The organism is Dietzia sp. oral taxon 368 (assembly GCF_002999155.1).
In the GTDB taxonomy this organism is placed as follows: Bacteria; Actinomycetota; Actinomycetes; order Mycobacteriales; family Mycobacteriaceae; genus Dietzia; species Dietzia cinnamea.
In genome coordinates, this window is sequence record NZ_CP027238.1 from 1,418,098 (window position 1) to 1,473,393 (window position 55,296).

51 protein-coding genes, 1 pseudogene and 1 riboswitch (2 of these 53 cut by a window edge) are annotated in these 55,296 nt (G+C 71.5%); of the genes and pseudogenes, 23 read left to right on the forward strand and 29 right to left on the reverse strand.

The features are described 5' to 3' along the window. The 3 genes from C3V38_RS06695 to C3V38_RS06705 form a co-directional block, all read left to right on the forward strand. On the forward strand, positions 1–249 hold the end of the coding sequence (locus C3V38_RS06695) for a Re/Si-specific NAD(P)(+) transhydrogenase subunit alpha (protein ID WP_070720232.1). It extends 1,338 nt beyond the left edge of the window; only the last 249 of its 1,587 coding nucleotides appear in the window; its start codon lies off the left edge, out of view; its stop codon occupies positions 247–249. Between the two features lie 4 nt (positions 250–253). Then, positions 254–1,675: a Re/Si-specific NAD(P)(+) transhydrogenase subunit beta gene (pntB, locus tag C3V38_RS06700; protein WP_070720227.1), complete on the forward strand. Its 1,422-nt coding sequence runs from the start codon at positions 254–256 to the stop codon at positions 1,673–1,675. Positions 1,676–1,768: 93 nt separating this feature from the next. Then, complete coding sequence (locus C3V38_RS06705; RefSeq protein WP_106385349.1) at positions 1,769–3,226, forward strand: NAD-dependent succinate-semialdehyde dehydrogenase; 1,458 nt, start codon at positions 1,769–1,771, stop codon at positions 3,224–3,226. A gap of 115 nt (positions 3,227–3,341) precedes the next feature. Here C3V38_RS06705 and C3V38_RS06710 read toward each other — a convergent pair whose 3' ends face one another. From C3V38_RS06710 to C3V38_RS06730, 5 genes are all read right to left on the reverse strand, one after another. After that, positions 3,342–4,307 (reverse strand): TIGR03885 family FMN-dependent LLM class oxidoreductase, encoded by a 966-nt coding sequence (locus C3V38_RS06710; RefSeq protein WP_007633170.1) that lies wholly within the window; start codon positions 4,305–4,307, stop codon positions 3,342–3,344. A 3-nt stretch (positions 4,308–4,310) separates the two neighbouring features. After that, complete coding sequence (locus tag C3V38_RS06715) at positions 4,311–6,161, reverse strand: glycoside hydrolase family 15 protein (protein WP_106385350.1); 1,851 nt, start codon at positions 6,159–6,161, stop codon at positions 4,311–4,313. A 1-nt stretch (position 6,162) separates the two neighbouring features. Beyond that, positions 6,163–7,026 (reverse strand): SDR family oxidoreductase, encoded by an 864-nt coding sequence (locus C3V38_RS06720; RefSeq protein ID WP_254426145.1) that lies wholly within the window; start codon positions 7,024–7,026, stop codon positions 6,163–6,165. Between the two features lie 126 nt (positions 7,027–7,152). After that, the gene (locus C3V38_RS06725) at positions 7,153–7,629 is read right to left on the reverse strand and encodes a hypothetical protein (protein ID WP_106385352.1); all 477 of its coding nucleotides are present in this window, start codon (positions 7,627–7,629) and stop codon (positions 7,153–7,155) included. 51 nt (positions 7,630–7,680) lie between these two features. After that, positions 7,681–8,955 (reverse strand): acyl-CoA dehydrogenase family protein, encoded by a 1,275-nt coding sequence (locus C3V38_RS06730; protein WP_106385353.1) that lies wholly within the window; start codon positions 8,953–8,955, stop codon positions 7,681–7,683. 132 nt (positions 8,956–9,087) lie between these two features. Between C3V38_RS06730 and C3V38_RS06735 the strand changes: the two genes are divergently transcribed. Further along, entirely contained in the window at positions 9,088–10,032 is a 945-nt protein-coding gene (locus C3V38_RS06735) for a TIGR03620 family F420-dependent LLM class oxidoreductase (protein ID WP_106385354.1), read from the forward strand. Positions 10,033–10,123: 91 nt separating this feature from the next. Here the strand turns inward: C3V38_RS06735 and C3V38_RS06740 are convergent, their stop codons facing one another. Next, positions 10,124–10,696, reverse strand: a complete 573-nt coding sequence (locus C3V38_RS06740; RefSeq protein ID WP_106385355.1) for a hypothetical protein — start codon at positions 10,694–10,696, stop codon at positions 10,124–10,126. A 117-nt stretch (positions 10,697–10,813) separates the two neighbouring features. Here C3V38_RS06740 and C3V38_RS06745 point away from each other — a divergent pair, with 117 nt between their 5' ends. Both C3V38_RS06745 and C3V38_RS06750 read left to right on the forward strand, forming a co-directional pair. Next, positions 10,814–12,268 carry an MFS transporter gene (locus C3V38_RS06745; protein ID WP_106385356.1) on the forward strand — a complete coding sequence of 485 codons (1,455 nt, stop codon included), beginning with the start codon at positions 10,814–10,816 and terminating at the stop codon, positions 12,266–12,268. Between the two features lie 169 nt (positions 12,269–12,437). Next, positions 12,438–13,412 (forward strand): IS481 family transposase, encoded by a 975-nt coding sequence (locus C3V38_RS06750; protein ID WP_106385357.1) that lies wholly within the window; start codon positions 12,438–12,440, stop codon positions 13,410–13,412. Here the strand turns inward: C3V38_RS06750 and C3V38_RS06755 are convergent. From C3V38_RS06755 to C3V38_RS06765, 3 genes are all read right to left on the reverse strand, one after another. Further along, entirely contained in the window at positions 13,409–14,293 is an 885-nt protein-coding gene (locus C3V38_RS06755) for an alpha/beta fold hydrolase (protein ID WP_106385358.1), read from the reverse strand. The genes C3V38_RS06750 and C3V38_RS06755 overlap by 4 nt on opposite strands. Beyond that, complete coding sequence (locus C3V38_RS06760; RefSeq protein ID WP_106385359.1) at positions 14,280–14,735, reverse strand: polyketide cyclase; 456 nt, start codon at positions 14,733–14,735, stop codon at positions 14,280–14,282. The genes C3V38_RS06755 and C3V38_RS06760 overlap by 14 nt, the downstream gene beginning before the upstream one ends. A 628-nt stretch (positions 14,736–15,363) precedes the next feature. Then, positions 15,364–17,628, reverse strand: coding sequence for a catalase (locus C3V38_RS06765; RefSeq protein ID WP_106385360.1), 2,265 nt, complete (start codon positions 17,626–17,628; stop codon positions 15,364–15,366). A gap of 242 nt (positions 17,629–17,870) precedes the next feature. Between C3V38_RS06765 and C3V38_RS18005 the strand changes: the two genes are divergently transcribed. Further along, positions 17,871–18,179, forward strand: coding sequence for a hypothetical protein (locus C3V38_RS18005; RefSeq protein WP_070720209.1), 309 nt, complete (start codon positions 17,871–17,873; stop codon positions 18,177–18,179). Between the two features lie 44 nt (positions 18,180–18,223). On the opposite strand, the gene C3V38_RS06775 is transcribed toward C3V38_RS18005, so the two are convergent. Next, positions 18,224–18,868, reverse strand: a complete 645-nt coding sequence (locus C3V38_RS06775; protein ID WP_106385361.1) for a flavin reductase family protein — start codon at positions 18,866–18,868, stop codon at positions 18,224–18,226. 167 nt (positions 18,869–19,035) lie between these two features. Between C3V38_RS06775 and C3V38_RS06780 the strand changes: the two genes are divergently transcribed. Then, a complete protein-coding gene (locus tag C3V38_RS06780; RefSeq protein WP_070720228.1) occupies positions 19,036–19,890 on the forward strand; it encodes an alpha/beta fold hydrolase in 855 nt (284 codons plus the stop codon). Positions 19,891–19,981: 91 nt separating this feature from the next. Here C3V38_RS06780 and C3V38_RS06785 read toward each other — a convergent pair whose 3' ends face one another. Continuing rightward, a complete protein-coding gene (locus tag C3V38_RS06785) occupies positions 19,982–20,419 on the reverse strand; it encodes a hypothetical protein (protein ID WP_174705760.1) in 438 nt (145 codons plus the stop codon). Between the two features lie 231 nt (positions 20,420–20,650). Between C3V38_RS06785 and C3V38_RS06790 the strand changes: the two genes are divergently transcribed. After that, positions 20,651–21,247, forward strand: coding sequence for a hypothetical protein (locus C3V38_RS06790; protein WP_061228624.1), 597 nt, complete (start codon positions 20,651–20,653; stop codon positions 21,245–21,247). Between the two features lie 106 nt (positions 21,248–21,353). Here the strand turns inward: C3V38_RS06790 and C3V38_RS06795 are convergent, their stop codons facing one another. From C3V38_RS06795 to C3V38_RS06810, 4 genes are all read right to left on the reverse strand, one after another. Then, a complete protein-coding gene (locus C3V38_RS06795; RefSeq protein WP_106385362.1) occupies positions 21,354–21,905 on the reverse strand; it encodes a YceI family protein in 552 nt (183 codons plus the stop codon). A gap of 132 nt (positions 21,906–22,037) precedes the next feature. Continuing rightward, positions 22,038–22,979 carry an alpha/beta hydrolase gene (locus tag C3V38_RS06800; RefSeq protein ID WP_106385363.1) on the reverse strand — a complete coding sequence of 314 codons (942 nt, stop codon included), beginning with the start codon at positions 22,977–22,979 and terminating at the stop codon, positions 22,038–22,040. After that, on the reverse strand, positions 22,976–23,629 hold the full coding sequence (locus C3V38_RS06805; RefSeq protein WP_106385364.1) for a TetR/AcrR family transcriptional regulator: 654 nt from the start codon (positions 23,627–23,629) through the stop codon (positions 22,976–22,978). The genes C3V38_RS06800 and C3V38_RS06805 overlap by 4 nt, the downstream gene beginning before the upstream one ends. Then, positions 23,626–24,999: an NAD(P)/FAD-dependent oxidoreductase gene (locus C3V38_RS06810; protein WP_106385365.1), complete on the reverse strand. Its 1,374-nt coding sequence runs from the start codon at positions 24,997–24,999 to the stop codon at positions 23,626–23,628. The genes C3V38_RS06805 and C3V38_RS06810 overlap by 4 nt, the downstream gene beginning before the upstream one ends. Positions 25,000–25,157: 158 nt before the next feature. Between C3V38_RS06810 and C3V38_RS06815 the strand changes: the two genes are divergently transcribed. The 5 genes from C3V38_RS06815 to C3V38_RS06835 all read left to right on the forward strand — a co-directional run bounded on the left by C3V38_RS06815 (position 25,158) and on the right by C3V38_RS06835 (position 28,903). Continuing rightward, positions 25,158–26,015 (forward strand): SDR family NAD(P)-dependent oxidoreductase, encoded by an 858-nt coding sequence (locus C3V38_RS06815; protein ID WP_106385366.1) that lies wholly within the window; start codon positions 25,158–25,160, stop codon positions 26,013–26,015. A gap of 10 nt (positions 26,016–26,025) precedes the next feature. Then, entirely contained in the window at positions 26,026–26,916 is an 891-nt protein-coding gene (locus tag C3V38_RS06820; protein ID WP_106385367.1) for an SDR family oxidoreductase, read from the forward strand. Positions 26,917–26,937: 21 nt separating this feature from the next. Then, positions 26,938–28,041, forward strand: coding sequence for an LLM class flavin-dependent oxidoreductase (locus tag C3V38_RS06825; protein WP_106385368.1), 1,104 nt, complete (start codon positions 26,938–26,940; stop codon positions 28,039–28,041). Positions 28,042–28,103: 62 nt separating this feature from the next. Next, positions 28,104–28,478, forward strand: coding sequence for an MTH1187 family thiamine-binding protein (locus C3V38_RS06830; protein ID WP_061228617.1), 375 nt, complete (start codon positions 28,104–28,106; stop codon positions 28,476–28,478). After that, positions 28,475–28,903, forward strand: coding sequence for a hypothetical protein (locus C3V38_RS06835; RefSeq protein ID WP_007633832.1), 429 nt, complete (start codon positions 28,475–28,477; stop codon positions 28,901–28,903). Before C3V38_RS06830 ends, C3V38_RS06835 begins: the two co-directional genes overlap by 4 nt. Positions 28,904–28,924: 21 nt before the next feature. On the opposite strand, the gene C3V38_RS06840 is transcribed toward C3V38_RS06835, so the two are convergent. Then, positions 28,925–30,010 carry a triacylglycerol lipase gene (locus C3V38_RS06840; protein ID WP_106385369.1) on the reverse strand — a complete coding sequence of 362 codons (1,086 nt, stop codon included), beginning with the start codon at positions 30,008–30,010 and terminating at the stop codon, positions 28,925–28,927. A gap of 183 nt (positions 30,011–30,193) precedes the next feature. Here C3V38_RS06840 and C3V38_RS06845 point away from each other — a divergent pair, with 183 nt between their 5' ends. Genes C3V38_RS06845 through C3V38_RS06860 form a run of 4 tightly spaced genes read left to right on the forward strand, consistent with a single transcriptional unit; the run spans position 30,194 to position 33,317 of the window. Next, a complete protein-coding gene (locus C3V38_RS06845) occupies positions 30,194–30,787 on the forward strand; it encodes an RNA polymerase sigma factor (protein WP_106385370.1) in 594 nt (197 codons plus the stop codon). Continuing rightward, on the forward strand, positions 30,784–31,404 hold the full coding sequence (locus C3V38_RS06850; RefSeq protein WP_106385371.1) for a methylated-DNA--[protein]-cysteine S-methyltransferase: 621 nt from the start codon (positions 30,784–30,786) through the stop codon (positions 31,402–31,404). The genes C3V38_RS06845 and C3V38_RS06850 overlap by 4 nt, the downstream gene beginning before the upstream one ends. Beyond that, entirely contained in the window at positions 31,401–32,105 is a 705-nt protein-coding gene (locus C3V38_RS06855) for a LysE family translocator (protein WP_106385372.1), read from the forward strand. The genes C3V38_RS06850 and C3V38_RS06855 overlap by 4 nt, the downstream gene beginning before the upstream one ends. Positions 32,106–32,129: 24 nt before the next feature. Next, the gene (locus C3V38_RS06860; protein ID WP_106385373.1) at positions 32,130–33,317 is read left to right on the forward strand and encodes an MFS transporter; all 1,188 of its coding nucleotides are present in this window, start codon (positions 32,130–32,132) and stop codon (positions 33,315–33,317) included. Positions 33,318–33,329: 12 nt separating this feature from the next. On the opposite strand, the gene ppc is transcribed toward C3V38_RS06860, so the two are convergent. After that, the gene (gene ppc, locus C3V38_RS06865) at positions 33,330–36,212 is read right to left on the reverse strand and encodes a phosphoenolpyruvate carboxylase (RefSeq protein ID WP_254426099.1); all 2,883 of its coding nucleotides are present in this window, start codon (positions 36,210–36,212) and stop codon (positions 33,330–33,332) included. Positions 36,213–36,345: 133 nt separating this feature from the next. On the opposite strand from ppc, the gene C3V38_RS06870 reads away from it, so the two are divergent. After that, complete coding sequence (locus tag C3V38_RS06870) at positions 36,346–36,777, forward strand: DUF4870 domain-containing protein (RefSeq protein WP_106385374.1); 432 nt, start codon at positions 36,346–36,348, stop codon at positions 36,775–36,777. A 143-nt stretch (positions 36,778–36,920) separates the two neighbouring features. Here the strand turns inward: C3V38_RS06870 and C3V38_RS06875 are convergent, their stop codons facing one another. From C3V38_RS06875 to C3V38_RS06890, 4 genes are read right to left on the reverse strand one after another with little or no spacing between them, the layout of a single operon-like run. Then, the gene (locus C3V38_RS06875; protein WP_106385375.1) at positions 36,921–37,178 is read right to left on the reverse strand and encodes a type II toxin-antitoxin system RelE/ParE family toxin; all 258 of its coding nucleotides are present in this window, start codon (positions 37,176–37,178) and stop codon (positions 36,921–36,923) included. 21 nt (positions 37,179–37,199) lie between these two features. Next, positions 37,200–37,445 (reverse strand): type II toxin-antitoxin system Phd/YefM family antitoxin, encoded by a 246-nt coding sequence (locus tag C3V38_RS06880; RefSeq protein WP_106385376.1) that lies wholly within the window; start codon positions 37,443–37,445, stop codon positions 37,200–37,202. Further along, complete coding sequence (locus C3V38_RS06885; protein ID WP_061228607.1) at positions 37,427–37,726, reverse strand: hypothetical protein; 300 nt, start codon at positions 37,724–37,726, stop codon at positions 37,427–37,429. Before C3V38_RS06885 ends, C3V38_RS06880 begins: the two co-directional genes overlap by 19 nt. Further along, the gene (locus C3V38_RS06890) at positions 37,723–37,959 is read right to left on the reverse strand and encodes a hypothetical protein (protein ID WP_217354162.1); all 237 of its coding nucleotides are present in this window, start codon (positions 37,957–37,959) and stop codon (positions 37,723–37,725) included. The genes C3V38_RS06885 and C3V38_RS06890 overlap by 4 nt, the downstream gene beginning before the upstream one ends. A 119-nt stretch (positions 37,960–38,078) precedes the next feature. Continuing rightward, positions 38,079–38,188: riboswitch (TPP riboswitch) on the forward strand. Between C3V38_RS06890 and thiC the strand changes: the two genes are divergently transcribed. Together thiC and C3V38_RS06900 are read left to right on the forward strand one after the other, a co-directional pair. Further along, positions 38,187–39,917: a phosphomethylpyrimidine synthase ThiC gene (thiC, locus tag C3V38_RS06895; RefSeq protein ID WP_106385377.1), complete on the forward strand. Its 1,731-nt coding sequence runs from the start codon at positions 38,187–38,189 to the stop codon at positions 39,915–39,917. It overlaps the preceding riboswitch by 2 nt. Before the next feature lie 542 nt (positions 39,918–40,459). Continuing rightward, a pseudogene (locus C3V38_RS06900) lies at positions 40,460–40,720 on the forward strand (SDR family NAD(P)-dependent oxidoreductase); the annotation flags it as partial. A 33-nt stretch (positions 40,721–40,753) separates the two neighbouring features. On the opposite strand, the gene C3V38_RS06905 reads toward C3V38_RS06900, so the two are convergent. The 3 genes from C3V38_RS06905 to C3V38_RS06915 all read right to left on the reverse strand — a co-directional run bounded on the left by C3V38_RS06905 (position 40,754) and on the right by C3V38_RS06915 (position 45,034). Further along, positions 40,754–42,097, reverse strand: coding sequence for an IS256 family transposase (locus C3V38_RS06905; RefSeq protein ID WP_106386385.1), 1,344 nt, complete (start codon positions 42,095–42,097; stop codon positions 40,754–40,756). A 97-nt stretch (positions 42,098–42,194) separates the two neighbouring features. Then, the gene (locus C3V38_RS06910) at positions 42,195–43,304 is read right to left on the reverse strand and encodes an SMP-30/gluconolactonase/LRE family protein (protein ID WP_254426100.1); all 1,110 of its coding nucleotides are present in this window, start codon (positions 43,302–43,304) and stop codon (positions 42,195–42,197) included. Positions 43,305–43,306: 2 nt separating this feature from the next. Then, entirely contained in the window at positions 43,307–45,034 is a 1,728-nt protein-coding gene (locus C3V38_RS06915) for an AMP-binding protein (protein ID WP_254426101.1), read from the reverse strand. A 185-nt stretch (positions 45,035–45,219) separates the two neighbouring features. On the opposite strand from C3V38_RS06915, the gene C3V38_RS06920 reads away from it, so the two are divergent. Further along, positions 45,220–46,110: a tyrosine-protein phosphatase gene (locus C3V38_RS06920; RefSeq protein WP_106385379.1), complete on the forward strand. Its 891-nt coding sequence runs from the start codon at positions 45,220–45,222 to the stop codon at positions 46,108–46,110. 3 nt (positions 46,111–46,113) lie between these two features. Here C3V38_RS06920 and C3V38_RS06925 read toward each other — a convergent pair whose 3' ends face one another. Continuing rightward, positions 46,114–46,548 carry a hypothetical protein gene (locus C3V38_RS06925; RefSeq protein ID WP_232303156.1) on the reverse strand — a complete coding sequence of 145 codons (435 nt, stop codon included), beginning with the start codon at positions 46,546–46,548 and terminating at the stop codon, positions 46,114–46,116. A 254-nt stretch (positions 46,549–46,802) separates the two neighbouring features. On the opposite strand from C3V38_RS06925, the gene C3V38_RS06930 reads away from it, so the two are divergent. After that, the gene (locus C3V38_RS06930) at positions 46,803–48,032 is read left to right on the forward strand and encodes a DNA gyrase subunit A (RefSeq protein WP_106385380.1); all 1,230 of its coding nucleotides are present in this window, start codon (positions 46,803–46,805) and stop codon (positions 48,030–48,032) included. A gap of 60 nt (positions 48,033–48,092) precedes the next feature. Here the strand turns inward: C3V38_RS06930 and C3V38_RS06935 are convergent, their stop codons facing one another. The 4 genes in view from C3V38_RS06935 to C3V38_RS06950 are tightly spaced (at most 35 nt apart) and all read right to left on the reverse strand, a layout consistent with a single transcriptional unit that may run on beyond the window. Then, entirely contained in the window at positions 48,093–51,515 is a 3,423-nt protein-coding gene (locus tag C3V38_RS06935) for an exodeoxyribonuclease V subunit beta (protein ID WP_106385381.1), read from the reverse strand. Then, complete coding sequence (locus C3V38_RS06940; RefSeq protein WP_254426102.1) at positions 51,512–54,454, reverse strand: PD-(D/E)XK nuclease family protein; 2,943 nt, start codon at positions 54,452–54,454, stop codon at positions 51,512–51,514. The genes C3V38_RS06935 and C3V38_RS06940 overlap by 4 nt, the downstream gene beginning before the upstream one ends. Positions 54,455–54,489: 35 nt before the next feature. Then, the gene (locus C3V38_RS06945; RefSeq protein WP_106385383.1) at positions 54,490–55,083 is read right to left on the reverse strand and encodes a TetR/AcrR family transcriptional regulator; all 594 of its coding nucleotides are present in this window, start codon (positions 55,081–55,083) and stop codon (positions 54,490–54,492) included. Beyond that, positions 55,083–55,296, reverse strand: partial view of a Fic family protein gene (locus C3V38_RS06950; RefSeq protein ID WP_106385384.1) — the final stretch only. Its footprint extends 614 nt past the window's final position; only the last 214 of its 828 coding nucleotides appear in the window; its start codon lies off the right edge, out of view; the stop codon is at positions 55,083–55,085. Before C3V38_RS06950 ends, C3V38_RS06945 begins: the two co-directional genes overlap by 1 nt.

Genomic DNA, 55,296 nt, shown 5'->3' on the forward strand with positions numbered 1-55,296 from the left:
TTCGTGTTGGCGATCGTCATCGGCTACTACGTCATCGGCAACGTCCACCACGCACTGCACACCCCGCTGATGTCGGTCACCAACGCGATCTCGGGCGTGATCGTGGTCGGCGCGCTGCTGCAGATCGGGATCGACAACACCCTCGGCCTGATCCTGGCCGTGGTGGCGATCCTGTTCGCCTCCATCAACGTCTTCGGCGGCTTCGCCGTGACCCGTCGCATGCTCGCGATGTTCTCGAAGGGAGCCTGAGAAGATGTCGATCGACTCCGCCGCCAATGCGGCCTACCTGATCGCGGCGCTGCTGTTCATCCTGTCGCTGGCGGGACTGTCCAAGCACGAGACCGCCCGCCGGGGGCTGACCTTCGGCATCTCCGGCATGGCGTTGGCGCTCATCGCCACCGTCGCCCTGGTCCTGGACCACCAGCCCCCGACCCTGGGCATCGTCCTCATGGTCGGTGCGGTGGCCATCGGTGCCGCCGTCGGGCTGTGGCGTTCGCGCAGTGTGCAGATGACCGAGATGCCCGAGCTCATCGCGCTGCTGCACTCGTTCGTCGGTCTGGCCGCCGTCCTGGTCGGCTGGAACGGCTACCTCGAGCCCGACCTGCACGGTGAGCTCACCGGCTCGCTGCTGGGTATCCACCACGCCGAGGTGTTCATCGGCGTGTTCATCGGCGCCGTCACCTTCACCGGTTCGATCGTGGCCTACCTCAAGCTGTCGGCCAAGATGAAGTCCGCGCCGCTGGTGCTGCCCGGCAAGAACCTCATCAACCTCGGCATCCTCGTGGCGTTCGTCGTCCTCACCGTGTGGTTCGTCATCAGCCCCGCCCTGTGGATGCTCATCGTCGTCACCGTCCTGGCCCTGGCGCTGGGCTGGCACCTCGTCGCCTCCATCGGCGGCGGCGACATGCCCGTGGTGGTGTCGATGCTCAACTCGTACTCGGGCTGGGCCGCTGCGGCGACCGGCTTCCTGCTGGGCAACGACCTGCTCATCGTCACCGGTGCGCTCGTCGGCTCCTCGGGTGCCTACCTGTCGTACATCATGTGCAAGGCCATGAACCGCTCGTTCTTCTCCGTCATCATGGGCGGCTTCGGCATCGAGGCCGCCTCCGGCGAGGGCAAGGACCACGGGGAGCACACCGAGATCGACGTCGCCGGCGTGGCCGAGATGCTCGCCGGCGCCTCCTCGGTCATCATCGCCCCGGGCTACGGCATGGCCGTCGCCCAGGCCCAGTACCCGGTCGCCGACCTGACCCGCACGCTGCGCGAGCGTGGCGTCGACGTGCGCTTCGCCGTTCACCCGGTGGCCGGTCGCCTGCCCGGGCACATGAACGTGCTGCTGGCCGAGGCCAAGGTGCCGTACGACATCGTGCTCGAGCTCGACGAGATCAACGACGACTTCGCCGACACCGACGTCGTCCTGGTCATCGGTGCCAACGACACCGTCAACCCGGACGCCGCCGAGGATCCGGGCAGCCCGATCGCCGGGATGCCCGTGCTCCACGTGTGGGAGGCCGAGAACGTCATCGTGTTCAAGCGGTCCATGGCCGCCGGGTACGCCGGCGTGCAGAACCCGCTGTTCTTCCGCGAGAACACCCAGATGCTGTTCGGCGACGCCAAGGACCGCGTCGGCGACATCCTGAACGCGGTCAAGGACCAGCAGGGCGCAGGCGTCTGAGTCCGCACCTCGCAGGTCCCGCTCGGGCCCGGAACCGGTGGAATTCCCGCCGGTTCCGGGCCCGTGCCCGTTCGGGCGGGTAGAAGTGGGACCATGAGCGCCGCACCCGATACCGCGTACCCGGACACCCGCCTGTTCATCGACGACCAGTGGACCGACGCCGCCGACGGTCGCACCATCGACGTGCTCAATCCGGCCGACGGCCAGGTGATCGGCACGGTCGCCCACGCCTCCGTCACCGACCTCGACCGGGCCCTCGCGGCCGCCGAGCGCGGCTTCGAGGTGTGGCGTGACACGACCCCCGCCAAGCGGAGCACGATCATGCGCGCCGCCGCGCAGCTGGTGCGCGACCGGGTCGAGGCGATCGCCCGCAACCTGACCCTCGAGCAGGGCAAGCCGCTCCGCGAGGCCAGGGGCGAGATCCTCGCGGCCGCCGACATCATCGACTGGTTCGCCGAAGAGGGGTTCCGCGTCTACGGGCGTCTCGTGCCCCACCGCACGGACATCACGATCCGTCAGATGGTCGTCAAGGACCCGGTCGGCCCGGTGGCGGCGTTCACCCCGTGGAACTTCCCGGTCAACCAGGTGGTCCGCAAGATCGCGGCCGGTCTGGCGGCCGGGTGTTCGCTGATCGTCAAGGCCCCCGAGGAGACGCCGGCCAGCCCGGCGGAGCTCATCCGCGCGTTCGCCGACGCGGGGCTGCCGGCCGGGGTGCTGGGCCTGGTCTACGGCGACCCCGCCGAGATCTCCGGCTACCTCATCCCGCACCCGGTGATCCGCAAGGTCACCTTCACCGGATCCACCGCGGTCGGCAAGCAGTTGGCGGCCCTGGCCGGGCAGCACATGAAGCGCAGTTCCATGGAACTCGGCGGCCACGCCCCGGTGATCGTGTGCGACGACGCCGACCTCGAGCTCGTGCTCAAGACGATGGGGCCGATGACGTTCCGCAACGCCGGCCAGGTGTGCATCTCCCCGACACGGTTCCTCGTGCAGAACGGCGTCCGCGACGAGTTCGCCCGCGCGCTGGTCGGGCATGCCGACGCGATCCGGGTGGGCAGCGGGTTGGAGGACGACACGACCATGGGCCCGCTGGCCAACGACCGCCGGCTCGCGGCGATGGGTGAGTTCCACGCTGACGCCGTGGACCGCGGCGCGCAGGTGCTCACCGGTGGCCACAGGATCGGCGAGGCGGGCAACTACTGGGCGCCCACCGTGTTCGACGAGGTGCCGACCGAGGCCCGCCTCTTCAACGACGAGCCGTTCGGTCCCGTGGCGGGGATCCGGGGGTTCGACCGGCTCGACGAGGCCATCGCCGAGGCGAACCGGCTGCCGTATGGCCTGGCCGGCTACGCGTTCACCGGCTCGCTGGCGAACGCGGACCTGCTGACCCGGCGGGTCGAGGTGGGGATGCTGTGGGTCAACATGCCGTCCATGCCGTCCGCCGAGCTCCCGTTCGGCGGGATCAAGGACTCGGGGTACGGCTCGGAGGGTGGGTCCGAGGCCATGGAGTGCTACCTCAACACCCGCGCGGTCGCGATCCGCAACGTCTAGAGAGCGACCGGAACCGCGCCGCCGGCGCGCCGGTGGTGGGCGGGTCCCCTGGTCGCGTGGGAAAGGGGACGACGACGAGGCGTTCAGTCGCCCGACGGCAGTGCGTCTGCGGGTTTCACGTGGAACTGTGGAGGGCGGGCAGGAGTTCCCGCTCGGCGAGCTCGAGGAACGGCGCCTGGTCCCGCGCGACGTGATGGAGGTAGATCCGCTCGAAGCCCAGCTCCTCGAATTCGCGAAGCCGCCCGACGAGGTCGTCGACGGAGTCGGTGACGATCACGGCCTCGGAGATCTTCTCGTCGGGCAGGTACCGCCCGGCGAGGTCGAGCTCCTCCGGAGTGGCCAGGTCGGCGTCGAGGGGCGCGTCGATCGCGTTGTTGCGCCACTGATCGCGGGCGAGGTCGCGGGCCTGACCGATCGTGTCGGCGATCGAGATGTGGACCTGCAGGGCGAGCGGCCCCCGCCCGCCGGCACCGCGGTAGGCGCGCACGATCCCGGCCACGGTCTCGAGGTCGGCGTTGACGGTGATGAGACCGTCCGCCCAGGCGGCGGCCCGCTCGGCGGTGGCCGGGGTGAGCGCAGGCCCGAGGAGGGGTGGCGGGGTGTCGGGCAGGGAGTGGACGCGCGCCCGGTCGACCTCTACGAGTCCACGGTGGGTGACCTCCTCGCCGGCGTGCAGACGGCGGACCACGTCCACGCACTCCTCGAGCCGCGCCTGACGGAGGTCCTTGGCGGGCCACGCATCGCCCGTGATGTGCTCGTTCATGTTCTGGCCGCTGCCCAGGGCCAGCCAGAAGCGCCCGGGGAACATCTGCGCCAGGGTCGCCGACGCCTGCGCGACCACCGCGGGGTGGTAGCGCTGCCCGGGCGCGCACACGGTGCCCAACTCGAGGTCGGTGGTGGCCAGCGCGGCGCCCAGCCAGGACCAGGCGAAGCCCGAATGGCCCTGACGGACCGACCACGGCGCGAAGTGGTCGGAGCACATCGCCATGCGGAACCCCGCCCGCTCGGCCCGCTGCACGTCGGCGAGGAGTCGACCGGGCGAGATCTGTTCGTGCGAGGCGTGGAATCCGTAGTCGGGCATCGCTCAGTCCTCCTTCTGCTCGGCTCCGGGTGCGGAGCGGGCGCCGCGTGCGGCGTCGATCGCGTCCGCGGCGCGGATCAGTCCCATGTGGCTGAACGCCTGGGGGAAGTTACCCGCCTGACGTCCGGTGTCCGGGTCGTACTCCTCGGCGAACAGGCCGAGGTCGCTCGCGCGGGCCAGCACCTCGCCCATGAGCTTCTCGGCGTCGGCGAGCCGCCCGCTGCAGGCGTACTGCTCGACCAGCCAGAACGTGCACATCACGAACGGGTACTCGGTGCCGCCGACCCCGTCCATGCCGCTGGCGGTCCGGTAGCGGTTGACCAGACCGAACCCGCTGACCAGGTCCTTCTCGATCTTGGCGACCGTGCCCAGCATGCGGGGGTCGTCGAAGGCCAGATAACCCGTGTGGGGAAGCTGGAGCAGGGACGCGTCGACCTCGTCGTTGTCATAGGTCTGGGTGTAGCTGCCCAGCTCCGGATCGAACCCGTGGGCCTCGATCTCCTCGGCCAGCCGGGCGCGCAGTTCCCGCCAGCGTCCGACGTCACCGTCGAGGCCGAACTCCTCGACCGCCTTGATCCCGCGGTCGAAGGCGGCCCACATCATGACGCGGCCGTGCGTGAAGTGGTGGGTGTCGCCGCGCATCTCCCAGATGCCGTGGTCCTCGCGGTCGAAGTTCGCCTCGGCGTAGTCCAGCAGGCTCCTCTGCAGCCCCCAGGTGTACTCGTTCTCGTCCACACCCGCCGCGCGCAGCTCGTGCAGGGCGATCATCACCTCGCCCACGACGTCCGCCTGGTACTGATCGGCGGCCCCGTTGCCGATGCGCACCGGGCGCGAGTCCTCGTACCCGGACAGGTGGCCGAGCTCCTCTTCGCGCAGTTGCCGTTCGCCCGAGAGCCCGTACATGATCCGGACGTCCTGGGCGTCACCGGCGACCGCGCGCAGGAGCCAGTCGCGCCACAGGGTCGCGCCCCGGGTGAGCCCGTGCGCCACCACGACCTCGATGGTGAACGCGGCGTCGCGCAGCCAGGTGTAGCGGTAGTCCCAGTTGCGGCCGCCGCCGAACTCCTCCGGAAGCGACGTGGTGGGGGCGGCCACGATGCCGCCGGTGTCGAGGTTCGTCAGTGCGCGCAACACCAGCAGGGACTGGACGACCTCCTCCCGGTAGGGGCCGTCCACTGACAGCTGGTCGGCCCACTCGCGCCACATGCCGACCGTCGCGTCGAGGGCCTGCTCGGTGTCCGGCGGGGCGGGCGGGTCCTGGTGCGAGGGGAACCACGTCAGGTCCCATGCGGCGATCTCGCCGGCGGTCAGGGCGAATCTGCCCTCCAGTCGAGTGGCCCGTTGTCCGCCGGTGGCGGTGCCGACCTCGGCGTCCGGGCACGTCAGCATCGGGCCGCTCACGAGGATGGCGTCCGGGCCGGCCAGGGCGAGCAGCGCCCGCTCGCCGCCGTCGAGCGTGACCTCCCGGGTCCACGGCGTCGCGCGGGCGTAGTCGAATCGCAGCCGCAGGTCGTGCTCCACCTCGATCTCACCCTCGAGGCACTCGACGCGGCGGACGAGGTCACCCTGATCGGTGCTGCGCGGCAGGAAGTCGGTCACCCGGGCGATGCCGCGCGGACCGCGCCACGTCGTCTCCACGACGAAGGTCAGCGGCAGGTAGCGCCGCTCGATCACCTCGGCGTCGACGGCCGACAGCCGCCACCGGCCGTCCTCGGGCCCGCCGAGCAGCGCGGTGAACATGGCCGGGGAGTCGAACCGGGGCAGGCAGAGCCAGTCGATGCTGCCGTCGCGCGAGACGAGCGCGCCGGTCCGGAGGTCGGACAGAAGGGCGTACTCCTCGAGGGGGGTCGACATGTCAGAAGATGGGCTTGCCGCCCGTCACCCCCAGTACCGTCCCGGAGACGAAGCTGGCGTCGGAGGGTGACGCGAGGAAGACGTACGCGCCCGCGCACTCGCCGGGCTGACCGGCGCGGCCGAGCGGTGTGTCGCCGCCGAACTCCTCGATTTTCTCCGGGTCCTGGGTCGCCGGCTGTAGGGGCGTCCAGATGGGCCCGGGAGCGACGGCGTTGACACGGATCCCGCGTTCGCCCAGCTCAATGGCCAGGTTGACGGTGAGGTTGTTGAGCGCGGCCTTGGTCGCGGCGTAGTCCACCAGCGGCGGCGCCGGCTGGTAGGCCTGGATGGACGTCGTGTTGATGATCGACGACCCGCGGCCGAGGAACTGCAGCGCCTCCTGGCTGGCCCAGATGGTCGCGTAGAGGTTGGTCTTCATCACCCGGTCGAGATTCTCCGAGTCGATGGTCTCCAGCCCGTCGCCGCGGGCGTGCTGGTAGGCGGCGTTGTTGACGAGGACGTCGAGTCCACCCAGCTGTTCGGCGGCGTCACGCACGACCTTCCGGCACTGCGCCTCGTCCTGCAGGTCCGCCGGCAGCAGGACCGCGCGGCGTCCGGCCTTCTCGATCCACTCGGCGGTCTCCTCGGCGTCCGGCTGCTCGACGGGCAGGTAGGAGATCGCCACGTCGGCACCCTCGCGGGCGAAGGCGATCGCGGCGGCCCGCCCGATCCCCGAGTCCCCGCCGGTGATGAGCGTCTTGAGACCCTCGAGTCGGCCGGACCCGCGATAGCTGTGCTCGCCGTGGTCGGGCCGTGGGTCCATCCGGGACGTCAGCCCGGGCGGCTCCTGCTCCTGGGCGGGGAACCCGCCGGAGTCGTTGACCATCTGCTGCGCATTGTCTGCGATGTGGCTCGTGGTACCCATGTCCCGAACGTAACGAAGTCCGCGCGGCCTGCACACCGGTCGAACCGCCAGGGCGGTCGGTGCGGGCGGCCGGCTCCCGCGGCGCGTCTAGTTCTGCTTGAGTACGCCGGTGCACTTCACGCGCAGTTCCTCCAACTCGCGGGCGTGCTGCTCGGCCCGGTCGAAGAGGTTCTGCAGCGTCGGCCTCGGCAGGCGTGGGTCCTCGATCTCCAGCAGTGCCCGGAAGCCCATCTTTTTGCCGGTCACCGCCAGGGTGAGCGCCTCGAGTTCGACCAGGTCGCTGAGCGGCGACCGGTCGGCGATGCGGCGGTTGGGCTTGAGCTGGCCGAGCTTCTCGGATGTCTTGGCGGGCAGGTCCTTGAGGAGCGACGGCGACGTTCCCGCCAGCGTCATGAGCTCCTCGAGGGCCTTGAGATCCTCGACGGTCTCGTCGCCGATCCGGCTCACGACCTCTCGGACGTGGGGGTCGTTGTGGTCCTCGGCGACGCGCCGGAACAGGTCGATCCCGGCGGCGGCACCGGCGTGGTGGTCCTGCATGTAGGTGTGCAACATCTCGGTGGCCATGATATGACGGTACGAGTCCGGGCGCGCACGGCAACCGGAACGACACGGCTCTCAGCGCGCGAGCAGCCCCTTGGCTATATGCGTCACCTGGATCTCGTTGCTGCCGGCGTAGATCATGAGCGACTTGGCATCACGCGCGAGTTGCTCGACCCGGTACTCGGCCATGTAGCCGTTGCCGCCGAACAACTGCACGGCCTCCATGGCGACCTCGGTGGCGGCCTCGGAGGAGTACAGCTTCATCGCCGACGCCTCGGCGAGCGACAGCGGCTTGCCGGCGCGGGCGCGTTCGATGGAGGTGAAGACCATGTTCTGCACGTTCATCCGCGCGACCTCCATCTTCGCCAGCTTGAGCTGGATGAGCTGGAACCGGCCGATCTCCTGGCCCCATAGCGTCCGCTCCCGCGAGTAGTCGATGCACAGCCGGCGGCACTCCTCGATGATCCCGAGCGCCATGGTCGCCACCCCGATCCGCTCGGCGGTGAAGCTCGACCGCGCGGACTCCTTCCCGTCGCCGCCGCGACCGGTCTCGGACCCGCCGAGCAGGCGGTCCCGGCCGAGGCGCACGTCGTCGAAGAACAGCTCGCCGGTGGGGGAGCTGTGCAGGCCCATTTTCTTGAACGGCGGGCCCTGGGTGAGCCCGTCCATGCCCTTGTCGAGGACGAACGTGAGGACCTTGCGGTCGCGCGGGCCCACCGCCGGATCGCCCTCGTCGAGCTTGGCGTAGACGATCATCACGTCGGCGTACGGGCCGTTGGTGATGAACGTCTTGCGGCCGTTGAGGATGTAGTCGTCGCCGTCGCGCCGCACGTAGGTGCGCATCCCGCCGAAGGCGTCCGAGCCCGAGTCCGGCTCGGTGATGGCCCAGGACGCCACCTTCTCCATGGTCATGATCCCCGGCAGCCAGCGCTCCTTCTGCGCGAGCGTGCCGCGGGACGCGATCGTGGTGGCGCCCAACCCGAGGCTCACGCCGAGCGCCGAGACGAGCCCCATGCAGGCCCCGGCCAGTTCGCTGATCACCACCGCCATCATGGAATCGCGGCCACTGAGGGCGTCGCCGGAGCCGCCCTCCTCGTCGTCGTCGTCGTCCTTCCCGCCGTCTCCACGCGGCGCGTCACCGGACGCCCGCGCCCGCTCCTTCGCGAGCATCTTCTCCACGCTGTCGCGCGACATGGCGTCGATCCCGAACTCGGCGAAGAGCTTCCGGATGATCGGGTACGGCGTGATCTCACCGCTCTCCAGGGCGTCCAGGTTCGGACGGATCTCCTTGGCGATGAAGCCGCGCACGGCGTCGCGGATCATCAGGTCGGTCTCGGACCACTCGAACATCGGCGTCTCATCTCCTCGGTCTCGGGCGCGCCGCGCGTGCGCTGCAACACGTTGCAGCTCAGTGTGTCGTGGAACGGTCTCGGCGATGCGGGTCTGCGGAGAACGGCCGCCGGCGTCGGGCACACTCGTGCCATGACTCCTCTCCGGGACAGCGCATCCCACCCCGCAGGCCGCGAGCAGCTCGGGCGGGTCGGTCTGTGGACCGGCTCGCTCGAGGGTGTCCCGGTCGCGCGGATCCCCGACGTGCTCGGCGAGGTCGAAGACCAGGGGTGGGGCACGCTGTGGTTCGGCGAGGCCGTCGGACGCGAGGCGTTCACTGCGGCCCAGCTGTACCTCGGTTCCTCGCGAAGACTGGTGTTCGGCACCGGCATAGCCAACATCTACGGCCGAGACGCCTCCGCCGCGGGTGCGGCGGCCCGCACGATCGAGGCGCTGCACCCGGGGCGCTTCGTGCTGGGGCTCGGCGTCTCGCACGCGCCGCTGGTCGAGCGGTACCGCGGCCACAACTACGGTCGGCCGCTGGCGGCGATGCGTGAGTACCTCGACGCCCTCGACCGGACCCGGCCGCTCGCGGCGGGCGAGGAGGCCATGCCGCCGGTCGTGCTCGCCGCCCTCGGGCCGAAGATGCTGGGGCTGTCGCGCGACCGGACCGCCGGCGCGCATCCCTACCTCACGCTGCCCGAGCACACCGCGCAGGCGCGGGAGATCCTCGGCGGGACCGGTGAGGAGGGGCCGGCGCTGATCGTGGAACACGCCGCGGTGCTCGCCGAGGGAGTGGAGGACGACGACGAGGTGTGGCGGTCGCGCGCGCACGAGCACCTCAACGTCTATACAGGCCTGCCCAACTACCGGAACTCCTGGACCCGCCAGGGCTTCGACGAGTCCGACTACGTGCGCGGGGGCAGCGACCGCCTCAAGCAGGCCCTTGTCACCCGCGGGCTGGAGGCCACGCGGGCGCGCGTGCAGGAGCACCTCGACGCCGGCGCCTCCACGGTGCTGGTCCAGGTGCTGGGGGAGAACATGCTGGTCCCGCCGGTGGCGGACTGGCGGATCGCCGCCGGGGGCCTGCTGGGTTGAGGTCGCGGGTCGGTGGCTGAGCTCCTCGTCGTCGTCGTCCTTCTCCTACCGGTGACCCCTACCGGTGACCCCTGCCGGTGACTCCTGCCGGTCACCCGGGCCAGGCCGCGGTCTCCACGACGACGGGCCCGGCCACCGCGCCGCCGGTGGTGGTGAGCCGGTACTCGACGGGCCCGGACCCGGTGCTGATGATCGCCTCGTACGGGTGGGCGATCGGGTCGGGCACGCCGGTGGAGATGCGCGGGTGCGGGATGTGCGCGACCTTCTGCCCGCTTTCGCCGGACCTGAGATTGCGCCACGAGAGGGTGGCGGTCAGATCGCACGGGCCGACCCCGACCACGGCGAACGCCCAGCTCACGCTCGACGAACCCGGATAACCGTTGCCGTTGAGGGTCGTCGACACAGCACCGGCACATAAGCCCGTGGGGCTGCCGCCGACCGCGACGAGACGGTTGGCGGCGGGGAGGACCTGCGGGACGGCATCGGCGGACCCGGGGCCGAGTGAGCCCAGGGTGACGGGACCGGGTGCGGCGGACGCCTGGGCGCCCGCGATCGCCGGTGCGGAGACGGTGGCGGTCACCGCGAGGGCGGTGGCGGCGAGTGCGGTGGTCGCGGAGACGACGGACCGGCGGGCGACCCGCCGGGAGATGCCGGTGGTGTTCATCTTCTGATGGTGTCACCGGGCGGGCGGGTGGACAAGAGTGACGCGGGGCCGGGCGGCACGAGAACGTGTTCACACCTGTCTGTAATGTCCGGACGGAGGGTTGAGGAAGGACACGGGATGACTGCACCAGCGCGCGGCGGGGACGCCGGCCGGTCGGACGAGAACGGCCTCATCGCGGTCCTGGCGTTCGCCGGGATCGTCATGTCGCTCAGTCAGACGCTGGTGATCCCGCTGCTGGGGATGCTGCCGGCGATCCTCAACACGTCAGCGGTCAACGCGTCCTGGGTCGTCACCATCACGCTGCTCGCCGGCGCGGTGGCGGGGCCGGTCATGGGCCGGCTGGGCGATCTCTACCCCAAGAAGTTCGTCCTCATCGGCTGCACCGCCGTCATGGTCGTCGGCTCGGTGCTGTGCGCGCTGGCCGGGTCGCTGTGGCCGATGCTCATCGGGCGCGCGCTCCAGGGCGTGGGCATCGGTGTCATCCCGATCGGCATCGCGACCATGCGTGAGGTCCTGCCCGCCGGCCGGCTCGCGCCGGCGATCAGCCTGATGAGTTCCTCGCTCGGTGTGGGCGGTGCGCTGGGCCTGCCTGCGGCTGCAGCGCTGGCGCAGTACGGCTCGTGGCAGTGGATGTTCTGGGGCTCCGGAGCCCTGGGCGTGGCGATCATGGCGCTGATGGCGGTCAGGCTCCGCGTCATGCCGGCCGCCAAACCCGACGGCACGCTCGACCTCATCGGTGCGCTGGGGCTGGCGACCGCTCTGATCTGCCTGCTGCTCGCGGTGTCCAAGGGCGCTGACTGGGGCTGGGGCTCTCCGCTCACTCTGGGACTGTTCGCCGCGGCGATCGTGGCCCTGCTCGCGTGGGCGGTGTGGGTCCTGCGGCACCCGTCGCCGATCGTCAACCTGCGCGTCGCCGCACGACGACCCGTGCTGATGACCAACATCGCGTCGGTGACAGTAGGCATGGGCCTGTACGCGCAGCTGCTGATCATGCCGCAGATCCTGCAGTTGCCGGCGGCGACCGGTCACGGGCTCGGCCAGTCCATGGTGGCGATGGGCCTGTGGAGCGCGCCGGGTGGCCTGGCGATGATGGCGGTGTCCCCGCTCAGCGGACGGCTCATCAGCACCCGCGGACCCAAGATCACGCTCATCCTCGGATCCCTGGTGATCGCGGCCGGCTACGCGTCGGGACTGTTCCTCATGGGATCCACCTGGGGCGTGATGATCGTCGGCATCATCGTCTCGGGTGGTGTGGGGCTCGCCTACGGCGCGATGCCCGCGTTGATCATGGCGTCCGTACCGACCTCGGAGATGGGCTCGGCCAACAGCGTGAACACGCTCATGCGGTCGATCGGGACCACGACCTCGGCCGCCGTGCTCGGCGTGCTTCTCACGCAGATGTCCTACGACTTCGAGGGTCTGTTCGTCCCCACGGAGACCGGCTTCCGGGTCGGGTTGATGTTCGGCTGCGGTGTGACCTTGCTGGCCGCAGCCGTCGCCGCCACGATCCCGCCGCCGTGGGAGGACGAGGATGCGCCATCGAACGACTCCACGCGGGAGAAGACGGTCTGACGACCCGGCCCGCGCTGGCCTGGAGTGGGCCGGACGCCGTCGGCCCGCGCCGCTAGCTGTACTGACCACGGACGTTGTGTCACTGGTCGGCATGGCGGGCTGACATAAGGAAGACCTCCGTGTGAGGTGTGAAAGCGACAAAGCAACCACACTCACAACGGAGGTCTTCATGTCCCACGGTAACGCCCCGCTGACTCCGACGGGCAGGCTGCGTCTGGCCCGGTGTGTCGTCGAGGACGGCTGGACCCGTGTCCGTGCTGCCGAGCGGTTCAACGTCTCGGTGGGCACCGTGCGCAAGTGGGTCAACCGGTATCGCGAGTACGGCAAGGACGGCATGGTCGATCGCTCCAGCCGGCCCCACCACAGCCCGGGCCGGACACCGCGGCGGCGGGAGCGGCGGGTGATCGGCCTGCGCGTGTCCCGCCGGTGGGGGCCGGCCCGGATTGCCTACCACCTGGGCATGCAGCCCTCGACCGTGCACAAGATCCTGTCCCGCTACGGCTGTCTGCGCCTGTCGTTCACCGACCCGGCCACCGGCGCCCCGGTGCGTGCCGGCAAGCGGCAGGTGCGCCGCTACGAGCACGAGGCACCGGGCGATCTGGTGCACGTGGACATCAAGAAGCTCGGCCGCATCCCCGATGGCGGTGGTCACAAGGTCCTCGGCAGAGCCAAGGGAAAGCGCAACAGCAAGCGTCGAATGGGCTACTGGTACATCCACAACGCTGTCGATGACCACTCGAGGCTGGCTTATAGCGAGCTGCTGGAAGATGAGCGCAAGGAGACCGCGGCCGAGTTCTGGAAGCGGGCCGAGGCCTTCTTCGCCGATGCCGGTATCACCGTGCGCCGGGTCCTGACCGACAACGGCAGCTGCTACCGCTCCCATGCCTTCGCCGACGCCCTCGGAACCGAGGTCACGCACAAGCGCACTCGCCCGTACCGGCCGCAGACCAACGGCAAAGTCGAGCGCTACAACCGCACGATGCTCGAGGAATGGGCCTACGCCGAACCCTATTCCTGCGAAGCCGACCGCGCGGCACGTCTACCGGCCTTCCTGCACCACTACAATTTCCACCGCGGCCACACCGCGCTAAGAGGCGCCTCACCCGCAGACCGCGTACACAACCTGCGTGGACAGTACAGCTAGCCGTCGGCACCCGGCCCGGAGGCGGACCGGACGCGATCCACGATCGCGTCGGCCAGCTCCGCCGGCCGCTCGTCCGGGATCCAGTGGCTGACGCCGTTCATCTCGACGAACCGATAGTCGGCGTCCACGTGCTCGTCGGTCCGCTCGGCGCCACCGCGGCCCAGCGCCGGATCACGGTCGCTCCACACGAACGTCGTGGGGACGCGGACCTTCGCGGTGGCGGCGCCGGGTGCGGCGAACGGCAGGGCCCGGTACCAACCCAGGCCGCCGGGGATCGCGCCGGTGGCGACCATCTCGTCGCGATAGCGCTGGATCATCTCCGGCGTCATGCCCATCCCGGCGAGTGCCTTCTCGGGCCGCGGCCCGGGGGAGCCGAGCACGAGTTCCGGGATCAGCGGCAGCTGGAAGAACCCGATGTACCAGGAGCGCAGCAGCTGGTCGGACCTGACCATCGCCGTGAGGAACGCCGCGGGGTGAGGAACCGAGACGGCGATGAGGCTGCGGACCCGGTCGGGGTGGGCGCCGGCCACACCCCACGCGACCGCAGCGCCCCAGTCGTGGCCCACCACGTGGGCGTCGGCGAGCCCGGCGGCGTCGAGCAGGGCGATCACGTCGCCGACCAGCTCGGGCAGACGGTAAGCGCGCCGAGCGCGGGGCCTGGCGGATTCGCAGTACCCGCGCTGGTCCAGCGCGAGCGTGCGGTAGCCGGCGGCGTGGAGCAGCGGTGTCACGAGGTCCCAGCTGGACGTGCGCTGGGGGAACCCGTGGAGCAGGACGATCGCCTCACCGTCTGCAGGGCCGGAGTCGACGGCACGCAATTCCATGCCGTCGCGGGCGAACCACACGTCCGGTCGTGGGTTGTTCGGATCAGCTGCGGACATATCCCCTCCTGACCGCCCGGTCGAGGATCCCGAGCGTCGCCTTGAGCGCCGATGCGTCCAGCACCGGCAGCACCCCCGAGTCACGCCAGTCCGGGTGCGCGTCGGCCCAGTCGTAGTAGCTCACGACCTCGGTCCGGTCCCCGCCGTCGAGCGGGATGAGGCGGTAGCCGTAGGTGTGGCCGATCGGGGGTTTGATGGTGCCGTCGATGGTCCAGGCGATCTCGGCGTCCGGCTCGAACCGGGTGATGATCACCGTGACGTCGTATTCGCCCATGTCATAGTCACCCAGCGACTCGCGATCCATGTGGACCACGAACCTGTCGCCCTCGGCGGTGACCACCGGCCCCTCCGCCGACTGCAGCATGCCGGAGGAGTCGATGGCCACGTGGCCGTCGGGATCACAGAGCACGGCGAACACCCGGTCCGGGGCCGCCGCGATCACTCGCCGCGCCTCGAGGCGGTACCCGGCGGCCGCACCACCGGCACCTGCACTGGCATCGGTACCTGCCCCAGCACCCGCAATGGCACTCGCACTGGCACCCTCGCTGGCGGCGGCACCCTCGCTGGTGGCGGCCCCGCTTGCGGCGGCGTCCCGAGAGGAGGCGTTGTCGCTCATGGCGGCGACGCTACCCGTGCCCGCCGGGACCCGGGGACGCTTGCACACCGGCCGAGGAGCCTCACGAGGAATCCGCCCCTCGGATTGCGGTACGCCCGCGGAGTTCCGCGAGCGGATCGACTTCCGAGGCGCGAGGCGGGATCGGAGGGGCAGATCGTGCGGCGGAAGCCCGAAATCGTCCGCCGCAGGGCCCCACCTCGCCCGCAACGGAGGCCCGAGAACACCGCGTCGACTGCGGCCGAGCCGCCTCCGCAGCATCGCCGCCTATCGAAGCACGCGCCACCCAAGGGGCCCCATAGGCGGCGCGCAGTCCGATAGGCGGCGTGCGCTTCGATGGGCGGCGTGCGCGCCCGCGGGCCCCGGGCGGCGTGCGAGCCCGTGGGCGCCTGGGCGGCGTGCGAGCCCGCGGGCCCCTACTCGCCGCCCAGCCCCGCGCCACCGGAGCGGGCCGGACTCAGACCCGCGCCGGGTCGGGCCGCTCCCACACGCGGTGGTTCGCCAGCAGCGGCTTGAGCGCGGGCACCACGCCGGCCGCGGAGTCCACCTGCACGACGCCCGGGGTGTCGGTGGTGATCCCGAAGTCGGCGTACCGGTCGACCGGCGCCATCGTCGCGATGGCCTTCTTGTGCCGGTACATCTCGCTGATGAGGATGTCCGTGCGCGGATTGGCCGGGAGGTCCACCACCACGAGGGCGTCGAACTCGATGGACCGCTGCGTCTGATAGGTCCGAGACACCGACACTGCCGAGCCGGCCTCCGGATCGCCGAGCATCCCGCCCGTCGGGGCGATCACCAGCGGCACCATGTCGTCGTCGAACACCGCCTGGACGAGGTCCGAGACCGCGTCGACGTCGGAGTCCTCGGTGACGAGGATGCCGATCTGGCGGCCGTCGGACGGCCACTCCTTGCCGATCTGCGAGAGCGCCGGGCTGGTGACGACCTCGGCGACGGGCACCTTCGCCGGCGCGGGCAGCCCCAGGCCGGCGGCCACGGTGACGGCCAGGTCGTGGTCGATGTGCGCGAGCTGCTCGACCTGCCGGATCTTGATGGCCTGCTCGTAGCACTTGCCCAGCTCGAACGTGTACGCCTCGGCGACGTGCTCCTTCTCGACGTCGGTGAGGCTGTTGTAGAACAGCGTGGCCTGCGAGAAGTGGTCGTCGAACGTCGCGGGAGACCGGCGCTCGATCTGCGCGTCGGCGATCTCCTGCGCCACCTCGACCAGAGCGCCATCGGTGGTGCCCGCCATGAACGGGCAGCCTCCGTCGAGGGAGTTGGGCTGATACGGGGCCACCCCTACGTGATCGGCCTGCTGGTGGAAGCCGTCCCGGAGCATGTCATTGACCGGGGCGTGCGGGCGGTTGATGGGGATCTGCCCGAAGTTCGGCCCGCCCAGGCGGGTGAGCTGGGTGTCCAGGTAGGAGAACAGCCGGCCCTGCAGGAGCGGGTCGTTGGTGACGTCGATGCCCGGCACGAGGTGGCCCGGGTGGAACGCGACCTGCTCGGTCTCGGCGAAGAAGTTCTTGACGTTGGCGTTGAGCTCCATCGTGCCGATGACCTGCACCGGGGCCAGTTCCTCGGGCACGATCTTGGTCGGGTCCAGCAGGTCGATGCCGTGGAACATCTCGCTGACACCGTTCTCGTCGACCGTGTCGGGGAAGACCTGGATGCCGAGGTCCCACTTAGGGAAGGCGCCGGACTCGATGGCGTCGGTCAGGTCGCGGCGGTGGAAGTCCGGGTCCATTCCGCCGGTGATCTGGGCTTCTTCCCACACCTGCGAGTGGACGCCGAGGTGGGGCTTCCAGTGGAACTTCACCAGGCTCGTCTCGCCGGCGTCGTTGATGAGCCGGAAGGTGTGGACGCCGAAGCCCTCCATCATCCGGTACGAGCGCGGGATGCCGCGGTCGGACATGTTCCACAGGGTGTGGTGCTGCGCCTCGGTGTGTAGGGAGACGAAGTCCCAGAACGTGTCGTGCGCGCTCTGGGCCTGGGGGATCTCACGGTCCGGGTGCGGCTTGGCGGCGTGGACGACGTCGGGGAACTTGATGGCGTCCTGGATGAAGAACACGGGGATGTTGTTGCCGACCAGGTCCCAGGTGCCCTCGTCGGTGTAGAACTTGGTCGCGAATCCGCGGGTGTCCCGGACGGTGTCGGCGGAGCCGCGGTTGCCGAGAACGGTGGAAAAGCGGACGAAGACCTCGGTCTCCTTGCCCTCGGCGAACACGCCGGCTTTGCAGACGCTGGCGGCGGCGCCGTTGGCGCGGAAGACGCCGTGCGCGCCGGCGCCGCGGGCGTGGACCACGCGCTCGGGGATGCGCTCGTGGTCGAAGTGCATGATCTTCTCGCGCAGGTGGTGGTCCTGCAGCAGCACGGGGCCGCGGCGGCCGGCCTTCTGCGAGTGGTCGGTGTCCGACAGGCGGGCGCCCTGCGCGGTGGTGAGGAAGGCGCCCTGCTGCCGCATGACCTCCTCGCGGGCCGTGACGGAGCCGGGCGGCTCGGCGCCGGTCGGGCCGTACGGGGTGGCGCCCTTCTGGTCCGCCTTGGGCGGCAGCGGGCTCGTTGGCTCGGTGGGCTCGTCCACGGTCGGCGGGCGGGAACCGGGGGTGCCGGGGACGACGTCGGCGCCGCCGACCAGGTCGTCGGCGAGTTCCCCGGCCTTGTCCACGATCTTCTCGGCGGCGGACCGGGCGGCGGACTTGGATTCTGACCTCTTATCGGGCATCGGTGCTCCTTCGCGGGGTGGGACCTGTCCGTGGCCGAGATTCTGCCCAGACCTGACCGGTCCGCAACCGCTCGATGTCGCTGGGAAACGTTCACCCACGCCTATTCTCATGACATGGCATCACCGCCGGTCGCCCGCGAGCACCTCCCGTACCCGCTCCTGCTGGCGGCGCGTGGTCCGCGTGTCTGCTCCTCATCACCGGTGGTGGCTGGCTGCTCGGGCAGGCGATCGGTCGGCTGTCCGTGATCATCGCGCCCGTCGCGATCGCGGTCCTGCTCGCCGTCATGCTCCGGCCGCTCGTCGACCGGATCCCGCAGCGGGTCCCGCGAGCGGCGGCGGCCCTCGTCGTCGTCGGGGTCCTGGCCGGCACGTACCTGTTCGGCATCGTCGGCGCACTGTTCGCGGTGCCGGTTACCGCGATGGCCGACACGATCGTGCGGTACCTCGCCGCGCGGGGGGGGCGGCGAGCGTGGTGCGCGCGCCGCGCGAGCGGGTGTCGGCGCGCATCGTCACGCCCAGCGGCGTCGCCCAGGAGTTCGGGCCCCTGCTGACCATGCGGTTCCCGGCCGCCCTCGCCGGCACGTTCATCGCGGAGCTAGAACCAGTCGCCCGGGACGTAGCCCGCGAGCGCCCCGACCGGTTCGCGGTATGCACCGTCGACGGCGGCGGCAGCGGCCGCGGACGCGATCCCCGGCGTGGCCGCGTGCGTGACGGCGGTCGGGACGGTCGGCATCGGGCGGGCCATCTGCTCGTAGCGGCCCCGGAAGAACAACAGCGGATCACCGGAACAGTCCTGCGGGCCGGCGCCGTTCACCTCGGCGAGGATCACCACGTGGTCACCGCCGTCGACGACCCGCGTGACCGAGCAGTCGAACCACGCGAGCGACCCGGCGATGACCGGCGTGCCGCGGCCCGTCCATGCGAGAGGCACGCGCGAGAATTTGTCGGGATCGCGACCACCCACCGTCGCGGAGACCTCCGCGGCGTCGGAACCCAACACGCTCACCGCGAAGTCGCCGCGCTCCAGCAGGACGGGCAGCGTCCGGGACCGCCGCATGACCGAGATCAGCACCATCGGCGGATCCAGCGACAGGGCGGAGAACGACTGGCAGGCGAAGCCGACCACCCCTGCGGGCCCCTCGGTCGCCACAACGGTGATGCCTGAGCAGAACCGGCCGAGCAGCTCCCGCAGCGCCACGGGGTCGTGGTGGTCGATCTCTGAGTCCACGGCGATGTCCATGCAGATACTGGTACCGCCTGTCGCCGGGTCGGGACCGCCGACTCCCGGTGAGCGGGATCCGGGCGCGTGAGAATCGGTGCGGAGGGAAAGCTGTGGCCATGACTGATCGCGCCGTCACCACCTCCACCGTCTCGGCCCCCGGCACGTCCGCTGCCGCGCCCTCCGCCATGTACTCCGCCGAGCCCCCGCTGCTCGAGCTGGCCACGGACCGGGGGATGTTGCGTTACCGCGAGGCCGGTGACGGCCCGCCGCTTCTCCTGCTGCACGGCTCAGGTCCGGGCGTGACCGGATGGCGCAACTTCTCCGGCAACGTGCCGGTGTTCGCCGAGCACTTCCGGACCATCGTGCTGGAGCTGCCCGGCTTCGGGGTGAGCGACCCGGCGGGCGATCTCCACCCCGTGGCCTCCGCTCAGACGGCGGTCCAGGACTTCGTCGACGGCCTGGGCCTGGAGAGGCTGAGCCTGATCGGCAACTCGATGGGCGGGTTCATCGCCACCGCGTTCGCGTTGGAGCGTCCCGAGCAGGTGGAGAGGCTGGTCACCGTGGGCGGCGCGGGCGTCTCGATCTTCTCCCCGGGACCGGGCGAGGGCATCATCCGGTTATCCGCGTTTGTCGAGGACCCCACGCGCGAGCGGCTGATCGAGTGGCTGCACTCGATGGTCTACGACAAGTCCCTGGTGACCGAGGAGATGATCGAGCAACGCTGGGCGCAGGCCACCGATCCCGAGACGCTGGCCTCCTCGCGTCGGATGTACGGGCGCGAGGCGCTGGCGGCGATGGCTGCAGCCCCCCGTGACGCGGCGGTCATACCGGCGTGGGCAAGGCTAGGTCAGGTGCAGGCGCCGACCCTCATCACCTGGGGTCGGGACGACCGGGTCAGTCCGGTGGACATGGCCCTGCTGCCCCTACGGATGCTGCCGCACGGCGAGATCCACGTGTTCCCGAACTGCGGACACTGGGTGATGATCGAGCAGAAGGCGGCGTTCGAGTCCGTCGTGCTGGGTTTCCTCACCCGTCCGTGACGAACGCGGCCCCGGCTTCCCATGAGGGACAGGGGCCGCGTCGCGGGGGCCTGATGGTCAGGCCGTCACAGGTCAACCTTCAGGGTCAATCTCAGGCGACGGCCGTGGTGACGGGCTCATCGTCGCCCTCGGGCGCGACGTTCTCGCCCTCGACGGGCTCCTCGGTGTCGACATCGTCCTCGGCGTCATCCTCCTCCGGGACCTCGGCCTCGATGCCCTGGAGGATGTCGATCGCGCCCTGGATGTCGCCGGAGAAGGCGGCGTCCACGGCGAGCTGGGCGTTGGCGGCGCAGTCCTCGCCGCTCAGGCCCGGCACCACGCCCTCGGCCGAGCCGAGGAAGTCGTAGGCGTCGATGGTGCCGCAGATCTGTTCGGCGATGGCGGAGACCTCGGCGGGGGTCTCGACGGTCTCACCCGCGCCGAGCGAACCGGCGTCGACACCGGGGACGGCGCTCTGAGCCGAGGCGAGCCCGGCACCGGCGAAGGACAGGGCGGCGGCGGAACCGATGACAGCGATGGTCTTCTTCATATGCGTCACACCTTCCTATCGGGATTCCGGAGGATGTCCCCGGAGATATGGGGCTCACCGTAACGGTCGACAGACGACCTCGCTGTGACGACGGCCACACATACGAGGCTTTCGGCCGGGCGTGCAGGGCCGCTGCCCAGGGAGAACGCCGCGAGTACGAATTCTTCTTCATTCCCACGCCCGGAGCTCCGATCGTTTGCCGGACCGGGTGTTTTCGGGGAGTCTTAGCGCATGAGTGGAACCGCCGAGATCTATGACGCCGTCCTCGACCCGGGCAAGCTGGACTTGCTGCGTGGGTGGGTCCGTCGCCAGGATTGGTTCGACGGTGATCCCGAGAGCCTCGAGCAGGTGACGGCCTACCGGTTCGTCGATCCGGACGGCGAGGTGGGGATGGAGTCGTTCCTGCTCTCCGACGGCTCACAGACCTATCACGTCCCCGTGACCTACCGGGGCGCCGAGCTGTCCGACGCCGCCGACGCGCTGGTCGGGACAACGGAGCATTCGGTCCTCGGTCGGCGCTGGGTGTACGACGCCCCCGCCGACCCCGTCTACGTGACCGAGGTCTGCCGCGTTATCAGCCACCGCGACACCGCCGCCGACCACTTGCTGGTCGAGGAGGATGCGGTCACGCCGTCCCCGGTCAACATCCGCGGCGGCGGCGACGGGCTCGGGCAGTCCCCCGAGGCGAGCCCGCGGGTCGTCCGCGTCGTCAACGAGGAGAACGACGCCGAGACCGACCGTCCGTTGATCGGCTCCCCGGGCACGCTCAGCGGGACCTGGGAGGACGGAGACGGCACGCACACGGCGGTCCTCGTCGTCGTCACCTAGGCCGTCGGGTCCGGCGCCCCCTCTCACGCCATACCAACGCCCGCCCCGGTCGATGCCGGGGCGGGCGTTGCGGGCGTAGTGGCGTCCGGCTCCGACGCCGGGCGGATCAGGCGTTCTTGATGGCCGAGATCTCCAGCTCGAGGGTGACCTTCTCCGAGACCAGCACGCCGCCGGTCTCGAGCGCGGCGTTCCAGGTCAGGCCGAAGTCGGTGCGGTTGAGGGTGGTGATTCCCTCGAAGCCCGCGCGCTGGTTGCCGAACGGGTCGGTGGCGGTGCCCTCGTACTCGAACGGGATGGTCACGGACTTGGTGGTGCCCTTGATGGTGAGGTCGCCGGTCACGTCGACGCCACCCGAACCGTTGGGGGCGATCTTCGTCGAGGTGAAGGTGATCTCGGGGTGGTTCTCCATGTCGAAGAAGTCATTGGACTTCAGGTGGCCGTCGCGGTCGGCGTTGCGGGTGTCGATCGACGAGGCGTTGATGGTGACCTCGGCCTTCGCGCCCTCGATGCCCTCCGCCGGCACGGTGACGGTGCCCGTGAAGTCGTTGAAGGCGCCGCGCACCTTGGTGATCATCGCGTGACGCGTGACGAACCCGAGACGCGTGTGCGTGGGGTCGAGGGTCCAGGTGCCGGTCAGGTCGGTGAGGTTCGCGGTCATGGTGACTCCTTGTGGGATCGGCCCGGTCGACGCCGGACGTTCTCTTGTTGTTGTGTCACCAACGATAGGGCGGTCCCTGTGACGTGTCAACTACCCAGCCGTGTGAGTCAGCCCACACTTAAGGTGGCCCGGTCAGCCCACCCGCCGCCGGAGGAAGTGCACCGCGTGCTCGACCGCGCCGGCGTGGCACGGCCGGCCGGCGAACAGGTCGAAGTGGTCACCGGGATAGTGGCGGACCTCCGCGCGCGCGGCGACCGCCGCCGTGGCCGCGGCGTGGGGCGGGGCGCTGCGGTCCAGGTCGGCGATCTGGAACAGGACGGGGACGACGGCGAGGTCGTCCGCGTGCCGGCCGGGCCGGAACGTGCCCAGCTCCGCGCCGATCGAGGCGCCCACCTCGTTCCGCCACGAGGGTCCGGCGACGGAGGTGTACGCCTCCTCGTACCCGTCCAGGGAGAGCAGTGCGGACGAGCCGGGCGGGCCGACGAGGGGCAGCTTCGGCTCCTCCCGTCCCGCCGCGGCCGCGGCCTTCGCGACGATCGCCGTGCCCGTGGCGCGGAGCAGGGAGGTCGGCTTGTGCTGGCGGGCGGCGGCCGTCGCGGCGGCCCGGCCGTCGACCAGGGGGATCATCGCGATGACGGCGGCGATGTCGTCGCGCCCGCGGGCGACCTCGAGCACGTGGCCGCCGGCCAGCGAGCAGCCCCACAGGATGATCCGCTCGGGGTCGACACCGGGCTGGGCGGCGGCGGCCGCGATGGCCGCGCGGTAGTCGTCCTGCTGACGCGCCGGGGAGACGACCTGACGGGGCCTGCCGTCGGAGCGGCCGAACCCGCGGTAGTCGAAGGCCAGCGCCGCGTACCCGGCGTCCGCGAACGCCTCGGCGAAGGGCATCAGGCCCGAGTCCACCGTGCCGCCCAGCCCGTGGGCGAGCACGACGGCCGGACGCCCGGCGGCGTCGTCGCTCCCGGCGCCGGGCCCGGAGTCACCCGTGTCGGCGGCGGGCAGGAAGGTCCCGCGGCACTCGGCGGCGTCCGCCCCGGTGCCCGAGCGGAAGGCGACGTCGACGGTCGTGGTCATGTGGTTCTCCCTGGATCGGCCGCGGGGTCCACCGCGGGGTCGGGGCGGCCGTACACCGTGCGGACCCACATGTCCGCGGCGACGGTGAGCAGCGGTTCCCGCGGGCGGCCCGGGTCGTAGGCCAGCTGCTCGAGGACGGTCTCGTTGATGTGGATGAGCCCCACGGCGAGCGCGTCGGCGTCGACGCCCTCGGGGGCCCGGCCGGCCGCGCGCTCGGCGCGGAGGAACTCGGCGATCTGCACGGCGAGGGCGCGGCGGCCGTCATCCCACAGGTCACGGGTCTGGGCGTGCTTGCTGCGCGCGGTGAGCAGGGCCCGGTAAATGTGGGCCTTGTCGAGGACCCGGTCGGTCAGCCGCTCGAGCGCGGCGGTGACCCGGGTGCGGAAGTCTCCCTCTCCGCGCACCGCGGTCTCGACGGCGGCGGTGGCCTCGTCCTGCACCATCGCCAGCAGCACGCCCACCGCGGCGGCCTTGGAGTCGAAGTAGAAGTAGAACGCCGACCGGGTGATGCCGGCGGACTCGGTGAGGTCGGCCACCGAGATGTCGTCCAGCGCGGTGGTCCTGAGGCGGTCGTCGAGCGCGGCGAGCAGGGCCTCGCGCCGCCGGTCGCCGCGCGGGGAGGTGGTGCCGGACGGTGCAGCGGGCGTCATGTCGTCACCTTGGGCCGGAGGGCGGGGCCGTGGGCGCGGGCGCGGTCGAGTCCTCGGGGTATCTCACGGGTACGCATGTCGTGTTCATACAGGAAGTAGTCGACCTGCTGCTGATGCCGGGGCGTGTCGAGCATGTGGCCGATGTACTTCTTCTCGTCCTCCACGATCACCCGCTTCATCTCCTCGACGGGCGGCGTGCGGTAGAGCCCGGCCGCCCATGCGGCCACGAGCCGGGCCTGCGCCTCGACGAACGGGAAGAGGGTGGGCGTGGCCTGGGCGAACCCGACGAAGGCCAGGTCCTCGACGCCCGGGGTGAACATGCGCTTGTACAGCGGTACGTGGTTGTGCTCGTCGGCGCTGAGGAAGTCCCGGTCGAAGAACGGGAACGTCGTGTTGTACCCGGTGGCCTGGATGATGACGTCGAACTCGGCGCTGGTGCCGTCGGCGAAGTGCACGGTCCGACCGTCGAGGCGGTCGATGTCGCCCTTGGCGGTGACGTCGCCCGAGCCCAGACGCAGCGGCAGCTCGACCGACTGTGTGGGGTGGGCCTCGAAGAACTTGTGGTTGGGCTTGGGCAGCCCGTACGACTCCGGGCGCCCGGCCGACATCGGCTGGAACGTCTGGATGACCTTGCGCTGCCACGAGTACGGCAGGTACGGGAACGTCGCGAAGTACTTGTCGGCCGGCTTGCCCGCGATGTACTTGGGCACGATCCACGCGCTCGACCGGGTCGAGAGCGTGACCTCGTTGCGCATCACCTTGGACGAGAGCTCCACCGCGATGTCGGCGGCGCTGTTGCCCAGGCCCACCACGAGGATCCTCTTGTCCATGAGGTGGAGCGGGGTCCACGGGTCGATGTAGGCGTGGGAGTGGATCATCTCGCCGGTGAACTCGCCGGGGAAGTCGGCGAACCGCGGGTCCCAGTGGTGCCCGTTGCCCACCACGAGGGCGTCGAACAGGTGCGACTCGGTGGGGCCGGTGCCGTCCGCGCCCGCGGTGGTGAGCTCCCACCCGCCCTCCGGCAGCCGCTCGGCGTGCATGACGCGGGTCTCGAACTCGATCGATCCGAGCAGGTCGAAGGCCTCGGCGTAGTCGTCGAGGTACTGCTTGATCTGCGAGTGGTGGGGGAAGTCCGGGAACTCCTCCGGCATGGGGAAGTCGCGGAAGCTCAGCTGGTGCTTGGAGGTGTCGATGTGCAGCGAGCGGTACGCGCTCGAGCTGCCGTTGGGGTTGTCGAACGCCCAGTTGCCGCCGATCCGGTCCGACGCCTCGAAGCAGACCACGTCAATCCCGTAGTCGCGCAACATCTTCACCGTGGTCAAGCCGCTGATGCCCGCGCCGATCACGGCGATCCTGCAGGTCGAAGTCATACGAACCCCTTCGGCGCGGTCCTCGGCGAGGCACACTCACCAGGACAGAGAGCTATGGCGCGCATCACACTATGGTTCGTGTTGACGGCCGTCAACGGCTTCCTCTGCCGGGGCGTCGCGCACGGTCGGCGCCCACTGTCGACCCGAGGGGAGGCCGCATGGCCGATAGCGATGCCGATGCCGATGCGCAGGTCCGCGACGGGGGCGGCGACGTGGCCACCGGCCGTGGGGAAGTGACCGGCCCCGCCCGCGCGGCGGTCGTCGTGGGCGGCGCCTCGGGCATCGGGTGGGCGACCGCCCGCGCCCTCGCGGCGGCCGGGTGGCGGGTGACGATCGCCGATCTCGACGCCGACGTCGCCGCGGCGCGTGCCGCCGAGCTCCCGCCCGCCGCCGGCCCCGCCCACGAGGGCCCCGCGCACGAGGGCCGCCGCGTCGACGTGACCGACGAGGCGTCGGTCGAGGCGCTGTTCGCCGACACCGCGCCGGACCTCGTGGTCACGACGGCGGGCGTGAGCACGCTCGGCCTGGTCACCGACCACGACACCGACGAGTTCCGCCGCGTCGTCGACGTGTGCCTGACCGGCGCGTTCCTCGTGTTCAAGCACGGCGGGCGGGCGGTCCGCGACGGCGGCGCGATGGTCGCGATCGCCTCGCTCAACGCCCGCCAGCCCGGGCGGGGGATGGCGGCGTACTGCGCGGCCAAGGCGGGCCTGGTGATGCTCGCGCAGGTCGCGGCGCTCGAGCTCGGCGAGCGCGGCGTGCGGGTCAACACCGTCTCGCCGGGCTTCCTCGTCACCCCGCTCACCGAGCCGGTGCTGCAGATCCCGGGCCTGGCCGAGGAGTACGCGGAGAACGCCGCGATCGCCCACCGCGGCACCGCCGAGGACGTCGCGCGCGCGGTGCTGCACCTCGCCGACGCGGAGTGGATGACGGGCGAGGACGTGGCGATCGACGGCGGCGCCCAGCTGCGCCGCTACCCGGACGTCCTCGGCCTGGCCATCAAGGCCTTCTCATGAGGGCGCGCTCGTGACCGCGGTCCGGCCGCCGAACCCGGCCGGCGCGACCGCGATCGTTACCGGCGGCGGGTCGGGTATCGGCGCCGCGCTGTGCCGGGCGCTCGTCGCCGCGGGCGCGCACGTGGTGGTGGCCGACATCGACTTCGCCGCCGCGCGCCGGGTCGCCGAGGAGGTGACGGCGCCGGCGCCAACTGGGACGACGACGAGGTCCGCCCGGGCCGGTGCTCCCGCAGTGGCGGGGACCGCGGAGCCTGCACGCCTCGACGTCACCGACGCCGAGGCGGTCTCCGCCCTGGTCGAGCAGGTCATCTCCTCCCGCGGCGGGCTGGACATGATGTTCGCGAACGCCGGTATCACGTGGGGCGGGGACACCGAGCTGCTGAGCCTCGACCAGTGGAACGCGATCATCGACGTCAACGTCCGCGGGGTCGTGCATTGCGTGCACGCGGCGTACCCGCACATGATCGCCCGCGGCTCCGGGGCGCTCGTGCTCACCGCGTCCATGGGCGGGCTCTGCCCGGCGGGCCTCATCACGAGCTACGCGATGACCAAGCACGCGGTGGTCGGCCTGGGCCTGTCGCTGCGGGCGGAGGCGGCCGATCGCGGGGTCGGGGTGACGGTGGTGTGTCCGGCGGCCGTGGACACGGCGATCCTCGACAAGGGCCAGCACGACGGCTTTGACGGGCGGCGGTTCTACCTCGAGGGGCAGGGCGTGCGGCGACCGCTCGACCCGGACCGTCTGGCGGCGTCGGTGCTCGCGGGAGTGGCGGGCAACCGCGCTCTCGTCGTCGAACCCGTCCGCGCCCGCGCCACGTGGCGCCTCCAGCGCCTCGCCCCGGGCCTCATGGACCGCATGATCGCCCGCTACGTCCGCGCGTCGCGCGCCTCCGCCGCTAGGTGACGGATCAACTATGCTGGGCGCATGAGCACCGCAGCCCCCGGACCACAGCCCCGCGTCGCCTTCGGCCTCGACACGTTCGGCGACACCACCGTCGATTCGGGCGGCCGGCCCGTCCACCACGCGCAGGTCCTGCGCGACGTCGTGGAACAGGCCGTCCTCGCCGATCAGGTGGGCGTCGACGCGATCGGGATCGGCGAGCACCACCGCCCCGACTTCGCCGTCTCCGCCCCCGACGTGGTCCTGGCCGGCATCGCCACGCGCACCGAGCGCATCCTCCTCGGCTCGGCGGTGACGGTGCTGTCCAGCGACGACCCGATCCGCGTCTTCCAGCGCTTCGCCACGATCGACGCGCTGTCGAACGGGCGCGCGGAGGTCGTGCTGGGCCGCGGTTCGTTCACCGAGTCGTTCCCGCTGTTCGGCTTCGACCTGTCCCAGTACGAGCAGCTGTTCAGCGAGAAGCTGGACCTGTTCGCCGCGCTGCTGCCCGAGGGGCCGGTGACGTGGTCGGGCGAGCTGCGGCCGCCGCTCGTCGACCAGCACGTCTACCCCAAGACGGAGAAGGGACTGAGCGCCTGGATCGCGGTGGGCGGCAGCCCGGAGTCCGTGGTCCGCGCGGCCCGCTACCGGATGCCGCTCATGCTGGCGATCATCGGCGGGCCCGCCGGCCGGTTCGCGCCGTTCGCCGACCTGTACCGCGAGGCCAACGCGCAGCTCGCGGGGACCGACGCGCCGCGCCTGCCGATCGCCGTGCACTCGCCCGGCTTCGTCGCCGAGACCGACGGACGCGCCGCCGAACTGTCCGCGCGCCACTGGATCGTCAACCGCAACCAGATCGGCCGCGAGCGCGGCTGGGGCGACGCGACCGAGGCCGACTTCCACCGCGAGGTCCGCTCGGGCGCCATGTACGTCGGCTCGCCGGAGACGGTCGCGCAGAAGATCGCCACCACGGTCCGCACGCTGGGCCTGGACCGCTTCGACCTCAAGTACGCCAGCGGCCCCACCCCGCACGAGGACCTCATGACCTGCATCGACCTGTACGGCCGCAAGGTCATCCCGCGCGTGCGCGAGCTGCTCGCGGAGGCCGGGTACACGCCGGGTGTGCCGCAGACGGTCTCGCGTCTGTGACGTAGGTATCGCCGGGCGTCCGGAATCTGCACGATCGGGCGCGGCGGGTCTACGGTGATCCCATGTTGTTCGCTTTCTCCGTCGCCCCCACGTCCACCGCGGACGAGTCGGCGTCCATGAGCAAGGCGGTCGCCGAGGCGGTCCGGGTGGTCCGCGAGTCCGGTCTGCCGCACGAGACGACCTCGATGTTCACGACCATCGAGGGCGAGTGGGACGAGGTCATGCCCGTCATCCGCGCCGCGACCGACGCCGTGCTGGCCGTGTCGCCGCGGGTGTCGCTGGTGCTCAAGGCGGATCTGCGGCCTGGCCGCTCTGGTGAGCTGCGCGGAAAGGTGGACCGGGTGGAGCGCCACCTGGCGGGTGGGGACGCCGCGTCCGGCGGCGGCGCCGCGCTCGGCGGGGGAGTGTCCGACGACGACGAGGAGTTCCGCTCGTGACCTCACCCCGCCCGTTGGATCCGACGGCGGAGCCTGCCGACAGGGTGTTCGAGCATCTGAGCCGTCCGCGGGGTGGGGCGATGATCGCGTACGTGGTCGCCACGGCGGCCGGCGGCGTCGGAGCGCTGGTGATCGCGGCGGTCCTGCTGCTCTCGGGGTCGGCGAGCGCGGTGGACGTGCTGCTGTGGGCCGCGATGGCGGTTCTGCTGCTGGGCGCGGCCGCGCACCGCTGGTGGCTGGGCGGACGCAACGAGGAGCGCTCGCGGCGCATCGCCGCGGCCATCCGGCCGGAGCAGGTCGCCGCCGCGATCCGCGGATCGTCGGGCGAGATCGACGCCGTGCGCCGCCTGCGCGTCTCCCACCCGGGCCTCGGGCTGCGGCACGCGTACGACCTGTACCAGCACTACGCGCGCGAGCACCGCTGACCGCTCAGCGCGCCCGCACTCTCAGCAGGCCCCGGCCCCGCCGAGCGCCCCGGCGACGAGCGCGTGCGTCCGCCCGTCGACGACCATCCCGCCGTGCGAGTTCGGCCCGCCACCGCACGCGTCCTCGGTGACCACCCAGCGCACGCCCGGGCCGGGCACGAAGCTGCGCTCGGGCGGCAGCAGGTGATCGCCGCGTGTGGCGATGAGCGTGTAGCCGACGCCGGGTAGGAACGGGGTGCGGTCGAGGCCGTACCAGGCGGTGATCATGGGGCTGCCCGGTGACAGCTCGGCCAGTCCCCGCAGGTTGGCGGCCCACAGGCCGAGGCCGGCGATCTCGCGCGGCAGTTGATGCGGGATGAGTCCGCTGTTGTCGGCTCCCCAGTAGCCGCCCACCGAGACGACGTTCGCCACGGCGCCGGGCCGCAGCACCTTGGTGGTGTAGCCGGCGATCGCGGCGCCCTGCGAGTAGCCCACCAGGTCGACCTGTGGCGCCCCGGTCACGGCGCGGACGTGGTCGATCACCCCGGCGAGCTGCGGGCCCGACGCGGCGACGATCGAGTCGAGGCCGCCGCGGGCCGGGTTGCCGGCGTAGGCGCCGAGGGTCGGGGCGACCACGCAGAAGCTCTGCCGACGCAGCGGATCGCCGAGCCGCGGCATCGTGTTGGCGCCGTTGTCGAAGGTGCCGTGTACGAGGATCACGGGCCGCGGCCGCGCGGGCGTGGGCCGGCACGTCACGGGCGCGTCGACGGCGGCGGGCGGCCCGGGCGCGCCGATCGGCCCGTTGATGCCGCCCAGGGCCTCGGTGACGTACGGCCCCAGCTCCCCGGCGGGGTCGAGGTCACGCAGCTGATCGGCGAGCGGACCGAGCTGGCCCGCCAGGGGGCCCAGCTGACCTGCCAGGGGGCCGAGCTGGTCGAGCGGGGACTGCCCGTGCGCCCGCGGCGCGAGGTCTCCCGCGGCCTGTACCGACCCCACCGCGGCGGCGAGCGGCACCGCCAGCGCGAGCGCTGCCAGCGCCCCGACCAGTCGCGACCGCGCTGTTCGGCGTGTGGATCCGCGCGCGGGGCGGCGGCCGGAGGAGCGTGCGGGTGTGCGGGAACCGAGCATGGGATCTCCCCCGGGATGCGGGCGGTGAGCACCAGTATGCGAGCCCTGCGCCGGATTGGGAACACTATGACCTCACGAATCCGTGGCGCCGGGCGACTACTCATCGACGCGCGCCGCCCGTGCGTTCTGCCGAGGGCGGGCCGCGCGGGACGGCGATCACCGACGAGGGCAGGATCTACACACATGAGGGCAGCGTTCGACGCCGCGGTCGACCGGCACGGGGCCACCGTGCTGCGGGTCTGCCGCGCGGTCCTGGGCCCCGGCCCGGACGCCGACGACGCGTGGTCGGAGACGTTCCTCTCGGCGCTGCGGGCGTGGCCGGAGCTGCCCGAGGACACTGATGTCGAGGCGTGGCTCGTCCGCGTCGCGCACCGCCGCGCGGTCGACGTGGTGCGCCGCGCGTCCCGGGCCGCGGTTCCGACCGGCGCCGCCGACGACATCGCCGTCTTCGACGCCCGCGCACCGGGGCCGGGCGGGGTGCACGAGGGTGGCTCGGGTGGAGCCCCCGGGGCCGACGACGACGAGGACGACCGCTGGATTTGGGACGCGGTCGCCGCCCTGCCCACACGGCAGCGCCTCTGTGTGGCGTACCGGTACCTGGGCGGTCTCCGCTATGCCGAGATCGCCGAGCTCACGGGTGGCGCCGAGGCCGCGGCCCGGCGCGCTGCCGCCGACGGGATCGCCGCCCTGCGCAGAACGCTCACCCAGACCCAGACCCAGGCTCGGACTCACGCCCAGTCGCAGTCCCCATCGCAGTCACAGGAGGTCGCGCCATGACCGAACACGCTACGACCGACCCCGCGATCGCCACGCTGCGGGCCGCGCCCGCCGACACCGGCCGGCTCCGCGACCGCCTCGCCCGCGACGCCGAGCGCGAGGGCCTGGTCGACGTCTTCTACCGGACCGTCTACTCGCCCATCGGGGGGCTGCTGCTGGCCGCGACCCCGGTCGGCCTGGTGTACGTGGCGTTCGAGGTGGAGGACGCCGACGCGGTCCTGGCGACCCTCGCCACCCGCATCGGGCCGCGCGTCCTGCGGGCGGAAGGAGACTCGCCGGTCCTCGACGCGGCCGCCGCCCAGATCGGGCAGTACCTCGCCGGCGACCGCCGCGACTTCGACCTGCCCCTCGACACCCGCCTCGCGACGGGCTTCCGCGGCGAGGTCCAGCAACATCTGGCCCGCGTGGGCTACGGACGCACCGCGACCTACCGGGAGATCGCCGCCGCCCTCGACCGACCTGGCGCGGTCCGCGCGGTGGGCACGGCCTGCGCCACGAACCCGCTCCCGCTGGTGTGGCCGTGTCACCGGATCCTCCGATCCGACGGTGGGCTCGGCGGGTACCGCGGCGGGCTCGCGGCCAAGCAGCGGCTCCTCGCGATGGAATCGGCGGCGTGACCGCGGCGCAGCTCCTCGGACTGTTCGGGGTGTGGGCGATCGCGGTCGTCTCGCCGGGACCCGACGTCGTCGTCGTCCTCCAACGCGCCCTCGCCGGGCGGCGGCACGGCGTTGCCACCGCGCTGGGGATCGTCGCCGGCCTCACGGTGTGGCTCGGGGCCGCGTTCGCCGGCGTCGCCACGCTCGTGCGCGTGTACCCGCAGGTCATGACGGTTCTCCAGGTCGCCGGCGGGCTCCTGCTCGCCAGCCTCGGCGTTCTCGGCCTGCGCGCGTGGTGGCGCTCCCGCAGCGCACCCCCCGCCCCGCCCGCCCGCACCGCTCCCGCCCCGCAGAATCCGCTACCCGGAGCCCGGATCCGCTACCGCGATAGGAGTAGCGGATCCCGACTCGGAGTAGCGGATCTGGTGCGGCGGGACGTCGCGCGCGGCCTGGCCACGAACCTCGCCAACCCCAAGGCCCTGGTGTTCTTCGGCGCCGTGCTCACCCCGTTCCTACACGACGAGGTCTCGGTGGCGTGGTCGGTGGCGCTCGTGGCGGGGATGCTCGCGGTGGCACTTGCGTGGTTCGCCGGGCTCGCGATGGTCGCCTCGCACCGGGCGGTCAACGAGCGGGTCGGGCGGCTGCTGCCGTGGGTCGACCTCGTGGCCAGCGCACTGTTCGTGGCGGTGGGGGTGGCGTTCGTCATCGCCGCGCTCGTCTGAGACCCGCGGGTTAGGTTGCTGCTCATGGATTCTCCGGTCGACCGCCGCAGCTGGGTGCCCGCCGCCCTCGCGGTGTTCGCGGTGGGCTGGGGTGCCAACCAGTTCGCGCCGCTGCTGCACCTCTACCGCGCGGAGCAGGGTCTGTCGCAGTCCGGCGTCACCGCGATCTTCAGCGTCTACATCGTGGGCTTGCTGCCCACCCTGCTGGTCGCCGGCCGGTGGTCCGACCGCAACGGCCGACGGGTCCTCATGCGGCCCGTCCTCGTGCTCTCGCTGCTCGCGACCGTGGCCATGCTCCTCGGCCCGCAGCATGAGCTGTGGCTGTACCTCGGCCGGTTCCTCGCCGGCCTGGCGTCGGGCGCGGCGTTCGGCGCCGGCAGCGCGTGGGTGCGCGAACTGTCCGCCGGCGCCCCGCCAGGCACCGGCGCCCGCCGCGCCGCCATCGCCCTGACCGGCGGGTTCGGGCTCAGCGGCCTCGCGGCCGGCGTGGTCGGCGAGTTCGCCCCCGCGCCGCTGCTCTCGGCGTATCTGCCGCACCTCGTACTGGGCGCGGTCGCGCTGGTCGCGGCCTGGAACGCCGTCGACCCGTATGTGCCACGTCCCCGCGGCGGCACCGAATCCACGCCGCTCATCCCCGCCACCGCGGTGTCGCGCAGGTTCCTGTTGGGGGTCGCGCCGTGGGCGCCGCTCGTGTTCGGCTGCGCGAGCATGTCGTTCGCGGTGCTCGCCGACCTCCTCGGCGGGGACGCCGGCGGCCGGCCCACCCTGTACGCGGGCGTCATGGTGGGCGTGACTCTGGGCTCTGGCGTGCTCATCCAGCCGGCGATCCGGCGGCTCGCCGCGAACTCCGTGCCGTCCCGGCCGCCGATCGCGGGCCTCGCGGCGGCGTGCGCGGGCATGGCGGCCGGCGCGATCCTGGTGGCCTCCCCGGACTTGCCCGGCCGGGCGCTGTGGCTCGTGCCCGTCGCGGTCCTGCTGGGCATCGGCTACGGCACGCTGCTCGTGGCGGGCCTGGTCGAGGTGGAGTTCCAGTCGGGTCCCCGCGACCACGCCGGGCTCGTCGCCGTGTTCTACGTCCTGGCGTACCTCGGCATGGGCACGCCGTACTTCCTCGCCGAGCTATCCCGGTTCGGCGGGCCGGTCCTGTGGATCGCGGGGCTCGCGGTGGTGTGCGCCCTGCTCATCCCGGTCACGGCCCGCCGCCTCCGCTAGCCGCCGCCTCCGCTAGCCCGAGTTGCGCAGGGCCGTGGCCAGGCCGTTCATCGTCAGCTGGATGCCGGTGCGCACGGCCGGGTCCTCGTCGCCCGCCCGGTAGCGGCGCAGCAGCTCGACCTGCAGCACGTTGAGCGGCTCGAGGTACGGGAAGCGGTTGCGCACCGAGCGGGCGAGCGCGGGGTTATCGTCGAGCAGCGTCTCCTGCCCGGTGATCGCCAGCAGCATCTCGCGGGTGAGCTCGAACTCGTCGGCGATCACCCCGTGGATCCGCCGACCCACCTCCGCGTCGGGCACGAGTTCGGCGTAGCGGCCGGCCAGGCCCATGTCCGCCTTGGCCATCACCTGCGCCATGTTGGACAGGGTCGAGCGCAGGAACGGCCAGTCGTCGTACAGCCGCCGCAGCGTGGCCAGTCGCTCGTCGGCCGCGTCCTCGCCGCGCTCGTGGATCCACGTCCGCAGGGCGGTGCCCACGCCGAACCAGCCCGGCAGCATGACCCGAGACTGCGACCACGACAGCACCCACGGGATCGCCCGCAGGTCCTCGACCGACGATGTCTGCTTCCGCGAGGACGGCCGCGAGCCGATGTTGAGCTCGCCGATCTCGGCGACCGGCGTGGAGGTGGTGAAGTACTCGATGAACCCCGGATCGGAGTGCACGAGCGACGCGTACGCCTCCCGGCCGAGCGTCGCGAGCTCGGCCATCACCCCGTAGGCCTCTTCCGCGCGGTCGCCGAGACCCTCGACGTCGAGCAGGGACGCCTCGAGCGTCGCCGCGACCAGCGCCTCGAGATTGCGGCGCGCCCGCCGCGGCTCGGAGTACTTGGCGGAGATGACCTCACCCTGCTCGGTGATCCGCAGCGCCCCCTGCACCGCGCCCGGTGGCTGGGCCAGGATCGCCTCGTAGGAGTTCCCGCCACCGCGGCCGACCGCGCCACCGCGACCGTGGAAGTACCGCAGGTGCACGCCCGCGCGGTTCGCTGCCTCGACCAGATCGCGTTCGGCCTGGTAGAGCGCCCAGTTCGCGGCCAGGTACCCGCCGTCCTTGTTGGAGTCCGAGTACCCGAGCATCACCTCGAGCACGTCGCCCTGCGCCCGGATGAGCGCGCGGAACTGCGGGATCGCCAGGGCGGCGTCGAGGATGCCCGGCCCGGCGGCGAGATCGTCGATGGTCTCCAGCAGCGGGATGAGCCGCACGCTCGACCGCGGCTCGTCCGGGTCGCCGGAGAACAGCCCCACCTCGCGCAGCAGCACGGCCGGCTCGAGCAGGTCGGACACGGACCCGCACATCGACACGATGTAGTGCGGCACCACGTCCGCGCCCAGCAGGTCCACGGCCGCGGCGGCCGCCCGCATCACCCCGAGTTCCTTTTCCGCCAGCTCGGACAGCTCCGCGCGCGGCCCGAGCAGCGGCCGGTCGTGCGAGAGCTCGCGCAGCAGCAGCTCCACGCGCGCGTCCTCGTCGAGCGCCGAGTAGTCCTCGCTCACGCCGGCCTTCGCGAACAGTTCGGTGAGCACCTCCTCGTGCGATTCCGAGTTCTGCCGCATGTCCAGGGCCTGCAGGTGGAATCCGAACGTGCGCACCGCCCACCGCAGGTCACGCAATCTCGGCGCCCGAAGCATCTCGGCCCCGCACTCCCCGAGAGCCGCGTCGATGACCTCCAGATCGGCGAGCATCTCTCCGGGGGAGGCGTACGGCTCGGCGGTGGCGACCTCGTCGTCGTCACCGCCGCCGTGTCGCCCCGCCCGGGGCGACGACGACGAGGTGGTCCCGCGCGCGGCGAGGCGGCGTCGGACCACTCTCACGGCGCGGCGGAAGGGCACGTCCTTCCGCGCGGCGCTGAGCTCGCCCTCCTCCTCCCCGAGGGAGTCCGCGAGGTCGCGCAGCTCGGTGGGCACGCCCACGACACGCCGCGACAGGGGCAGTTCGCGCTCGAGCATCCGCAGTTGGTGGGCGTAGTGCTGGTGCAGCAGCGCGGCGGCCTGCTCGGTGGCGAATCGGACGACGTCGCCGGTGACGTACGGGTTGCCGTCACGGTCGCCGCCGATCCAGGAGCCGGGGCGGACGACGGGCCGTTCTCCGCCGCCCAGGCGCTCGGCGATCTCGGCGTTGAGCGGCGGGATCACGTCCATGAGCGTGGCCTCGTGATACTGCAGGCCGCCCAGGACCTCGTCCTCGATGCGGGGGCGCTGGCTGCGGATGATCGCGGTCTGCCACAGGGTGAGCACCTGGCGGCGGATGTCGGTCTCGACCTCGGCGAGTTCGGCCTCGGTGACGCGGTCCTGTGGCCCGGTCCGCAGCGCGTCGCGGCGGCGCATGAGGTCGAGCACGCGGCGGGTGATCTCGAAGACCGACCGGCGGCGCGTCTCGGTGGGGTGTGCGGTGAGGACGGGAACCACCCGGGCGGTGGTCCGGACAGTCTCGAGTTTGTCGGCGTCCGGCTCGGTCTTCGCGAGGCGGGCCCAGGTGGCCTCGAGATCCCCGTCTGGCGGCGGCGAACCGGCGGCCGTGTGGAGACGGCGACGCCGCTCCTGGTGGAGGTCCTCGGCCACGTTGGCCAGCAGGGCGAACAGCGAGAACGCCCGGATGACGGGGATGACCTCGGCGGCGGGCACATCGGTGAACAGGGCGGCGACCTCGTCACGGTCGGCCTCCGAGCGGCGGACGGCGAACGCGGTGCGCCGCGCGGTCTCCACGAGGTCGAAGATCCGCTGGCCCGCCTGCTCCCGTACGGTGTCCCCGAGCAGGGCGCCGAGGAACCGGACGTCGTCGCGCAGGGGGCGGACGGCGTCCTCGAGCGGATCGACGCCGTCGGACGCGAACTGATCGACGTCGGGCTGGTCCGTGCTCGGCTGCTCGGTGGGGCGCTGGTCGGACTGGGTGATGTCGGCCATGCCCGCCACAGTAGGCGCGGCATATGACAAGTGCGTGAAACCTGGCCCGCTCCCACATCCGCAGGCGCGCCGGGGCGGGAGAACCGGGGAGAACCCGGATGCGCCGCCGCACCGCGACGGGGAGACTGGGGCCATGACCCAGCAGCCCGGTTTCTCCCAGTACGGCGACCCCCGGCACGGCGACCCGAGGTACGGCCAGCCGCCCGTGGCCGCGCCCGACGACCGCACGCCCGCGGCCCTGGCCCACGCGTCGAGCCTCATCGCGATGGCGCTGTCGGCCGGGTGGCTGTCGTTCGTCGGCCCGCTGGTGATGTGGCTGATCTACAGGGACCGCAGCCCGTTCGTCCGTCAGGCCGCCGCGGGCTCGTTCAACTTCAACCTCGGCCTGTGGCTCATGAGCATCGTGGGCTGGATCTGCATCATCACGGTGATCGGCATCCCGCTCGGCCTCATCCTCCTGGCGGTGTCGTTCCTCGCGCAGATCATCGGCCACGTCATCGGCACCCTCCGTGCGCTCAAGGGCCGGACGATCAACTACCCGTTCCAGCTCAAGGTGCTGCGCTAGAGCCGCTGGTCTGCTTTCAGCGCCGCATCGACGCTGGCCGGGGCGCTGCCGGAGGATGTCGAGAATGAGTTTGAGTGCTTGGGCGGTGGAGCATTCGCGTGGTTGGACCCTCACTATGATCGTGAACCAGCGTGGGGATGGGGTCACTTGTAGACGTCGCCGCGGTGGCCGATACGTAGTACGAGTACAGCGAGGGCATCGTCTTCGATGTCATAGATGATGCGATGGTCACCGACGCGGATGCGGAGTTCGCCGTCACCTACGGCGAGTTGGATCGCTCCGGGCGGTCGCGGTGTCCCGGCCAGCGCCTCGATCGCCCGGACGATTCGCTTCTGCTCGGTGGGATGAAGTTTGCGCAGGGCTTTGGCAGCCGAGGGCTTATAGGAGATCGAATAGGGCATCAGACAAGCGGGGGCGCTGGTCTACAGGCCCAGTTCCGCCATGAGGTCTTCGTGGGAGATGCTGTCGTCCTCGCGGCGAGCGGCAGCCGCGGCTTTCACGTCGGCCTGATCTTCCAGGGCCTGTAGGGCGCGGTCGAAGAACTCCGGCGAGACGACAACGGCGCGACGACGGCTGCCCCGGCTGAGGATCTCTACCGGCGCCCGCTGCGCGGCATCGAGTAACTCGCTCTGATGAGCGCGGAAGTAGCTCAGCGTCGTGGTGACCATGCCAGCAATAGTACATCTTGTACAACTAGTGGCCCGGTTGCCTGCATGATCTCGAGTGGGGTGGTGAGCTCCCTCGTCGTCGCCCCCGGACGGTCCGACGGCACCTCCAACACCACGGTGCGCGTGGTCGATTGGGTGACGGACGCGGTGTCGCCCTCGATCGCGATGCCGTTGGACACGCCGACCTGCGCGCGGCGCGACCACTCGTCGTCGATCTCGCGGGCCGCGGTGACCCGCGTCAGCCGGCCCGTCTGGCCGGTGACGATTACGTGTGCGGTCACATCCAGTTGACGCCGTCGTGTTCGTGTTCGCGCACTCGGTACTCGATCATTCTGGTGAGGAGTGGGCGAGGCGGTGGGGTGCCGTATGGCAGGGCGACGGTGCTTTTGCCGGTGCGGTACCGGGTGAGCTCGGCTTCGAAAGCAGCTTTGGTGGATGGGGTGAAGGCCATGCTGGCATGGGCCTTGCGACCGCTGAACATGAACAAGATGACGCCGTACTCGGTTATGAACATCACAGCCGGGCGGACCTCCGTTTCTACTCCGCAGGAACCGGCGGTGCAGATGCCCCCGGTCAGCGCCTTCTCTCCGCTCGGCCGGGGTGGTGGCGGTTGTCGTGGGCTGTTAACGTCGGGTCTGTCCACACGGGAGCCCTAATGCAGGGGCTGAGATCGGGCTGAAGCAGCCTGCGACCGTCGAACCTGCCCGGGTAATGCCGGCGAAGGAAGTAGGAGCACCTCACATGAGTGCATCGAAATCGCGCGCACTGACGTATGTCCACGACACCGAACATGATCTCCGAGTGCCGGTCACCGAGATCGCCCTGGGGGATTCCCCGGGCGGGGCGCCGAACGCCCCGGTGCGGGTCTACCGCACAGCCGGCCCGGGCAGTGACCCGGTGGTCGGGCTCCCGCCGCTGCGGGCCGCGTGGATCCGGGGCCGCGAGGACGTCGAGGAGTACGAGGGTCGGGAGCGGAATCTGCTCGACGACGGCCGCTCGGCGATCCGGCGGGGTGAGGCCTCCCAGGAGTGGAAAGGCGCGACTCCGGTGCTTCTCCGGGGCAGAGTGGGCCGGACGGTCACGCAGATGCACTACGCCCGCGCGGGGATCATCACCGAGGAGATGCGCTTCGTGGCCTTGCGCGAGGACTGCGACGTCGAGCTGGTGAGGTCCGAACTGGCGGCAGGGCGGGCGATCATCCCGGCCAACGTCAACCACCCCGAAGCCGAGCCGATGATCATCGGCAGGGCCTTCCTGGTGAAGATCAACGCCAACATCGGCAACTCAGCCGTCACCAGCTCGATCGCCGAGGAGGTGGACAAGATGCAATGGGCCACCAAGTGGGGAGCTGACACGGTGATGGATCTATCCACTGGCGATGACATTCACACCACCCGCGAGTGGATCATCCGCAACTCGCCGGTGCCGATCGGCACCGTGCCGATCTACCAGGCTCTAGAAAAGGTCAACGGGCAGGCCAACGAGCTGACCTGGGAGATTTTTCGAGACACCGTGATCGAGCAGTGCGAACAGGGTGTGGACTACATGACGATTCACGCCGGAGTATTGCTGCGCTACGTGCCGCTCACAGCCGATAGGGTCACCGGAATCGTCTCCCGGGGCGGGTCGATCATGGCCGGTTGGTGTCTAGCCCACCACCAGGAGAACTTCCTCTACACCCACTTCGACGAGCTCTGCGAGATCTTCGCCCGCTACGACGTCGCCTTCTCCCTAGGCGACGGGCTACGCCCGGGGTCGATCGCCGACGCCAACGACGCCGCCCAGTTCGCCGAACTCGACACCCTGGCCGAGCTCACCGCCCGGGCCTGGGAGTACGACGTGCAGGTCATGGTCGAGGGCCCCGGGCACATCCCGCTGCATCTGGTGCGGGAGAACGTCGAGCGACAGCAGGAACTGTGCCACGGAGCCCCGTTCTACACCCTGGGCCCGCTGGTCACCGACATCGCGCCGGGCTATGACCACATCACCTCCGCGATCGGGGCCACGGAGATCGCTCGCTATGGCACGGCCATGCTGTGCTACGTCACCCCCAAGGAGCATCTCGGGCTGCCGAACAAAGAGGACGTAAAGACCGGGGTCATCACCTACAAGATCGCCGCTCACGCCGCGGACCTGGCCAAGAACCACCCCGGAGCGGCCGAGCGAGATCATGCGCTGTCGAAGGCGCGGTTCGAGTTCCGGTGGCGAGACCAGTTCGCATTGTCTTTGGACCCCGACACCGCCGAGGCGTTCCACGACGAGACGCTGCCGGCCGAACCGGCCAAGACCGCACACTTCTGCTCAATGTGCGGGCCGAAGTTCTGCTCCATGCGCATCTCACAAGACATCCGCAACCAGTTCGGTGGCGCCGAAGAGCAAGAAGCAATCGCCGGGATGCAGCAGAAGTCCGCCCAGTTCCGGGCCGCCGGATCCACTGTCTACCTGGACGCCCCCACAGTCCCCACGAACTAAGGGCCCCTGCACCGGGGCGCGGCCCGCGGTGGACCGAGGGAACCCCCCTGGCTGCCTTCCCTGACGGGTCGGCGGACAGGGGGCCGTGACCCTGGATCGTGGACACGCTGATTCCAGCACGGTACTGGGGGAAGCGGGAATCCATGACATAGCACGGAAGAACTACACGGACGAGGTTCGTCGGCGGGCGGTGGACTTGTACGAATCGCCGCCTGGCGCCACGCGCGAGGGCATCGCGGCTCACCTCGGGGTCTCCCGCGGTTTGCGTCGAAGGGATGGGTGGACAAGCGCGGCTCCGGGACGACCACCGCTGGAAGGCCGACGGCGTCGATACCGGGTCGGCCCGAGCCGCAGGCGCCATCTGGCGGGGCAATGTGAGTCGGCGATATGTCTCAGGAGAATCTCAGGCCAGGCAGCATCGCCGATGCCGCCAGCCGGTCCCGCTCTGCGGGAGATGTGGATCACATTCGTTTCCGTGCGCCCTACGTTCGATGCACCAATTGCACAGGTACGCAGCGGCTGGAATCGATACAAGGAGAGCAATGGGATCACTAGATGGGCGCGTCGTCTTTGTCACCGGAGCCGCGCGCGGTCAAGGCCGAAGCCATGCTGTCACGCTCGCCGCAGAGGGCGCTGACGTCATCGCGATCGACCTCTGCTCGCAGATCGACACCGTCGAGTACGACATGTCGACGCCCGACGATCTCGAGACCACCGTCCGAGAGGTCGAGGCGCTCGGGCGGCGGATCCATGCCGTACACGCGGACGTCCGCGATCCGGAAGCAGTGGTCTCGGCCCTCGAGGGAGCCTGTCAAGATTTCTGTGTATGCGGGTGGTCAGAGGTAGGGGTTGATGCGGTCTGGATAGGCTGCCGCCAGCTGGGCGAGGGCTTGCTTCCAGTTGGTGGTCACCTGGCCTTCGACGAGGCGGCCTGAGGCCCTCCGTTGTCCGGCGGGTTTACCCTTCTCGGCGGCGCGGTCGCGGGCTCGGCGGTCTTCGATGTTGCAGATCGCCAGCCATAGCAGCTTGACGGCCGATTCGGTGCTCGGGAAGTGGCCGCGGTTCTTGGTGACCTTGCGCAGCTGGAAGTTCAGCGACTCGATCGAGTTGGTGGTGTAGATGACCCGCCGGAGCATTGGCGGGAACTGCAGGAACGGTGTGAATCGCTCCCACGCCGCGGTCCAGGTCGCCACGGTCTGCGGGTACTTGGCGCCCCAGGCCGAGGCCTCGAACTCGGCCAGCGCCGCCAGGGCGGTCTCCTCGTTCGGGGCGGTGTAGATCTTCTTCAGCTCGGCGGCGACCTTCTTGCGATCGCTGTAGGACACGAACCGCATCGAGGCCCGGATCAGGTGCACTACGCAGGTCTGGACCATCGAGTCGGGCCAGGTCGCCTCGATCGCCTCCGGCAACCCTTGCAGGCCGTCGCAGCACACGATGAGTACGTCCCGGACGCCGCGGTTGGCCAGGTCAGCGCACACGTGGGCCCAGAAGGAGGCGCCCTCGGTGTCTTGGACCCAGATTCCCAGCACGTGCTTGACGCCCTCGAGGTCGACGCCGACGGCGATGTAGGCCGAGCGGCCCACCACGCGGTGGTCTTGGCGGACCTTGATGCGGATCGCGTCGAGGTAGATGACCGGGTAGAACTCCTCCAGCGGCCGGTTCTGCCACTCGAGGACGGCGTCGGCCACGGCGTCGGTGATCGCCGAGATCGTGCCCGCCGACAGCTCCACGCCGATCGTCGTGGCCAGGTGGTGTTCGATTTCGCGGACGGACATGCCGCCGGCGTAGAGGCTGATGATCATGTCGTCGAGCCCGTCCAGACGGCGCTGGCCCTTGCGGATCAACCGCGGGGTAAACGTGCCGGCCCGATCGCGGGGGACGTCGATGGTGAACGAGCCGACCTCGGACTCGATGGTCTTCGAGGTGGTGCCGTTGCGGGCGTTCGGGCGCTTGGCCGGTGCCGGCTCGCCCTTCTCGTAGCCCAGGTGGCCGGTCAGCTCCGCCTGCAGACCCCGCTCCAGGGTGGTCTTGAGTAACGCCGGCAGCAGCCCGTCCGAGCCGGTGATCTCGACCTCGCCGGAGTCGATCTTGGCGAACAGCTCGTCCAGCGCACCGCTGGCCTGAAGCTGAGCGACGAGCTCGTTACCCGTCGTCGAGGAAGCGCCCTTCTCATCGGTCATCGTCATCTCTTGCTGCGTGTCCTTTCAGCACGGCTTACACAGAAAATTAATCACGCCCTGACGAGACGGCCTCGGGCATGACTCGAGACAGCCGCCGTCAGCCCCCCGCCAGCCGCACGTGCCGAATTGGCCCGTGCAGCGAGGTGACGAGCAGGTTGCGCTCGGTGAACTCCCCGAACCCGTCGGCCACGACTACGGCCGTGGCGCGGGGGATGCCGCTGACCAGGACGCACGCGTCGCCGGTGCCGCGGTCGACCCGGAACACCTCGCCGGTGGTCCACGACGTCACGTAGAGGGCCTGCGGGGTCACGGCCAGATCGTCGAGCCCGCGGGCGATCTCGGGCGGGGTGGTCAGCTCCCTCGTCGTCGTCGCCTCCGGTCGGTCCAACGGCACCTCCAGCACCACGGTGCGCGTGGTCGACTGGGTGACGTACGCGGTGTCGCCCTCGATCGCGATCCCGTTGGACACGCCGACCTGCGCGCGGCGCGACCACTCGTCGTCGACCTCGCCGGCCGCGGTGACCCGCGTCAGCCGGTCCGTCTCCAGGCTGGTCAGGTACCGGTTTCCGTCGGCGTCCACGGCCAGGCCGTTCATGCGGGCGTCCAGGCGCGCCTCGATCCGCGCCTCGGGGCGCTCGGCGGCCGGGTCGAACGTCACCACGTCGGACCGGTCGGCAAGGTACCCGGTACCGGCGGCGACGTGCATGCGCCCGTCGGGGCCGAGCGCGATCCCGCCCGGCGCGCGGACGGCGACCGACGCCACCACGCGGCCGTCGGGATCGTAGGCGTCGACCCGGTTCAGGAACGTCTTGGACACCCACAGGCGGCCGTCGGCATCCAAGGCGAGGTTCTCGGTCCAGCCCACCACCGGCACGGGGGCGTCGCCGAAAGTCGACACGCGCGGCGCGGGGCCGGGGCAGGGCGCGATCGGCGCGCCGACCGAGCCCGGCGTCCCGACCGAGCCCGGCGCGCTGACCAGCCCCGACCCGGCGTCGAGCGCGGCGGCCGAGCCGCCGTGGGGACCGACCGACCCCAGCGCGCCCTCGATCGGCACCGCCGCCGAGCCGACCGACCCGGCCGCGCCCTCGACGGAACCGGGCGGCACCGCCGCGGCAGCAGGCACGAGGGCCGCCGGCGCAAGAACCACGGCGAGCCCGACGGACACCGCGCGCACGGACGCCGCGCGCAGGTTCCGCCGGGCTCCCATCGTCAGACCCCGGCCGGCCGGCGTCCGTGGAGCTGGTACTCGGCGAGCAGCGCCTCGCGGTCGGCGTCGGTGAGGGGCCGGTACACGTCATCCGACTTGTCGGCGCCGCCGCGCAGGTAGACCTCGCCCGGCTCGATCCACGACTCGCGTCGCAGGCTGGGCTTGGAGATCTTGCGTGTGGCGGTGACGGGCATCTCCTTCATGATACGAACGAACCGCGGCGCCCACTTGGTCCCCATGTCGGGCTGGGTGCGGCAGAACTCCGTGAAGGCGTCGGCGTCGAACTCCACGCCGGGCTCCAGCTGGATCGCGGCCATGACCTGGTCGCCGGTGCGCGGGTCGGGCACCGGGTAGACCGCCACGACGAGCACGCCGGGGAAGCGGTCGAGGATCCGCTCGACGGGGCCGGCGGAGAAGTTCTCGCTGTCCACGCGGATCTTGTCGCCGGAGCGGCCGGCGAAGTAGAAGTAGCCGTCGGCGTCCTTGTAGCCCAGGTCGCCGGAGTGGTAGACCTCGCCGATGTTGCGCTCGGCGGTGGCCTCCGGGTTGCGGTAGTAGCCCTCGAACAGCGTGGCGCCGGTGAGGTTGCAGATCTCGCCGATCGCCTCGCCCGCGTTGAGCAGCCCGCCTTCGGCGTCGAACTCGGCGATCGGGCACTCGTTGCCCTCCTCGTCGAGGATCGCGACGTCCATGTAGGCGCCGGCCACGCCGAGCGCGCCGGGCGGAGTGTCCTCGGTGTGGCTGATGACCACGCCGCCCTCGCTCGAACCGTACGACTCGAGGGGGGTCACGCCGAAGCGGCGCTCGAACTCCACGCGGTCGTGGACGGAGGCCTCGGTGCCGAAGACGACCCGCAGGCGCGTCTGCTTCTCCTCGGGCACCTCGGGCTGGGCGAGGATGTAGGACAGGGACCGGCCGACGTAGTTGAAGTACGTCGCGTCGAACTTCAGCACGTCGGGCAGGAAGCCGGAGGCCGAGAACTTGCGGCGCATCGCGAACGTGCAGCCCACGTACGCGGCGGGCGCGAAGGCGGCGAACAGGGCGTTGCCGTGGAACAGGGGCATCGCGCTGTAGGCCACGTCGTCGCGAACGAGGCCGCGGTAGTTGATCGTGCCGAGCATCGCCATGCGGCCGGTCGAGCACATGACGGCCTTGGGTGCGCCCGTGGAGCCCGAGGTGAACAGCAGCGCGAGCAGGGTGTGGGGGTCGCGCGCGTCCTCGGGGTGCAGGCGGGGCTCGGCGCCGGCGTGGTCGGCGAGCAGGCCGCGCCACTGCTCGGAGTCGATGTCGAACGAGGCGACGGCGCCCGTGTCGAGGCCGTCGAGCAGCGCGCTGCCGTCGGCGTCGGTGAGGATCACGTCGCAGTCCACGCCGCGGATGTCGGAGGCGAGCTCGGCGCCGCGGCGGGTGGGGTTGATGCCGATGATCGTGACGCCCGCGAGCGCCGCACCGGACAGCGTGAACAGGTACTCCGGCACGTTCTCCAGGAGGATGCCCACGTGGAGGCGCTTGTAGGGGTCGGGGCGCTCGGCGTAGGAGGCGGAGTACTCGTCGGACCAGCCGCGCAGGATCTCCGCGCGGACGGCGGCCTCGGCCACGAACTCCCGCCAGGTCCACGAGGAGTCCTCGAACAGCAGTCCCGGGTGATCGTCGGTCGACCGCTCCAGCAGGATGTCGCCGAACGTCTCGTGCTGCATGGCGTGGCCGGGATTGAAATCTGTTCTACTCATGAGATCGCACAATAGGCGATGGGAACCCGTTCCACGCCGGGAACGGGCGGCAACATTGACACGTGTCAGCAGCGCTTTTCCGGCCGCCCGGCCTGCCGCCGTCTGGTCACCGTCGCGGAGCCCGATCGGGTAGGAACGAGGCGTGGCGCGCCGCGCGGGCGCGCCGGGATCGCGAGGGGCGTGGGATGGTGGCGGAAACGGGCGGAAACCGCAGCGCGGCACCGGGTGTCGGGGTTGGTGGCGGCATCGGTGCCGGCGGCGGTGTTGGTGTTGACGGCGACGACGACGAGGTCGGCCTCCGCCCCGACGGGCTCGGGGTCGGGGAGATCCGGCTGAGCAGCGTGCACAACTTCCGGGACGTGGCCGGCCCCGGGTACGCCCTCCGGCCGTCCGGCTCGATGACCCGCGGTGTCGTCTTCCGGTCCACCGCGCTGTCCGTGGGCGAGGCGGACCTCGGGATCCTCGAGCGGCTCGGCGTGACCGCGGTGGTCGATCTACGCACCGGCGCGGAGATCGAGAGACAGCCCGACGTCGTCCCCGCCGGCGCCGAGTACGTGCCGATCGACGTGCTGGGCGGACACACGTCCGCGGCGACCCTCACCACGACCGGCCTGGTCGGCGTCGAGGAGGCCCGCCGCGAGATGGCCGAGACCTACGAGCGGTTCGTCCTCGGCGACCACGAGCGGCGGTCGTTCGGCCGCGCGGTGAGCGTCCTGGCCGAGTCGCCCGGCCCGGCGATCGTGCACTGCACGGCCGGCAAGGACCGCACCGGCTGGGTGTCGGCCCTGCTGCAGCTGCTGGTGGGGGTGCGGGAAGAGGACGTCCTCGCCGACTACCTGCTCACCCGCGAGATGTCCGCCGACTTCGTCTCGGCGATCCGCGCCCACGTGCAGTCCGAGATGCCCGAGCAGCTCGAGGCCGTCGAGGTCCTCATCGGCGTGGAGGAGGCCAATCTGCGCCGCTCGCTGGACGCCCTGGCCCGCGAGTTCGGCGACGCCCGGCGGTACCTCGTGGAGGGCGCGGGCGTGGACGCCGAGGTCGTCGACGAGCTGACGGCCCGGCTCCGATCCAGCTGAGTCTCAGGTCAGGATGAGCAGTGCGCCGAGGACGCCGCCGAAGCCGACGGACTGCAGCACCACCGCGACGGTGCGCCCCACCTCGGTCCGGGCGCCGGCGTGGACGCGCGGCCCGGCCAGCGTGACGGCGAAGATCATCACCACGGCGGCGACGCCGGCCAGCGTGTCCGCCAGTCGCTCGGCCACCCCGTAGACGGCCGCGAGGCCCAGGAACCCACCGACGAGCGCGGCGGCGATGGTCGTCAGCGGCGCGGGGAACACCGTGGCATGGCCGCTCCCGCCGGCGCTGTCGCTCCCGCCGGCGCCGACGCTGTCCCCAGCACTCGCGCCGGCCCTGCCGCTCGCGCCGCCGGCGAGCCCGTCGTCCGGGCGAGCGGGCTCCGCTCGGCGCTCATCCGGGAAGGCCTCGCGGTCCCGGATCATCAGGCGTTCGCTCATGTCCTCGACCGTACGCACCGGCGTTCGCACCGGGCTACCGTCCTCGCGCGCGATCGTCGGGCGGCCCCGTCCCCGCTGGTACACGGCGTTTTCCGCACGCGGAGAGGTCCGTCACAGCGGTGTCACTCGCGTCTCTCCGGCCCCTCTGGGCGCGCCCTGTCTCCGACCCACCACCGGCCTATGGCTGGGCGTAGGATGCCCGGGGATCCGAGGGGGCTCGGGTCCGGATCGTGTGACTGCCTGGGGGGTTTGACGTGGGCGCTGCCGGTGCCATCGGTGGGTGGTTCGAGCCATCCGACGAGGTCGGACGGGCGTGGGACGAGGCCGAGGCGATCCTCCGCGCCTGCGATGACCTGAACGCGGTGATGGCCGTCATCCACGACGCCGACTCTCCCGTCGAGGCGCGCCGTGCCCTCAAACGCGACTTCGGCTTCACGGGACGCCAGGCCGCGCTCTTGCTCACGTTGCCGGTGATGTCGTTCACCCGCTCGGAACGCGAGCGGCTGGCCGGCGGACGCCGCGCCCGGCTGGAGCTCCTGGCCGACGTCACCGGGGTGCTGCCCGCGGTCCCCGCGGACGGCGGTGTCCAGGAGTCGGCGCCCGGCGACGGGCAATCCGCCGCCTCGGGCCTCGCCCACGCGGAACCCGCCCATGCAGCACCGCCTCCCGCAGATGTTGACTCCGATTCTCCTGCCCCCGCAGGGCCCGATGACGAGTGGAGCGCCGAATTCGACGGCGCACTCGCCCGGATCAGTGGCGCGATGGCCGCGTCGTGGGGCGACGTGGTCCCCGATCCGGCTCCCACAGACGATCTCGCCGCGCCGCGCGATCCGGCGCCCATCGCCGCCGCCCCGGCGGGGCCCTCCCGCCCGGGGCGCCGGTCAGTGGCCGTCGAGCAGGAGGCGTCGGCGGTCTTGGACGAGCAGATCGGCGAGCTGTGTGACGCGCTCGCCGAGCTCCTCCGGGTGCCCGCTCCGGCGCCGGCGGTGGTGGCGGTGGACGATCCGCGCAGCTCGGAAAGCCCGAGCGGGGTCCTGCTGGACGGGTCCGGCGTGGATGACGAGACCGGCATCCGCACCCTGCTGTGGCATCTGCGGCGCACGGGACTGGACTCGGTGGAGGGCCTGTTGCCGTTCGCGGAGCCCCTGACCACTGAGCGCGGCTTCGACGTGCAGGCGGCCCGGTATGAGGACGCGATGGGTGCGGGCGTCCTCGGGTTCGAGCCGGGAGGCGACGCGATCTGGGCTGGTCGGTTGTGGCCGATCGCCGAGCGGAGCGGGTTCGGCTACGCGGTGTCGTACCGGGGCGGCCCCGTCGCCGGCTCGGTGTGGGCGTACGGCGGTGGGCAACCCCTGCACCGGCTGTGGGATTCCGTCGTCGACCTGCTGGTGGAGCTGTACCAGGCGTTCACGGCGGGATTACCGTGTGACTCCGCGCTGGCGGCGGTCGCCGGCGGACGGGTGGTGTGGAGCAACCTCGGCTGAGGCCCTGCCGCACGGCCGCCCCAGGCGAGGCGCCGCACTTCCACCGAGGCCCCGCACGACTCAGCCGAGGTCGCGCGCCACGACCGTCGGCCGGGTTCCTCGGCAGAAGACCAACTCGATCCGCGAGACGGCCCTGCCGGTGGAGCCACCCAGGAGGTCGGCGTACGCGCACAACTGCAGCAGGTACTCGTCGACGGTGCCGGTGGTGACGGCGACGTCGGTCTTGTAGTCGATGATCGACAGCGATCCGTCGTCCTCCTGCACCACGAGGTCGACGACACCGTCCACCGCCACCCGCGCCCCGTCCGCCGTGGACAGGGCTCCGGCAGCGGGCAACTCGGCCCAGTGCGTCCTGCTCGCCGCTCGCCTGACGGGCTCGGAGGTCAGCGCGGTGCGCGCGACCGAGACCATCTCGGCGACCGCCTCGGGATTGCGGCTGCCCTGCAGGCCACCGCCCAGTCCGAGGGCGACCAGCTGGTCGGCCGCCCACCGATCCCAGTCCGCCATCGCGGAGTCCGGGTCGGCAGCCGGTCCGAGCAGGCGACCGAGATCGGTGTGCTCCGCCAGGTGGTGCACGGCGGTGCCAACGTCGGGCCCGGAGGCGATCGGTGTGTACCTCGGCCTGGGCGGCAGTTCCTCCGGCCGGGCCGGGGCCGGTGCGAACCGCTCCCGCAGCGCGGCGGCCAGCTGCTGGGGGAGGGACGGCTGGCGCTCGACGTCCTCATCTACTGGTGTGGCGTCCACCGCGTCGGGATGCACGATGCGGGTCGCCGACCAGCCCGCACGCTCGGCGGACCGGGCCGCGATCTGGCGGGTGCGCTCGGTCCACCCGGCCTCATCGGGGACGTCGACCTCCGGCGCGGCCGCCGCCTCGAGCAGGTTCTCGCCGTACTCCACCAGCGCGGGCGCGTCAGGCTCCTCGATGACAGATCCCAGCAGAGAAGCCCATACGTCGCTTCTCGGTTTGCCCTTTTGGGTGGCCGCGTATTGACCGGAGACCGCGAGGCGGCTCTCAGCGCGGGTCGTGGCCACATACAGCAGCCGGATGCGTTCCGCGCGAGCATGCAGCTTTTCCAGACCGGCAGCTGAGTCGAAGGCGGGATCGCGGACGGCGGCGGAGAACGAGACGGCCGGCCGTGGAGGATCGTCTTCGGTCCACAGGAGCCGCTCATTACTGTTGGGCCAGCCTCTACTCATTCCGGCCACGATGACCATCGGGTACTCGAGACCCTTGGAGGCGTGAATGGTGGTGATGCGCACCGCGTCGACGCCGATCTCGGGGATCGCAGCCTCGGGCACGCGGGCGTCCTCGGCGGTCAGGGCCATCGCCCAGTCGGCGTACTCCCGCAGGTCGGCGCGGGCCGGATCGGAGGCGGACTCCTCCCACTGCCACGCGTGCTCGATCACGAACCGGATCCGCCGCCACAGGTCGCGCCGCCTGGGGGACTCGGCGACGGACTCGAAGACCATCCGGTCGTGGACGAGCCTCTCGAGGAGTTCGCCCGGCCGCCTGGTGGACCGGCCGAGGGCCGAGAGGTACCGCATGCCCTCGGCGACCGGCGAGGACGCGAGGTCGTCAGGGGCGGGCGCGGTGAGTACCCAGCCGCCGCCACCGGCACGCCAGCGCAACAGGTCGTCGTCCCCGCAACCGAACAGGGGTGAGCGCAGCGCGCCCACGAGTGACGCCTCGTCGGCGGAGTTCGCCACGGCGCGGACGGCCAGCAGGAGATCTCGGATCTCCGGCGTCCCGTAGACGATCGAAGACGCCTCGGTCCGGAAGCAGATCCCGGCGTGATCGAGGCACGTCTCGAGCATGGGCAGCGCTCCGCGAGACGGCAGGAGGATCGCGATGTCACCGAGGCGCAGGGGCGTGTGCTCACCGTTCTTCGACTCGTGAGTCCATCCTTCCCGGATGGCGGTGGCGATCACCCGCGCCACATCTGAAGCCTCGGCCCAGTGACGACGAGTGGTCTCGTTCGCCTCGGGAGGGCAGTGCTCGGGAACCTCCTCTGAGCGGAAGACGAACGGACGGGGTCCGTGCGACGGATCGTGGGGTGGGCGATCGGGCGCCGGTTCGAGAGCGCGGTACTCGGGTTGGATCCCGTCGGCCGCCGTGAGGACTTCGGAGAATACGTCGTTGACCCACTCGAGTACCGGGCGCGAACACCGGAAGTTGGTACTAAGGCGTTCGACATCAGGACCCTGGGTTCCCGTGGCCGATCCGCCCCGGGCGCGTAGATATGTGGTGATGTCGGCGCGACGGAAGCGGTAGATGGACTGCTTGGGATCGCCGACGGTGAACAGGCGCCCGGGCTCCGTCCCCGATCCTCCCGGCCCGGAGGTGAGCAGTTCTGCCAGGTCCAGCTGGATGGGGTCGGTGTCCTGGAACTCGTCGATGAGAATCCGCAGGTAACGTGCCCGAACGCGTGCACGGACTTCGGAATCGCGCAGTAGCTCACGCGCCAGGACCAGCTGGTCGTGGAACTGGAGCGTGCCGTGCCGTCGCCGCTCGTCGGCATGCCTGCGGACGACGGGGATCAACGCGTCGAGGACGAGGGTGATCCGCGGGAGCCAGTGGTCGACGAGGATCTTCTCGCATACTGACGAGAGGTCTCTGATCTCCGCCCTGATGTCCTTGACGACCTCGGCCCCACCCCAGTTCGTGCTTTTGCCGATGTTGCCGGCCTTGAGCGGGCTTCCCAGTAGATCCGTCCAAGACGGCGTCACGGTCGGATCGTCTACAGCATGCTGAAGGTCTGCCAGCCAGCCTTCGTAGGCATCGAGGACCGCGTAGAGCTTGTCCGTCTCGTCCTGACAGGAATCCCTCCAGCCGACGATCGATCCGACTCCGGCAATGACCTCGGCCAGGTCCGGTGACGCGGACAGCTCGGAGGGGCCCGCATAGAGCGGTTCTGTGGGCAGGCGGTCCCAGTCGCGGTGCAGCGCCTCGACCACCCCACGAAATGCCCGCGCACCGACGCCGGCGTCGAGCATGTCGTCGACGGCCCGTGCCAGGTTCCCGGATCGCTCGGCCGTCGGGCCGCTGCCGAACAGGACGGTCGCGCACTCCTGCCACAGCGCCTCGACGGCCGCGGCCTCGGCGGTGTCCTGCTGGGCGGTCACCTTGGGCGGGATCCCGGCCTCGAGCGGGTTCTCGGAGAGCAGGCGCAGCGCGAAGGAGTGCAGTGTCCCGATCGCGGCCGTGTCGAGCCCGGCCAGGGCGTCGTCCGCGCGGGTATCACCCTCCGCGCGCCGCTCCACCAGGTGGACGCGCAGCCGGTCGCGCAGCTCGGCGGCCGCCTTCTCGGTGAACGTGATGGCGGCGATCCGGTCGATCGGCACCGCGTCGTCCAGCAGGAGCGTGCTGAGACGGCGGACGAGGGCGTACGTCTTGCCGGTCCCGGCCCCCGCCTCGACGAACAGGGTGGCGGCGGTGTCCGTTTCGACGCGGTCGCGGGCGGCCTGGTCGGGGAGCTGGCTCATGAGGTCGTCTCCGATTCGGATTCGGTGGTCACCGCGGCGACCAGGCCCGCGAACGCGGGTTGGGACGAGATCGGCTCCTGGCCCGACAGCTTCTCCCATGCGCGGTCCAGCTCGTCGCCGCCGAGCAGGTTCGCCAGATCGCGCGAGGAGCCCCGGCCGCCCTTGAGCGGGAACCACCCGCGCTGGAGGGCGTCGATCAGGTGGCCGACGTCCTCGCGGACGCGGTCCAAGACGTCCTCGGTGATGTCGAGCGAGATCTGCTCGAACTCCCCGCGCTCGGTGCAGTACCAGTACCGGGCCCCGCTCACCGGTGCCCGCCCGGCGGACTGGGCGGCCGCGGCGTAGAGGGGCAGCTGGAAACGGGTGCCGTGGAGGGTGGGATCGTCCACGGTCGGGCGGGCCTCCGCCTCGGGAGGCCTACCGGTCTTGTAATCGGTGACGCGCTGCGTGCCCGCGCGCACGTCGAGTCGGTCGATCGACCCGGCCAGGAGCACGGTCGCCGTGCCGGTCGACGTGGACACCTCGAACGGGATCTCGACGACCGCGCCGTCGCCGTCCGACCGCCCGAACCCGAGTTCCGTCGCGGCCGGCCGCCAGCCGGCGTCGAAGTCGGCGCTGTCCTCGGCGAACCACCGGTCGAGCTCGGCGGCGAGCATCATCTCGCGTCGGCGCCACAGGGAGGCGACCAGGCCGGGAGAGGCGGCGATCGCGGCCTCGCACTCGTGCCGGAGGGCCGCCATGAGCAGGTCCCGGTCCGGCCCGGAGCCGCTCTCGATCCGGGCGGATACGTACCGCTGGAGGATCGCGTGGACCAGATCGCCATAGTCGCGCAGGTCCATCTCGATGTCCGCCGCCGGATCGTCGAGCGTGCGCACCCGCAGGACGGTGGAGAGGAAGAACAGGTAGGGGCTCTGGGCCCAGTCCTCGAGCCGGGTCGGGGAGAGGGGCTGCTCGAGGACGGTGAGCAGGTCGGCGGCCGACGACACGTCGCCCGTGAACCGGGTGAACCGGCCCTGTCGGCGGTCGCGGCGCATCTCGTGGGCGGCCACGAGCAGCGCGGGGGCGTCGGGGCGCGTGCGCCACCCGCCGGCGGCGAGGTCGCGAAGCCGTAGTTCCGTCCGGGTGGCCGGGTCGGTCCCCAGGGCCACGGGCGGGGCCAGGACCCCGTCGACGAACGAGGACACGCCGATCACGGCAGCGCACCCGGCCACGTCCTCCTGCCAGCGGGTGGCGTGGACGGGCGAGCCGACGAGCCGGGAGAGCGTGGGGAGCAGCCAGCGGGACGGGATCCGGTCCCCACCGCCGCGCATCGAACCGCGGGGGAACGAGCACAGCCGGCGTTCCGAGCCGGCGGCCAGCGCGAGCTGGAGGACGCGGTAGCGCTCGTCGAGCACCTCGGCCGACGGGGGCTCGACGGATCCCTCGGGCAGCAGCGGGTCGGGCGCGTGGAGGACGGGCAGCAGCCCCTCGGCCATCCCCACCACGCAGACCGTGTCCAGGTCGCGGCCCACGGCGTCGTCGATCGGCCCGAGGGCCACGCCCGCGCCCTCCTCGCCGACCCGGTCGCCCACCGGGTCGAGACGGGCAGTGACGGCGCCCGCCACGCGGTCCCGGGTGATGGCGGGTGCGATGGCGTCGAGGTCGGCCAGGGCGCCGACCACCGCGAGGACCGCCGCGCGGTCCGGGCCCTGCCGGAAGGCCGCCGTGACCAGGCCGCGCACCGCGTCGGCGACCTCCGTCCAGGTCCGGGCGGCGTCGACCGCGGCCAACCCGGACCGGATGAGGCGGATCAACCGCAGCAGGGCCGACGCGGCCGCGCGGTCCGACTCACCCAGCACCTCCGACTCGCCCGATGCCTCCGGCTCGGTGCGCAGGTGCTCGTCCAGCCGGTCCCAGTCGCCGCCGCCGATCACCGGGAAGCGGGTGCGGGTGAGGCTCTCGACGCGCCGGGACGACACGGCGGCCCCCGAGTCGTCGAGGGGGGTGACCGAGCCCTCGGCGATGATCGACAGCAGCTCCGCCCGCGGCATCATCGACGTGTCCAGGCGCAGCAGGCGCACCAGTGACCGGCCGGCGGGGGAGCGACCCAACGTCGAGTCGGAGGGCCCGTACACGACGATCCCCGCCTCGGCGAACGCCCGGTGGAGCAGGCGCAGGTAGGGGTCCGGGGACGGGTAGTAGACGCCGATCCGGTGGCCGGGGACCCCCTCGGCCAGGCGGGAGCGGACGAAGCGGACCACCGCCCGCACCTCGTCGTCCGAGTCCGACGCGTGCAGGACGTGGGTCCCGGTGACGGCCTCCGCGGACGCGGGCTCCGCCGCGGAGGCGAGATGGTCCGAGCCGGTGCCGGCAACGGGCGTCACGCCGCGTTCGGCGAGCGCGACCCGCAGCCGCCGCTCGGCGTGCGTGCCCCGCAGCGGCGCGGCGAGCACGACCAGGCCCAGGTCGTCCAGCCGTTCCAGCGCGGTGGTCACCGCCTCGAACTGCGTGTAGTAGGCGCCGCCCGTCATCTCGTGCGCCTCGGCGGCGAGGCGGAGCACCTCGGAGTGCAGCGGCGTGACGGCGGCGACCGACCCGGGCTCGACGGTCCCCAGGCGCAGGCACGCACGGGCCACCGCCTGCCCGGTGACGGGCTCGGCGGCCACGGCGGCCAGGCGGCCCGGATCCGCGTCGAGCGCCTTGTCCACGGCGGCGGCCAGGAGCGGGAACGGCACCGCGGCCCGCGGGGCGAGCACCGGGGCGGACAGCTCGTCGACGACCTGGGCGGCGGTCCGGACCGCCACGTTGACGGCGCCTCCGGACAAGGCCAGCGCGCGGACCAGGTCCCGGGCGGCCCCGAACGACGGCACGATCACGGTGATCCGGCCGAGCGGATCGGCCGCCCGGAGGCGGCGGACCTCGGCGACGAGGGCGGGGGGATGAGCCTGGGATCCGGTCACACCGCCATGGTGCACCACGGGTCCGACACGGCCGCTCACCCGAGCCTGACCGCCCGGGCGGCGGCCCGGCCCCACCGCGCCGCGTCGACGGGGACGGACGGGTGGTCCTGGCGGTGCGCGATCACCGCCTCGACCACGCGGAACGGCAGGTCGAGCGCCGGATCGTCGGCGTCGAGGTCGGGGCGGCACAGGGCGACGAGCTCGCGGTAGATCTCCCGGAGCTCCGAGCGCGCGTCCCGGAACTCCGCGAACTCGTCCCCCGCCACCTCGGGCAGCACGTAGAGCATCCCGACGTTCCACCGCGAGGCGAGGAGGCCCTCGACGTCGAGCGTCGCCAGCGTCAGCAGGGTCTCGCGCGGGTCCCCGCCCCCGGCGCGGAGCCGGCGGGCGTGCTCGAGCGCCGGGGCCACCGTCGCGTCGAGCAGCGCGCGGAGGATCGCGGCCTTGGTGGGGAAGTGCGTGTAGAGGGACGCCTGACGGAGTCCGACGGCGTCCGCGATGGCCCGGGTGGAGGTGGCCGTGTACCCGCGGGTGGTGAACAGCTCCGCCGCGGCGTCGAGGATCTCGTCGGCCGGCGTGGCCCCGGGGCGCCGCCGGTCCACGAGGCGGGGTCGGCCGGGCGAGTACATCAGGGCGTCCTCCGGGTCGGGGTCCGGTCCATCGTGGCACCGCTGTCGATCGTCACGCGGAGGAACTCGGACCGGTGCGCCGTGGGATCGACCGAGCGGCGGGGCGGGGTGGGCATGGAGGACACGGCGGCCTGCACCCACATCTCGCGCGAGGTGCGGCCGAAGTCCAGGTCGAGGCCGTGGCAGCGCGCGGCGAGCGTCGCGGCCACGGCG

Excerpts from the sequence above, each read along its gene's own strand:
- C3V38_RS06790 (WP_061228624.1), top strand. The coding sequence starts at position 20,651 with ATGAGTGGAACCGCCGAGATCTATGACGCCGTCCTCGACCCGGGCAAG.
- C3V38_RS06725 (WP_106385352.1), bottom strand. The coding sequence starts at position 7,629 with ATGGCCACCGAGATGTTGCACACCTACATGCAGGACCACCACGCCGGT.
- C3V38_RS06810 (WP_106385365.1), bottom strand. The coding sequence starts at position 24,999 with ATGACTTCGACCTGCAGGATCGCCGTGATCGGCGCGGGCATCAGCGGC.
- C3V38_RS06765 (WP_106385360.1), bottom strand. The coding sequence starts at position 17,628 with ATGCCCGATAAGAGGTCAGAATCCAAGTCCGCCGCCCGGTCCGCCGCC.
- C3V38_RS06875 (WP_106385375.1), bottom strand. The coding sequence starts at position 37,178 with ATGCCCTATTCGATCTCCTATAAGCCCTCGGCTGCCAAAGCCCTGCGC.
- C3V38_RS06905 (WP_106386385.1), bottom strand. The coding sequence starts at position 42,097 with ATGACCGATGAGAAGGGCGCTTCCTCGACGACGGGTAACGAGCTCGTC.
- C3V38_RS06805 (WP_106385364.1), bottom strand. The coding sequence starts at position 23,629 with ATGACGCCCGCTGCACCGTCCGGCACCACCTCCCCGCGCGGCGACCGG.
- C3V38_RS06815 (WP_106385366.1), top strand. The coding sequence starts at position 25,158 with ATGGCCGATAGCGATGCCGATGCCGATGCGCAGGTCCGCGACGGGGGC.
- C3V38_RS06925 (WP_232303156.1), bottom strand. The coding sequence starts at position 46,548 with ATGAGCGAACGCCTGATGATCCGGGACCGCGAGGCCTTCCCGGATGAG.
- pntB (WP_070720227.1), top strand. The coding sequence starts at position 254 with ATGTCGATCGACTCCGCCGCCAATGCGGCCTACCTGATCGCGGCGCTG.
- C3V38_RS06890 (WP_217354162.1), bottom strand. The coding sequence starts at position 37,959 with ATGTTCATAACCGAGTACGGCGTCATCTTGTTCATGTTCAGCGGTCGC.
- C3V38_RS06840 (WP_106385369.1), bottom strand. The coding sequence starts at position 30,010 with ATGCTCGGTTCCCGCACACCCGCACGCTCCTCCGGCCGCCGCCCCGCG.
- C3V38_RS06720 (WP_254426145.1), bottom strand. The coding sequence starts at position 7,026 with ATGGTCAACGACTCCGGCGGGTTCCCCGCCCAGGAGCAGGAGCCGCCC.
- C3V38_RS06745 (WP_106385356.1), top strand. The coding sequence starts at position 10,814 with ATGACTGCACCAGCGCGCGGCGGGGACGCCGGCCGGTCGGACGAGAAC.
- C3V38_RS06780 (WP_070720228.1), top strand. The coding sequence starts at position 19,036 with ATGTACTCCGCCGAGCCCCCGCTGCTCGAGCTGGCCACGGACCGGGGG.
- thiC (WP_106385377.1), top strand. The coding sequence starts at position 38,187 with ATGAGTGCATCGAAATCGCGCGCACTGACGTATGTCCACGACACCGAA.
- C3V38_RS06750 (WP_106385357.1), top strand. The coding sequence starts at position 12,438 with ATGTCCCACGGTAACGCCCCGCTGACTCCGACGGGCAGGCTGCGTCTG.
- C3V38_RS06935 (WP_106385381.1), bottom strand. The coding sequence starts at position 51,515 with ATGAGCCAGCTCCCCGACCAGGCCGCCCGCGACCGCGTCGAAACGGAC.
- C3V38_RS06870 (WP_106385374.1), top strand. The coding sequence starts at position 36,346 with ATGACCCAGCAGCCCGGTTTCTCCCAGTACGGCGACCCCCGGCACGGC.
- C3V38_RS06825 (WP_106385368.1), top strand. The coding sequence starts at position 26,938 with ATGAGCACCGCAGCCCCCGGACCACAGCCCCGCGTCGCCTTCGGCCTC.
- C3V38_RS06740 (WP_106385355.1), bottom strand. The coding sequence starts at position 10,696 with ATGAACACCACCGGCATCTCCCGGCGGGTCGCCCGCCGGTCCGTCGTC.
- C3V38_RS06800 (WP_106385363.1), bottom strand. The coding sequence starts at position 22,979 with ATGACCACGACCGTCGACGTCGCCTTCCGCTCGGGCACCGGGGCGGAC.
- C3V38_RS06945 (WP_106385383.1), bottom strand. The coding sequence starts at position 55,083 with ATGTACTCGCCCGGCCGACCCCGCCTCGTGGACCGGCGGCGCCCCGGG.
- C3V38_RS06735 (WP_106385354.1), top strand. The coding sequence starts at position 9,088 with ATGACTCCTCTCCGGGACAGCGCATCCCACCCCGCAGGCCGCGAGCAG.
- C3V38_RS06830 (WP_061228617.1), top strand. The coding sequence starts at position 28,104 with ATGTTGTTCGCTTTCTCCGTCGCCCCCACGTCCACCGCGGACGAGTCG.
- C3V38_RS06775 (WP_106385361.1), bottom strand. The coding sequence starts at position 18,868 with ATGGACATCGCCGTGGACTCAGAGATCGACCACCACGACCCCGTGGCG.
- C3V38_RS06710 (WP_007633170.1), bottom strand. The coding sequence starts at position 4,307 with ATGCCCGACTACGGATTCCACGCCTCGCACGAACAGATCTCGCCCGGT.
- C3V38_RS06845 (WP_106385370.1), top strand. The coding sequence starts at position 30,194 with ATGAGGGCAGCGTTCGACGCCGCGGTCGACCGGCACGGGGCCACCGTG.
- C3V38_RS06860 (WP_106385373.1), top strand. The coding sequence starts at position 32,130 with ATGGATTCTCCGGTCGACCGCCGCAGCTGGGTGCCCGCCGCCCTCGCG.
- ppc (WP_254426099.1), bottom strand. The coding sequence starts at position 36,212 with ATGGCCGACATCACCCAGTCCGACCAGCGCCCCACCGAGCAGCCGAGC.
- C3V38_RS06730 (WP_106385353.1), bottom strand. The coding sequence starts at position 8,955 with ATGTTCGAGTGGTCCGAGACCGACCTGATGATCCGCGACGCCGTGCGC.
- C3V38_RS06850 (WP_106385371.1), top strand. The coding sequence starts at position 30,784 with ATGACCGAACACGCTACGACCGACCCCGCGATCGCCACGCTGCGGGCC.
- C3V38_RS06880 (WP_106385376.1), bottom strand. The coding sequence starts at position 37,445 with ATGGTCACCACGACGCTGAGCTACTTCCGCGCTCATCAGAGCGAGTTA.
- C3V38_RS06910 (WP_254426100.1), bottom strand. The coding sequence starts at position 43,304 with ATGGGAGCCCGGCGGAACCTGCGCGCGGCGTCCGTGCGCGCGGTGTCC.
- C3V38_RS06705 (WP_106385349.1), top strand. The coding sequence starts at position 1,769 with ATGAGCGCCGCACCCGATACCGCGTACCCGGACACCCGCCTGTTCATC.
- C3V38_RS06785 (WP_174705760.1), bottom strand. The coding sequence starts at position 20,419 with ATGAAGAAGACCATCGCTGTCATCGGTTCCGCCGCCGCCCTGTCCTTC.
- C3V38_RS06755 (WP_106385358.1), bottom strand. The coding sequence starts at position 14,293 with ATGTCCGCAGCTGATCCGAACAACCCACGACCGGACGTGTGGTTCGCC.
- C3V38_RS06795 (WP_106385362.1), bottom strand. The coding sequence starts at position 21,905 with ATGACCGCGAACCTCACCGACCTGACCGGCACCTGGACCCTCGACCCC.
- C3V38_RS06715 (WP_106385350.1), bottom strand. The coding sequence starts at position 6,161 with ATGTCGACCCCCCTCGAGGAGTACGCCCTTCTGTCCGACCTCCGGACC.
- C3V38_RS06920 (WP_106385379.1), top strand. The coding sequence starts at position 45,220 with ATGGTGGCGGAAACGGGCGGAAACCGCAGCGCGGCACCGGGTGTCGGG.
- C3V38_RS06915 (WP_254426101.1), bottom strand. The coding sequence starts at position 45,034 with ATGAGTAGAACAGATTTCAATCCCGGCCACGCCATGCAGCACGAGACG.